The 57,671-nt window shown below is 74.9% G+C and carries 51 protein-coding genes (2 of these 51 running past the window's edge); 26 read left to right on the forward strand and 25 right to left on the reverse strand.

What is annotated here, in order from left to right; all coding sequences use genetic code 11:
* Positions 1–720, forward strand: the 3' portion of a protein-coding gene (locus NXY84_RS15315; protein WP_258723916.1) for a winged helix DNA-binding domain-containing protein. It extends 405 nt beyond the left edge of the window; 720 of the gene's 1,125 nt are visible here — the last part of the coding sequence; its start codon lies off the left edge, out of view; the stop codon is at positions 718–720.
* Positions 721–733: 13 nt separating this feature from the next.
* Here the strand turns inward: NXY84_RS15315 and idi are convergent, their stop codons facing one another.
* Positions 734–1,264 (reverse strand): isopentenyl-diphosphate Delta-isomerase, encoded by a 531-nt coding sequence (gene idi, locus NXY84_RS15320; protein WP_258723917.1) that lies wholly within the window; start codon positions 1,262–1,264, stop codon positions 734–736.
* 141 nt (positions 1,265–1,405) lie between these two features.
* Here idi and NXY84_RS15325 point away from each other — a divergent pair, with 141 nt between their 5' ends.
* The 5 genes from NXY84_RS15325 to NXY84_RS15345 all read left to right on the forward strand — a co-directional run bounded on the left by NXY84_RS15325 (position 1,406) and on the right by NXY84_RS15345 (position 8,334).
* On the forward strand, positions 1,406–3,076 hold the full coding sequence (locus NXY84_RS15325) for a cation:proton antiporter (RefSeq protein ID WP_258723918.1): 1,671 nt from the start codon (positions 1,406–1,408) through the stop codon (positions 3,074–3,076).
* Between the two features lie 249 nt (positions 3,077–3,325).
* Positions 3,326–6,061, forward strand: coding sequence for a bifunctional acetaldehyde-CoA/alcohol dehydrogenase (adhE, locus tag NXY84_RS15330; RefSeq protein WP_258723919.1), 2,736 nt, complete (start codon positions 3,326–3,328; stop codon positions 6,059–6,061).
* A gap of 214 nt (positions 6,062–6,275) precedes the next feature.
* The gene (locus NXY84_RS15335) at positions 6,276–6,806 is read left to right on the forward strand and encodes a hypothetical protein (protein ID WP_258723920.1); all 531 of its coding nucleotides are present in this window, start codon (positions 6,276–6,278) and stop codon (positions 6,804–6,806) included.
* Positions 6,807–6,877: 71 nt separating this feature from the next.
* A complete protein-coding gene (locus NXY84_RS15340) occupies positions 6,878–7,003 on the forward strand; it encodes a molybdopterin oxidoreductase (RefSeq protein ID WP_141372749.1) in 126 nt (41 codons plus the stop codon).
* Positions 7,004–7,068: 65 nt separating this feature from the next.
* Positions 7,069–8,334, forward strand: a complete 1,266-nt coding sequence (locus NXY84_RS15345) for a pyridoxal phosphate-dependent aminotransferase (RefSeq protein ID WP_258723921.1) — start codon at positions 7,069–7,071, stop codon at positions 8,332–8,334.
* A gap of 23 nt (positions 8,335–8,357) precedes the next feature.
* Here the strand turns inward: NXY84_RS15345 and NXY84_RS15350 are convergent, their stop codons facing one another.
* From NXY84_RS15350 to NXY84_RS15360, 3 genes are all read right to left on the reverse strand, one after another.
* Positions 8,358–9,584, reverse strand: coding sequence for a multidrug effflux MFS transporter (locus NXY84_RS15350; protein WP_258723922.1), 1,227 nt, complete (start codon positions 9,582–9,584; stop codon positions 8,358–8,360).
* 107 nt (positions 9,585–9,691) lie between these two features.
* Positions 9,692–10,834 carry an adenylate/guanylate cyclase domain-containing protein gene (locus tag NXY84_RS15355; protein ID WP_258723923.1) on the reverse strand — a complete coding sequence of 381 codons (1,143 nt, stop codon included), beginning with the start codon at positions 10,832–10,834 and terminating at the stop codon, positions 9,692–9,694.
* 15 nt (positions 10,835–10,849) lie between these two features.
* Positions 10,850–11,719: a biotin--[acetyl-CoA-carboxylase] ligase gene (locus tag NXY84_RS15360; RefSeq protein WP_258723924.1), complete on the reverse strand. Its 870-nt coding sequence runs from the start codon at positions 11,717–11,719 to the stop codon at positions 10,850–10,852.
* Positions 11,720–11,849: 130 nt separating this feature from the next.
* Between NXY84_RS15360 and NXY84_RS15365 the strand changes: the two genes are divergently transcribed.
* Genes NXY84_RS15365 through NXY84_RS15375 form a run of 3 tightly spaced genes read left to right on the forward strand, consistent with a single transcriptional unit; the run spans position 11,850 to position 14,376 of the window.
* Positions 11,850–13,466 carry an acyl-CoA carboxylase subunit beta gene (locus NXY84_RS15365; protein WP_258723925.1) on the forward strand — a complete coding sequence of 539 codons (1,617 nt, stop codon included), beginning with the start codon at positions 11,850–11,852 and terminating at the stop codon, positions 13,464–13,466.
* A complete protein-coding gene (locus tag NXY84_RS15370) occupies positions 13,463–14,095 on the forward strand; it encodes a hypothetical protein (RefSeq protein WP_258723926.1) in 633 nt (210 codons plus the stop codon). Before NXY84_RS15365 ends, NXY84_RS15370 begins: the two co-directional genes overlap by 4 nt.
* Complete coding sequence (locus NXY84_RS15375; RefSeq protein ID WP_258723927.1) at positions 14,092–14,376, forward strand: acyl-CoA carboxylase epsilon subunit; 285 nt, start codon at positions 14,092–14,094, stop codon at positions 14,374–14,376. The genes NXY84_RS15370 and NXY84_RS15375 overlap by 4 nt, the downstream gene beginning before the upstream one ends.
* 63 nt (positions 14,377–14,439) lie before the next feature.
* On the opposite strand, the gene NXY84_RS15380 is transcribed toward NXY84_RS15375, so the two are convergent.
* Both NXY84_RS15380 and NXY84_RS15385 read right to left on the reverse strand, forming a co-directional pair.
* On the reverse strand, positions 14,440–15,279 hold the full coding sequence (locus tag NXY84_RS15380; RefSeq protein WP_258723928.1) for an ABC transporter permease: 840 nt from the start codon (positions 15,277–15,279) through the stop codon (positions 14,440–14,442).
* Positions 15,276–16,319 (reverse strand): ABC transporter ATP-binding protein, encoded by a 1,044-nt coding sequence (locus tag NXY84_RS15385; RefSeq protein ID WP_258723929.1) that lies wholly within the window; start codon positions 16,317–16,319, stop codon positions 15,276–15,278. Before NXY84_RS15385 ends, NXY84_RS15380 begins: the two co-directional genes overlap by 4 nt.
* A 127-nt stretch (positions 16,320–16,446) precedes the next feature.
* Between NXY84_RS15385 and NXY84_RS15390 the strand changes: the two genes are divergently transcribed.
* The 3 genes from NXY84_RS15390 to NXY84_RS15400 all read left to right on the forward strand — a co-directional run bounded on the left by NXY84_RS15390 (position 16,447) and on the right by NXY84_RS15400 (position 20,183).
* On the forward strand, positions 16,447–17,229 hold the full coding sequence (locus tag NXY84_RS15390; protein ID WP_258723930.1) for a TetR/AcrR family transcriptional regulator: 783 nt from the start codon (positions 16,447–16,449) through the stop codon (positions 17,227–17,229).
* A gap of 81 nt (positions 17,230–17,310) precedes the next feature.
* Entirely contained in the window at positions 17,311–18,957 is a 1,647-nt protein-coding gene (locus NXY84_RS15395) for a DUF885 domain-containing protein (RefSeq protein ID WP_258727236.1), read from the forward strand.
* A gap of 140 nt (positions 18,958–19,097) precedes the next feature.
* On the forward strand, positions 19,098–20,183 hold the full coding sequence (locus NXY84_RS15400) for a DUF418 domain-containing protein (RefSeq protein WP_258723931.1): 1,086 nt from the start codon (positions 19,098–19,100) through the stop codon (positions 20,181–20,183).
* Positions 20,184–20,202: 19 nt separating this feature from the next.
* On the opposite strand, the gene NXY84_RS15405 is transcribed toward NXY84_RS15400, so the two are convergent.
* Positions 20,203–20,847, reverse strand: coding sequence for a vitamin K epoxide reductase family protein (locus tag NXY84_RS15405; protein ID WP_258723932.1), 645 nt, complete (start codon positions 20,845–20,847; stop codon positions 20,203–20,205).
* Positions 20,848–21,102: 255 nt separating this feature from the next.
* On the opposite strand from NXY84_RS15405, the gene NXY84_RS15410 reads away from it, so the two are divergent.
* From NXY84_RS15410 to NXY84_RS15440, 7 genes are all read left to right on the forward strand, one after another.
* Positions 21,103–21,810 (forward strand): Maf family protein, encoded by a 708-nt coding sequence (locus NXY84_RS15410; RefSeq protein WP_258723933.1) that lies wholly within the window; start codon positions 21,103–21,105, stop codon positions 21,808–21,810.
* 177 nt (positions 21,811–21,987) lie between these two features.
* Positions 21,988–23,787 (forward strand): acetyl/propionyl/methylcrotonyl-CoA carboxylase subunit alpha, encoded by a 1,800-nt coding sequence (locus tag NXY84_RS15415; RefSeq protein ID WP_258723934.1) that lies wholly within the window; start codon positions 21,988–21,990, stop codon positions 23,785–23,787.
* Between the two features lie 19 nt (positions 23,788–23,806).
* On the forward strand, positions 23,807–24,313 hold the full coding sequence (locus NXY84_RS15420; RefSeq protein ID WP_258723935.1) for an NUDIX domain-containing protein: 507 nt from the start codon (positions 23,807–23,809) through the stop codon (positions 24,311–24,313).
* Positions 24,314–24,572: 259 nt separating this feature from the next.
* Positions 24,573–25,433 (forward strand): iron uptake transporter permease EfeU, encoded by an 861-nt coding sequence (gene efeU / locus NXY84_RS15425; protein ID WP_258723936.1) that lies wholly within the window; start codon positions 24,573–24,575, stop codon positions 25,431–25,433.
* 101 nt (positions 25,434–25,534) lie between these two features.
* The gene (gene efeO, locus NXY84_RS15430) at positions 25,535–26,749 is read left to right on the forward strand and encodes an iron uptake system protein EfeO (RefSeq protein ID WP_258723937.1); all 1,215 of its coding nucleotides are present in this window, start codon (positions 25,535–25,537) and stop codon (positions 26,747–26,749) included.
* Between the two features lie 83 nt (positions 26,750–26,832).
* Positions 26,833–28,224: an iron uptake transporter deferrochelatase/peroxidase subunit gene (gene efeB, locus NXY84_RS15435; protein WP_258723938.1), complete on the forward strand. Its 1,392-nt coding sequence runs from the start codon at positions 26,833–26,835 to the stop codon at positions 28,222–28,224.
* A gap of 61 nt (positions 28,225–28,285) precedes the next feature.
* Positions 28,286–30,427: an endonuclease/exonuclease/phosphatase family protein gene (locus NXY84_RS15440; protein ID WP_258723939.1), complete on the forward strand. Its 2,142-nt coding sequence runs from the start codon at positions 28,286–28,288 to the stop codon at positions 30,425–30,427.
* A 34-nt stretch (positions 30,428–30,461) separates the two neighbouring features.
* On the opposite strand, the gene NXY84_RS15445 is transcribed toward NXY84_RS15440, so the two are convergent.
* Positions 30,462–31,907 (reverse strand): NAD(P)H-quinone dehydrogenase, encoded by a 1,446-nt coding sequence (locus tag NXY84_RS15445; RefSeq protein WP_258723940.1) that lies wholly within the window; start codon positions 31,905–31,907, stop codon positions 30,462–30,464.
* A gap of 39 nt (positions 31,908–31,946) precedes the next feature.
* Here NXY84_RS15445 and NXY84_RS15450 point away from each other — a divergent pair, with 39 nt between their 5' ends.
* Both NXY84_RS15450 and NXY84_RS15455 read left to right on the forward strand, forming a co-directional pair.
* Positions 31,947–32,792, forward strand: coding sequence for a purine-nucleoside phosphorylase (locus NXY84_RS15450; protein ID WP_258723941.1), 846 nt, complete (start codon positions 31,947–31,949; stop codon positions 32,790–32,792).
* Between the two features lie 77 nt (positions 32,793–32,869).
* On the forward strand, positions 32,870–34,765 hold the full coding sequence (locus NXY84_RS15455; RefSeq protein WP_258723942.1) for a phospho-sugar mutase: 1,896 nt from the start codon (positions 32,870–32,872) through the stop codon (positions 34,763–34,765).
* A 136-nt stretch (positions 34,766–34,901) separates the two neighbouring features.
* Here NXY84_RS15455 and NXY84_RS15460 read toward each other — a convergent pair whose 3' ends face one another.
* The 13 genes from NXY84_RS15460 to NXY84_RS15520 form a co-directional block, all read right to left on the reverse strand.
* Entirely contained in the window at positions 34,902–37,124 is a 2,223-nt protein-coding gene (locus NXY84_RS15460) for a DUF6055 domain-containing protein (RefSeq protein WP_258723943.1), read from the reverse strand.
* A 232-nt stretch (positions 37,125–37,356) separates the two neighbouring features.
* Positions 37,357–38,025, reverse strand: coding sequence for a deoxyribose-phosphate aldolase (deoC, locus tag NXY84_RS15465; RefSeq protein ID WP_258723944.1), 669 nt, complete (start codon positions 38,023–38,025; stop codon positions 37,357–37,359).
* Complete coding sequence (locus tag NXY84_RS15470) at positions 38,022–39,131, reverse strand: adenosine deaminase (protein WP_258723945.1); 1,110 nt, start codon at positions 39,129–39,131, stop codon at positions 38,022–38,024. The genes deoC and NXY84_RS15470 overlap by 4 nt, the downstream gene beginning before the upstream one ends.
* A 79-nt stretch (positions 39,132–39,210) precedes the next feature.
* Positions 39,211–39,483, reverse strand: a complete 273-nt coding sequence (locus tag NXY84_RS15475) for a hypothetical protein (RefSeq protein ID WP_258723946.1) — start codon at positions 39,481–39,483, stop codon at positions 39,211–39,213.
* A 120-nt stretch (positions 39,484–39,603) separates the two neighbouring features.
* The gene (locus NXY84_RS15480; protein ID WP_258723947.1) at positions 39,604–40,551 is read right to left on the reverse strand and encodes a hypothetical protein; all 948 of its coding nucleotides are present in this window, start codon (positions 40,549–40,551) and stop codon (positions 39,604–39,606) included.
* 44 nt (positions 40,552–40,595) lie between these two features.
* Complete coding sequence (locus tag NXY84_RS15485) at positions 40,596–41,885, reverse strand: thymidine phosphorylase (RefSeq protein ID WP_258723948.1); 1,290 nt, start codon at positions 41,883–41,885, stop codon at positions 40,596–40,598.
* Positions 41,882–42,301 (reverse strand): cytidine deaminase, encoded by a 420-nt coding sequence (locus NXY84_RS15490; RefSeq protein WP_258723949.1) that lies wholly within the window; start codon positions 42,299–42,301, stop codon positions 41,882–41,884. Before NXY84_RS15490 ends, NXY84_RS15485 begins: the two co-directional genes overlap by 4 nt.
* An 8-nt stretch (positions 42,302–42,309) precedes the next feature.
* Positions 42,310–43,617 (reverse strand): ABC transporter permease, encoded by a 1,308-nt coding sequence (locus NXY84_RS15495; protein ID WP_396126251.1) that lies wholly within the window; start codon positions 43,615–43,617, stop codon positions 42,310–42,312.
* A complete protein-coding gene (locus NXY84_RS15500) occupies positions 43,614–44,840 on the reverse strand; it encodes an ABC transporter permease (protein ID WP_258723950.1) in 1,227 nt (408 codons plus the stop codon). Before NXY84_RS15500 ends, NXY84_RS15495 begins: the two co-directional genes overlap by 4 nt.
* A complete protein-coding gene (locus NXY84_RS15505) occupies positions 44,837–46,417 on the reverse strand; it encodes an ABC transporter ATP-binding protein (protein ID WP_258723951.1) in 1,581 nt (526 codons plus the stop codon). Before NXY84_RS15505 ends, NXY84_RS15500 begins: the two co-directional genes overlap by 4 nt.
* A gap of 219 nt (positions 46,418–46,636) precedes the next feature.
* On the reverse strand, positions 46,637–47,743 hold the full coding sequence (locus tag NXY84_RS15510) for a BMP family lipoprotein (protein ID WP_258723952.1): 1,107 nt from the start codon (positions 47,741–47,743) through the stop codon (positions 46,637–46,639).
* Between the two features lie 283 nt (positions 47,744–48,026).
* Positions 48,027–49,220 carry an amidohydrolase gene (locus NXY84_RS15515; protein WP_258723953.1) on the reverse strand — a complete coding sequence of 398 codons (1,194 nt, stop codon included), beginning with the start codon at positions 49,218–49,220 and terminating at the stop codon, positions 48,027–48,029.
* Positions 49,221–49,244: 24 nt separating this feature from the next.
* On the reverse strand, positions 49,245–50,384 hold the full coding sequence (locus tag NXY84_RS15520) for a mannose-1-phosphate guanylyltransferase (RefSeq protein ID WP_258723954.1): 1,140 nt from the start codon (positions 50,382–50,384) through the stop codon (positions 49,245–49,247).
* 71 nt (positions 50,385–50,455) lie between these two features.
* On the opposite strand from NXY84_RS15520, the gene NXY84_RS15525 reads away from it, so the two are divergent.
* The 5 genes from NXY84_RS15525 to NXY84_RS15545 all read left to right on the forward strand — a co-directional run bounded on the left by NXY84_RS15525 (position 50,456) and on the right by NXY84_RS15545 (position 54,598).
* On the forward strand, positions 50,456–50,764 hold the full coding sequence (locus tag NXY84_RS15525; RefSeq protein ID WP_258723955.1) for a DUF2087 domain-containing protein: 309 nt from the start codon (positions 50,456–50,458) through the stop codon (positions 50,762–50,764).
* 253 nt (positions 50,765–51,017) lie between these two features.
* Positions 51,018–51,398, forward strand: coding sequence for a succinate dehydrogenase, cytochrome b556 subunit (sdhC, locus tag NXY84_RS15530; RefSeq protein WP_258723956.1), 381 nt, complete (start codon positions 51,018–51,020; stop codon positions 51,396–51,398).
* Complete coding sequence (locus NXY84_RS15535) at positions 51,398–51,880, forward strand: succinate dehydrogenase hydrophobic membrane anchor subunit (RefSeq protein ID WP_258723957.1); 483 nt, start codon at positions 51,398–51,400, stop codon at positions 51,878–51,880. Before sdhC ends, NXY84_RS15535 begins: the two co-directional genes overlap by 1 nt.
* A 100-nt stretch (positions 51,881–51,980) precedes the next feature.
* Positions 51,981–53,819, forward strand: a complete 1,839-nt coding sequence (sdhA, locus tag NXY84_RS15540; RefSeq protein ID WP_258723958.1) for a succinate dehydrogenase flavoprotein subunit — start codon at positions 51,981–51,983, stop codon at positions 53,817–53,819.
* Entirely contained in the window at positions 53,819–54,598 is a 780-nt protein-coding gene (locus NXY84_RS15545) for a succinate dehydrogenase iron-sulfur subunit (protein WP_034631666.1), read from the forward strand. Before sdhA ends, NXY84_RS15545 begins: the two co-directional genes overlap by 1 nt.
* Before the next feature lie 76 nt (positions 54,599–54,674).
* Here the strand turns inward: NXY84_RS15545 and NXY84_RS15550 are convergent, their stop codons facing one another.
* The 4 genes from NXY84_RS15550 to NXY84_RS15565 form a co-directional block, all read right to left on the reverse strand.
* Entirely contained in the window at positions 54,675–55,769 is a 1,095-nt protein-coding gene (locus tag NXY84_RS15550; RefSeq protein ID WP_258723960.1) for a YihY/virulence factor BrkB family protein, read from the reverse strand.
* 125 nt (positions 55,770–55,894) lie between these two features.
* Positions 55,895–56,458 carry a 2'-5' RNA ligase family protein gene (locus NXY84_RS15555; protein ID WP_258723961.1) on the reverse strand — a complete coding sequence of 188 codons (564 nt, stop codon included), beginning with the start codon at positions 56,456–56,458 and terminating at the stop codon, positions 55,895–55,897.
* The gene (gene trpS, locus NXY84_RS15560; RefSeq protein WP_258723962.1) at positions 56,455–57,489 is read right to left on the reverse strand and encodes a tryptophan--tRNA ligase; all 1,035 of its coding nucleotides are present in this window, start codon (positions 57,487–57,489) and stop codon (positions 56,455–56,457) included. The genes NXY84_RS15555 and trpS overlap by 4 nt, the downstream gene beginning before the upstream one ends.
* A gap of 89 nt (positions 57,490–57,578) precedes the next feature.
* Positions 57,579–57,671, reverse strand: the end of a protein-coding gene (locus tag NXY84_RS15565; protein ID WP_258723963.1) for a twin-arginine translocase TatA/TatE family subunit. Its footprint extends 309 nt past the window's final position; only the last 93 of its 402 coding nucleotides appear in the window; its start codon lies off the right edge, out of view; its stop codon occupies positions 57,579–57,581.

Genomic DNA, 57,671 nt, shown 5'->3' on the forward strand with positions numbered 1-57,671 from the left:
CGCGCCGAGCTCGCCGCCGCCGTGACGGCGCAGCCGCGGTTCGCGCACCTCGTCGCGGCGTTCACCGACCCCGCGGCGACCTTCCTCAAGCCGTTCGCGTGGCAGGGCGACGTGAGCCTCGGTCCGGCCCGGGACGGCGCGATGACGCTCCAGCGCCTCGACACCCGGCCGGGGTGGCCCGGGCTGCCCGACGTCGAGGAGGCCGGACCGCGCGCGGTCGAGCAGTACGTCCGCGCGTACGGCCCCGCGTCCGAGCAGAACCTCGCGTACTGGCTGGTCGAGGGTCTCGGGGTGCGCCGGACGCACGTCCGACGCTGGGTCGAGGCCTGCGGCGACCGGCTCGCGGCCGTCGACGTCGAGGGCGAGCCGCGGTGGGTCGTGCGCGGCGACCTCGACGGGCTCACCGCCGCCGGGCCCTCGGACGCCGTGCGGCTCCTGCCGCGGTACGACCAGTGGGTGCTCGGCCCCGGCACCGCGGACGCGCACGTCGTGCCCCCGGACCTGCGCGCCCGGGTCAGCCGCGGCGCGGACCTCGTGGTGCACGGCGGCGTCGTGGTCGGCACGTGGTCGGTGCGCGGCGGCACGGTCGGGACGTCGGTGGACCCCGGCCCGGTCGCGGCCGACGAGCTCGACGCGGAGGTCGCCCGGCTCGCGGCGGTCCTGGGCCGGCCGCTCGAGCGCATCGAGGGCACGGAGGGCACGGAGGGCACGACGTCGTAGCGGCGCGGGCCGCTCAGCCCCGCGCGGGCACCTCGGGCGACGCGAGCGCGAGCACCTGGGCGAACCACGGCGTCGTCTCCCCCGCCGCGACCAGCCCCGCGGCCTCCTCGCGCGTGACCCACCGCACGTCGGACACCTCGTCCGGGTCCGGGGACAGCGCGCCGTCGAACCGGGCCACCAGCACGTGGTCGTGCTCGCGCTCGACGTGCCCGGAGGCGGCGTCGGGCGCGCTGTACTGGAAGGCGCCGACCTCGACGAGCCCGTCGACGTCGACCCCCAGCTCCTCGCGCACCCGGACCCGCGCGGCGTCGGCCAGCGTCGTGCCGGGGGCCGGGTGCCCGCACGTCGAGTTCGACCACAGGCCGGCGAAGCGCCGCTTCACGGCGGCGCGCTGCTGCAGCAGGAGCCGCCCCTCGCCGTCGACGAGCTGCACCGAGTACGCGCGGTGCAGGAGCCCGGGGGCGGCGTGCGCCTGGGAGACCAGCGCGACGCCGGACGCCGTCCCGTCGGGGTCGACCAGCTCGACGTGGTCCTGCTCAGCCATGGGTCTCCTGTCCGCGGGTCGACGACCCCCACGGGCCGCGCCGTCCAGTAGCGCATCACGCGCGCGCGGTTGCAAGGCGACCGCGCGCGGGCCGCGGCCCCGACCTAGGCTCGTGCGCACGCCGACCGGTCGGGGAGCCGCATGCACCACGTCGAGATCTTCGTCCTCGTCGTCGGGGCCGTCGCCGTCACCGCGGCCTGCCGGCGCTGGGGGTGGCCGTCACCGCTCGTGCTCGTCGCGGTCGGGCTGGCCGTGTCGTTCGTGCCCGGGGTGCCGCGCTTCGAGGTCGACCCCGAGCTGATCCTCGAGTTCGTGCTCCCGCCGCTGCTGTACTCCGCGGCGACCGAGAGCTCGTACCAGGACGTCCGCCGCTACGTCGGGCCGATCCTGCGGCTCGGCGTCGGGCTCGTGCTCGTGAGCGCGTTCGCCGTCGCGCTCGTCGTGTGGCTGCTGGTCGACGACCTGCCGTTCGCCGTCGCGCTCGTGCTCGGCGCCGTCGTGGCGCCGCCGGACGCCGTGGCCGCCGCCGCGGTGGGGCGCCGGCTCGGGCTGCCGCGGCGGGTCATGTCGATGCTCTCGGGCGAGAGCCTGATCAACGACGCGACGTCCCTGACGCTGTACAAGGTCGCGCTCGCGGCCGTCGCGACCGGCACGGCGGCGTTCTCGGGCGGTGCGGGGGTCTTCGCGCTCGCGGTCGTCGTCGGCGTCGCTCTCGGGCTCGCGCTCGGCGTCGTCGTGCACGGGCTGCGGATGCGGCTCGACGACCCGGTGGTCGCGTCGGCCGTCGGGCTGCTGACCCCGTTCGCCGCGTACTGGTCGGCCGAGGCGCTGGGCGGCTCGGGCGTGCTCGCGGTCGTCGCCGCGGGGCTGTACCTCGGGCACACCGCGCCGCGCGCCGGGTACGCGACGCGGTTGTTCCAGACGCCGCTGTGGTCGACGCTCGTGCTCCCGCTCGAGGCGTTCACGTTCGCGCTCATCGGCCTGCAGCTGCCGTGGCTGATCGACGACGTCCGCAGCTCGCACGAGGGCCTCGGGAGCGCCGCGCTGGTCGCGCTCGCGGTGCTCGCGACCGCGCTGCTCGTGCGGCCGCTGTACGTGCTCGCGACCGGGCACGTGCGCCGTCGCCGCCACGCCGGTGCGCCCGGCGACCGGCCCGCGGACCTCCTCACCGCGCGCGAGTCGGCCGTGGTCTCGTGGGCCGGCATGCGGGGCGTCGTGACGCTCGCCGCCGCGGCCGCGGTGCCGGCCGAGGTGGACGGCGAGGAGTTCCCGTACCGGGCGTCGCTGCAGCTCGTCGCGTACACCGTCGCGATCGGCACGCTGCTGCTCCAGGGCCTCACGCTGCCGTGGGTGATCCGCCGGCTCGGCGTGGGGTCGCAGGAGGAGGCCGCACGCGACGCGTCCCAGGAGGCCGAGCTGCGGGTCGCGACCGCGGCCGCCGTCCGGCGGGTGCTCGAGCAGCGGACCCCGGAGTGGGCGCGCGAGCTCGGTGACGAGCAGGCCGCCCGGCTCGTCCAGCGCCTCGTCGGCGCGACGACCGCTCGCGCGCAGGCGGCTGCCGCGATGATCGACCCCGAGGGCGGGACGCAGCGCGGCGAGGACGGCGACGCCGCGCCGGGGCGCCTCGTGCCGGCCCCGCTGGCCGGCAGGCGCGGGCAGCAGCTGCGCCGCGACCTCGTGCGGGCGCAGCGCGAGGTGCTCGTCGAGCGCCGGGACGCGGGCGAGCTCGACGAGGCCGTGATGCGCCGCGTGCTGCGCGAGCTCGACCTCGAGGACGAGGCGCTCGCGGCGTCGTGGGTCAACCGGGTCTGAGGCGCCGGGGGCGCACGGAGCCGCTCGCGGCGACGTCCACGACACCACGCCCGGGACGGTCGGCGACCGCCGTAGGACCCCGGTCCCAGGCGGCGCCGACCCGCGTCTGCAGGGTCGCCGCGAGCGCCGCCCAGGCCCCGGACGATCGGGACCTTCGGCGCAGGGATCCGCCGGGACCCGCTCCTAGCGTGGGTGTCACGAGGTCGAGGACGCCCTCACCGCACACCGACGAGACGTGGGGAGCACCCCGTGAGCAGCACCACCGAGACCGGGACCGACACCGGCATCACCACCGCGATCGACGCGCTCGTCGCGGGCGCCACGAAGGCGCTCGCCGAGTACGCCCGGTTCACGCAGGAGGACGTCGACCACCTGGTCAAGAAGGCGTCCGTCGCTGCTCTCGACCAGCACGGCGAGCTCGCGGTCCTCGCGGTTCAGGAGACCGGTCGCGGCGTCTTCGAGGACAAGGCCGTCAAGAACATCTTCGCGTGCGAGCACGTCACCAACTCGATGTCCTCGCTCAAGACCGTCGGCGTCATCAGCACCGACGACATCACGGGCATCACCGAGATCGCCGAGCCGGTGGGCGTCATCTGCGGCGTCGTCCCCGTGACGAACCCGACGTCGACCGCGATCTTCAAGTCGCTCATCGCGCTCAAGACCCGCAACCCGATCATCTTCGCGTTCCACCCCGCCGCGCAGGCCTCCTCTGTCGCCGCCGCCCGCGTGGTGCGGGACGCCGCGGTCGCCGCCGGCGCCCCCGAGGACTGCATCCAGTGGGTCGAGACGCCGTCGCTCACCGCGACGAACACCCTCATGAACCACCCCGGCGTCGCGCTCATCCTCGCGACCGGCGGCAACGCGATGGTCCGCGCCGCCTACTCGTGCGGCAAGCCGGCCCTCGGCGTCGGCGCGGGCAACGTCCCCGCCTACATCGAGAAGACCGCGAAGCTCAAGCGCGCCGTGAACGACGTCGTGCTGAGCAAGGCGTTCGACAACGGCATGATCTGCGCCTCGGAGCAGGCCGTCATCATCGACGCCGAGATCTACGACGAGGCCATGGCCGAGTTCACGGTCCTGCACGCGTACCGCGCGAGCGCGAAGGAGAAGGCTCTCCTCGAGAAGTTCATCTTCGGCGTCGAGGCCAAGGGCACGAGCTGCGGCGAGGCGAAGCTCCACGCGCCCGTCGTCGGCCAGTCACCCCAGTGGATCGCCGCGCAGGCCGGGTTCTCCGTGCCGGCCGACACCTCGATCATCCTCGTCGAGGTCGGCGGCGTCGGCCCCGACGAGCCGCTGACGCGCGAGAAGCTGTGCCCCGTCCTCGCGGTCCTCAAGGCCACGACGACCGAGCAGGGCCTCACCTACGCCGAGCAGATGGTCGAGTTCGACGGCCTCGGCCACTCCGCCGCGATCCACACGCGCGACGAGGCCCTCATGGAGGAGTTCGGCACGCGCTGCAAGGCGGTCCGCATCATCACCAACGCACCGTCCTCGCTCGGCGGCATCGGTGACATCTACAACGCCTTTATCCCCTCGCTGACCCTCGGCTGCGGCTCGTACGGGCGCAACTCGGTCTCGAACAACGTCTCGGCGGTCAACCTCGTGAACATCAAGCGGATCGGCCGGCGCAACAACAACCTGCAGTGGTTCAAGGTCCCCGCGAAGACGTACTTCGAGCCGAACGCGATCCGCTACCTCACGGACATGCCCGACGTCGCGCGCGTCACGATCGTCACCGACGCGACCATGACGACCCTCGGCTTCGTCGACAAGATCATCGACGTCCTGAACCGCCGCCCCGGCAAGGTCGCGCTGCAGATCATCGACCAGGTCGAGCCCGAGCCGAGCGTCCGGACCGTCCAGGCCGGTGCCGCGCAGATGCGCCACTTCCGGCCCGACACGATCATCGCGCTCGGCGGCGGCTCGCCGATGGACGCCGCGAAGGTCATGTGGCTGCTGTACGAGCACCCCGAGATCACCTTCTCGGACCTCAAGCAGAAGTTCTTCGACGTCCGCAAGCGCGCCTTCAAGTTCCCGGTGCTCGGCGAGCTCGCGCAGCTCGTCTGCATCCCGACGACGTCGGGCACGGGCGCCGAGGTCACGCCGTTCGCGGTCATCTCCGACCCCGACGCGGGCAAGAAGTACCCGCTCGCCGACTACGCGCTGACCCCGTCGGTCGCGATCATCGACCCGGTCCTGACCGCGAAGATGCCGCGCTCGCTCGCCGCCGACTCGGGCTTCGACGCCCTGACGCACGCGACCGAGGCGTACGTGTCGGTCTACGCGAACGACTTCACCGACGGCATGGCGCTGCAGGCGATCCGCCTCATCTTCGACAACCTCGCGCAGAGCGTGAACGGCACGCCGGGCGCGCCCGAGACGGCCGACGCGCGGGAGAAGATGCACAACGCCGGGACGATCGCCGGGATGAGCTTCGGGAACGCGTTCCTGGGGATCGTGCACGCGATGGCCCACGTGATCGGCTCCACGCACCACCTGGTGCACGGACGCACGAACGCGACGCTCCTACCGCACGTGATCCGCTACAACGGCACCGTCCCGACTAAGCTCACGAGCTGGCCGAAGTACGAGCACTACGTCGCCCCCGAGCGCTTCCAGCAGATCGCGGCGATGCTCGGGCTCCCGGCGCAGACCCCGGAGCAGGGCGTCGAGTCCTACGCCCTGGCCGTCGAGGCGCTGCGCTCCAAGGTCGGCATCCCGGCGTCCTTCCAGGCGCAGGGCGTCGACGAGCAGGAGTTCCTGGGCCGCCTCGACGAGGTGGCGATGGGGGCCTACGAGGACCAGTGCGCACCCGCGAACCCGCGGATGCCGATGCTGGCCGACATGAAGGACCTGATGACTGCGGCCTACTACGGCACGTCGCTCGCCGACGTCCGAGGCCGCCGCGAGCAGCAGGGTGCGTGTGGTGACGCACCCCAGGAGGCCGTGACCTCGGCCGGGACGGACACGCCCGTCCCCGCCTGACCCCATCCTCGGGTCCGGCTGCTCGCCGCGGCGCCCCGTCCGCGCGGGCCCACCGGCCGCGCGGGCGGGGCGCCGCCATGCCCCACGCCCCGCCCCGTCCTGGCCCACCGGCCGGCCGGGGCGGGGCGGCGCGCTGTCCGAGGCGCGGCACACCGGCGGCAGGCAGGGGACATTCCGGGCACACTGGGGGCACCCGACCTGTGAGGAGCCACCCGTGCGCACGTCATCCCTCCGTCCCGGCCGCGCCGCTCGTGCCCTGCCCGTCCTGACGCTCGCGGGCGCGCTCGCGCTGACCGGCTGCGCCGAGGCGCAGGAGCTCACGAACCAGGCCGAGACCGCTGTGGACGACGCGAAGGCGGCGATCGACTCGTTCCAGGGCCAGATCGACGCGGCGCACGCGGAGGCGCAGGAGGTCCGCAACGCGATCACCGACGCGCAGGCCGAGGTCGGCAGGCTCGACGACCAGGCGGGCGCCGTGGTCGGCGAGGCGGTGACGGGGGCGAACTCGGCGGTCGACCAGGCACAGGCCGCGCTCGACGCGGCGTCCGCCGAGGGCGCCGAGGCGACGCAGGCCACGCGCGACGAGCTCGCTGCGGCCGAGGCCGCGCTCGCGGACGCCCGCACGCAGGTCGAGTCGGCGATCGACTCGACCGACACGAAGGCCGAGGTCACGCTCGAGACGCTCTCCGCCGAGGTCGAGAAGCTCCGCAACCAGATCGCGGGAGCCGTGGCGACGGACGGGTGAAATCCCCGCGCAGAGGCTGAACCCGCAGCCCGGTTGTTGTCTCACGCGGCACCGCTGCCGATCTTCTGGGCATGGAGACACAGGAGATGCCGCGCAGCACGCGGCGACGCCACGTCGAGTGGTGGGTCCTGTCGGCGTGGGGCTCGCTCGTGCTCGTCGTCGCCGCCGGCGTCACCGGCGCGGCCGGGATCGGCTGACCCCGACCGACCCCGGGCACGCAGCCCTATCCTCGTCGGGTCGCCCGCCGAGGACAGGAGCACCGATGCCGACCGACGAGGGACGCTGGCGCGCCGTCGCCCGCGCGACCGGGCTGCTGGACGCGGACGGCCGGGCGCGCGCCACCGTGTTCGCGGAGATGTCCGCGCTCGCGGTGCGCACCGGCGCGCTCAACCTGGGCCAGGGCTTCCCCGACGTCGACGGGCCGCCCTCGGTGGCCCGTGCGGCGCAGGACGCGATCGCGGCGGGCGTCAACCAGTACCCACCCGGCCCCGGCACCCCGGAGCTGCGCCACGCCGTCGCGGCGCACCAGGAGCGCCGCTACGGCCTCGCGCTGGACCCGGACCGCGAGGTGCTCGTGACGACGGGCGCCACCGAGGCGCTGGCCGCCGCGGTGCTCGCCCTGGCCGGCCCGGGCGACGAGGTGCTCACGCTCGAACCGTTCTACGACTCCTACGCCGCCGTGATCGCGCTCGCGGGCGCGACGCACACGACCGCGGCGCTGCGGGCCACGCCGGGCGGGTTCCGGCTCGACGAGGACGCGCTGCGCGCCGCGTTCAGCGACCGGACGCGCCTCGTCCTGGTCAACACCCCGCACAACCCGACGGGTGCGGTCCTCACGCGCGCCGAGCTCGAGGTCGTCGCGCGCCTCGCGACCGAGCACGACGCGCTCGTCGTGACCGACGAGGTGTACGAGCACCTCGTGTTCGACGACGCCGTGCACGTGCCCGTCGCGACGCTGCCCGGCATGGCCGAGCGCACCCTCACGATCTCCTCGGCGGGCAAGACGTTCTCGTTCACCGGCTGGAAGATCGGCTGGGTCAGCGGGCCCGCGCACCTCGTCGAGGCGGTCCGGACGGTCAAGCAGTTCCTCACGTACGTCTCGGGCGCGCCGTTCCAGCCCGCGGTCGCGCTCGCGCTCGGGCTCGAGGCCGGTGACGGGCCGGACGCCACCTGGGTGCGCGACCTCGCGGCGTCGCTCGCCGCGCGGCGGGACCTCCTGTGCGCGGGGCTCGCGTCCGCCGGGTTCGACGTCGTGCGTCCGCAGGGCACCTACTTCGTGGTCGCGGACGCCGCGGCGCTGATCGCCTCGGGTCGCGCGGGCGCCGACGTGTCCGACGGCGCGACCCTGTGCCGGCGGCTGCCGGAGCTCGCGGGGGTCGTCGCGGTGCCCGTGAGCGCGTTCGTGCACGGGGGCTCGGCGGCCGACGCCGCGCTGCGCACCTCGGTGCGGTTCACGTTCGTCAAGCGCGAGCCCGTGCTGCGCGAGGCGGTCGAGCGGCTCACGGCGTGGGGTGCGGCGCGCGGCTGAGGCCGTCGCCCACCCCGCCCGCCTCAGGTGCCCCAGCCGCCCGCGCGGTAGGCGGGCGTGCCGAGCGCGAGCACGACGAGCGCGAGCACCGCGGAGCCGGCCATCACGGCGGTCATCGCGAACGCGTCCCCGCCGAGCACGCCGACGAGCGGGCTGATCGTCCCCGAGATCCCGGCCTGCGACGAGCCGATGAACGCCGCGGCGGTCCCGGCGATCGCGCCGTGGCGCCCGAGCGCGAGCGCCGAGGCGTTGGGCGGCGTGAAGTTCACGAGCGCGAGCTGGATCCACAGCATCACGAGCAGGACGGGCAGCCCGCCGGCGCCGGTCGCCCCCACCGCGAAGAGCCCGAGCGAGAACACGACCGAGACCGGCAGCACCACGCGCAGGATCCGCACGGGCGCGTACCGGCGCACGAGCGCCGCGTTGACCTGCGCGCCCGCGACGAGTCCGACGCCGTTGACCGCGAACAGCAGCGCGAACTGGTGCGACGACAGCCCGTAGCCCTCCTGGAGCACGAACGGGGAGCCGACGACGTAGCTCATGAGCCCCGCGACCGACAGGCCGGGCAGGACCGCGAGCGCGAGGAAGTGCCGGTCGCGCAGCAGCGAGCGGTAGCCCGAGAGCGCCGCGCGCAGCCCGGGTCCGCGGCGCCGCTCGGCGGGCAGGGTCTCGGGCAGGCGTCGCCAGACGACGAACCACAGCAGCGTGCCGTAGATCGCGAGAGCGACGAAGACGGCTCGCCACCCCCACTCGCCCGCGATGAGGCCCCCGACGCTCGGGGCGAACAGCGGCGCGACGCCGATCACGAGCATGAGGCGGGACAGCAGCCGCGAGGCGTCCGAGCCGACGAAGCGGTCGCGGATCACCGCCATGGCGACCACCGAGGCCGACGCGTTGAAGAAGCCCTGCAGCACGCGCAGCGCGATGAGCGGGATGATCCCGGGCGCGACGGCGCACAGCAGCGAGGTGATGACGTGCAGCACGATCCCGACGAGCACGGGCGCGCGGCGTCCGAAACGGTCGGACGTCGGGCCGATGACGAGCTGCCCGACGGCGCCGCCGATGAGCATCCCGGTCATGGTGAGCTGGGCCGCGGTCGCCGACGTCCCGAGGTCGCGGGCGACGTCGGGCAGGGACGGCAGGTAGATGTCGGTCGAGATCGCGGGGAGCGCGGTCATCGAGCCGAGCAGCAGGACGTACTTCGCGTTGGGGCGGTACGGGGACGTGGGTTGCGGGCCGCCGGCACTCATCACGTCGATGGTCCCATCCCGTGCGTGCGGGAGCGAATCGATTCGATGCGCACCGTGGAGCGGAAGTCGACCACCTGGTCAGGCGGTGTTGCCGGCCCGCCGCCCCCTCAGCTCAGGCCGTGCGGCAGGTCGCGCGGCGACGGCGCGGCACCCTCGCCCGCCCGCAGCAGCACCGGGCGCACGACACCGAGCCCCTCGAGCTCGCGCTCGGGCTGCGACTCCGCGACGAACCGGTCGTCGCCCTCGAGCATCGCGGCGGTCCTGGGGTCCGTCAGGACGCTCGACGGGTCCGCGATGTCGGTCAGCCGGGCTGCGAGGTTCACGGGCTCGCCGAACACGTCCCCGAACCGGGACAGCAGCCGCCCCCACACGAAGCCGACGCGCACGGGCGTCACGCCGCGCGCCCCCTCGGCGAGACCGCCCGCGCCGCGCTCGCGCTCGATGTCGAGCTCGCCGCCCAGCACGCGCGCGAGCCCGAGCGCGACCTGGGCCCCGGTCGCGACGTCGTCGGCCACGAACAGCACGGCGTCCCCGATGGTCTTGACGACGCGCCCGCCGGCCGACGTCACCACGTCGCGCGCCGCGGTCTCGAAGCGCTGCACGAAGTCGGAGAGGTCGGTCGATCCCAGGCCCGCGGTCCGGCGCGTGAACGAGACCATGTCCGCGAAGCCGACCGCGCGCGCGAGCGGCAGCCCGTCGACGTCCGGCGGCGCGGTGCGCTGCTCGCCGAACTCGGCCGCGAGCCGCCCCGCGACCGCCGCGAGCTGACGCCGCCACGCGTGCACGAGCTGCTCCTCGAGCAGCGGCCCCAGCTCGGTGAGCCGGTCCAGCACGAGCAGGCGCGAGGTCGTGTCGTCGAGCGCGTACCGCGTCGCGAGGTCCTCCACGAGCGCCTCGACCTGCCACAGCGCGAGCCGGTCGGCCGTGTGCCCGAGCGCGCGCGTGAGCGACACCGCGGTGCGCAGGCTGACCCCGTGCTCACGCATGAGCCGGCTCATCCGGTCGAGCGCCTCGGCGTCCCGCTCGGTGAACACGACGTCGTCGGGCGCGGTGTGCGGGAGGCCCAGCGTCTGCCAGAAGAGCCGGATCCTGTCGAGGTCGGAGTCCGTCCGGGTCGCGAGGTCGCGCAGCGTGAGGGTGCGGGGGCCGCCGAGCAGGGCCTCGTCGAGGGACGCGAGGGTCGACGGGAGGTCGTGGCCGGCGCCCCTCTCGGGCCGCGTCTCGTCCGTCAGGTCAGCGCCGTCATCCACGCGGTCGAGCGTAGTTCACCGGGCTCTGCGGACGTGATGCACGTCACCCGCGAGCACCTGGTGCTCGGCGCCCGACGCGTCGACCACGACGAGCGCGCCCTCGCGGTCGAGGCGCTGTGCGGTGCCGGTGACCTCGCGCCCACCCGGGAGCTCGACGCGCACCTGGGTCCCGAGCGTCGCGCACACGGCGGAGACGTCCTCCACGAGGCCCGCGGCGTGCACGTCACCGCCGTGCTCCGACCAGCGCGCCGTGACCTCCGCGAGCGCGCTGACGAGTGCCACCAGCAGCATCTCCCGGTCGACGTCGCGGCCGCCCGCGAGCGCGAGCGACGTCGCGCTCGGCACGGGGAGCTCGCCGGGCGCCTGCGAGACGTTGATGCCGATGCCGACCACGACGGCCGACCCGGCGGGCGTCGTGACGAGCTCGGTGAGGATCCCGCCGACCTTGCGCAGCGGCCCCCAGCCGGCGAGGTCGGTGCCGTCGGGCGCGGGCACCATGACGTCGTTGGGCCACTTGAGCACCGCGGGCACCCCCACCGTGGCCCGCAGCGCGTTGACCGCGCCCAGGCCCGCGAGCAGCGGGAGCCACCCGTACGTCGTCAGGGGCGCGGCGGGGCGCAGCGCGAACGAGAGCATGAGCGCCGAGCGCGCCGGCGTCTCCCACGTGCGGCCCGCACGCCCCCGCCCGGAGTCCTGCGCCTCGGCGGCGAGCAGGCTCGGGTGCGGCCACGCCTCCGGGTCGGCGCGCAGCGCGGCGGCGAGGTCGACGTTGGTCGAGCCCGTCCGCTCGACGACGTCGAGCCGTGCGAGCGGCCCGGCCGGGGCGAGCAGGAGCTCACGGAGCACGTGCTCGCGCAGCGCCGGACGGTCGGGGGCGGTGTCCATGGGGACATCATCCACCGGTCGGTCGGGCGCGCAGCGGTCCCGCGCTTGTGGGGTTCGCACAACGCGCACCCCCAGACGCGTGCCGCCGACGAGCGCCGGTCCGGGGCGCCGGGCAACTAGCCTCTGTCGGGTGACCGACGCACCCGACGGGCCCGGAGCCCGGCCGACACCCACGACGAGCAGCACGGCCGCCAAGCTCGAGGACCTCTCGGCACGGCACCAGGCCGCCGTCGTGACGCCCGAGGAGAACGCCGCCGCGAAGCAGCACGCCCGCGGCAAGAAGACCGCCCGCGAGCGCATCGACGCCCTGCTCGACGAGGGCTCGTTCACCGAGCTCGACGCGTTCGTGCGGCACCGCTCGACCAACTTCGGGCTCGAGAAGAAGCGGATCGCCGGGGACGGTATCGTCGTCGGGCACGGGACGGTCGACGGCCGGCCGGTCGCGGTGTACTCGCAGGACTTCACGGTCTTCGGCGGGAGCCTCGGGGAGGTGCACGGCGAGAAGATCACCAAGGTCATGGACCTCGCCCTGCGCACGGGCGTCCCGCTCATCGGCATCAGCGACGGCGGAGGGGCGCGCATCCAGGAGGGCGTCGCCGGGCTGACCCAGTTCGCGGAGATCTTCCGCCGCAACGTCGCCGCGTCCGGCGTGATCCCCCAGATCAGCCTCATCCTCGGGCCGAGCGCGGGCGGCGCGGTCTACTCCCCCGCGCTGACGGACTTCATCGTCATGGCCGACGGCACCTCGAACATGTTCATCACCGGCCCGGACGTGATCCGCGCGGTGACGGGCGAGGACGTCGGCTTCGAGGAGCTCGGCGGCGCGACGACCCACAACACGAAGTCGGGCGTCGCGCACTACCTCGCCTCCGACGAGGACGACGCGATCGACTACGTGCGCTCGCTGCTGTCGTACCTGCCCCAGAACAACCTGACGGACCCGCCGACGTTCTCCCACGACGCCGACCTCGCGGTGAGCGACGAGGACGCCGAGCTCGACACGCTCGTGCCCGACTCCGACTCCCAGCCGTACGACATGCGCACCGTCGTCGAGCACGTGGTCGACGACGGCGTCCTGCTCGAGGTCCAGCCGCTCTACGCGCAGAACGTGCTCATCGGGTTCGGGCACGTTGAGGGCCACCCCGTCGGGATCGTCGCGAACCAGCCGCTGTCGATGGCCGGGACGCTCGACATCAACGCCGCCGAGAAGGCCGCGCGGTTCGTGCGCACGTGCGACGCCTTCAACATCCCGGTCCTGACCTTCGTCGACGTCCCCGGGTTCCTGCCCGGCACGGACCAGGAGTGGAACGGCATCATCCGCCGGGGCGCCAAGCTCATCTACGCGTACGCGGAGGCGACCGTCCCGCTCGTCACCGTCATCACCCGCAAGGCGTACGGTGGCGCGTACATCGTGATGGGCTCCAAGCAGCTGGGCGCGGACGTCAACCTCGCCTGGCCGACGGCGCAGATCGCGGTCATGGGCGCCGGAGGTGCGGTGAACATCCTCCAGCGCGGCGCGCTCAAGACCGTCGCCGACGCCGGCGGCGACGTCGAGGCGGAGCGGGCCCGGCTCACGCGCGAGTACGAGGAGGCCATCGTGAACCCCTGGGACGCCGCGGACCGCGGCTACGTCGACGCGGTCATCCCGCCGTCGCACACCCGCACCGAGATCGTGAAGGCCCTGCGCCTGCTGCGCACCAAGCGCGCGAGCCTGCCGCCCAAGAAGCACGGGAACATCCCGCTGTGAGCGGCGTCGAGGACCCCACGGGCACGGGCGGCGGCAGCGGGGGCGACAGCGCGTCGGGACCCCACGGGGACGCGCACGGCGACCACGACGGCCACGGGCACGAGGGGCACGACCACCCGGCGCACGGCCCGGACCCGCTGGGCGGCGTCGACGCGGCCGAGCTGCACGTCACGGTCGACGAGCTCACCGCGGTGCTGCACGAGTACATCGAGACGGCCGTGGGCGTGCGCGCGGAGTTCGGCGCGCACGAGGCCGATGAGGACCCCCGGATCCTCGCGATCGAGGCGCGCGTCTCGGGCCTGAACGCCGCGCTGTACGACCTCGTGCACGAGCGCCTCGGGCTGCACTCCGACCTCACCGGCATGACGTGGGACGACACCGACGAGGACGAGTCCGGCGCCGACGCCCCGCACGAGGTCGAGGAGGTCGAGACCTTCCACCTCGGCTTCGTCGTCGGGCCCCAGGCCGGCACGTCCGACCTGTCGATGGACTCGGTGCTCGGGATGGTCGACGACGCCGGCGAGCAGATCGCGCGCCGCCTCATGGAGTCGGGGTTCGAGGTGTCGGAGTGGGGGGCGTCGCGCGGCGCACCCGTGCTGTTCGACGACCACGAGGACGACGACGAGTGACCGACGCCCCCTCGCCCGGTGGCGCGTCGCCCGCCGACGCCCGACCCGACGCGCGACCCGACCCGGCACCCGCCGCGCGCCCGCACGTGCGCGTGGTGCGCGGGGCGCCCGACGACGTCGAGCTCGCGGCCCTCGTCGCCGGGCTGGTCGCGGCGGCGTCCGAGGCGGACACCACCGAGACCGCCCCGCGCAGCGCGTGGACGGACCGGGCCCGGGTGCTGCGCGGCAGCGTCGCCCCCGGCGCCGGGCCGGACGCGTGGCGCTGGAGCCTGCGCGGCTGACCGCGTCACGCGCCGACCGGGTCCGGTCCGCCGGGATCCGCGGACCCCGGCGGATCGGACGCGTCAGCGCCCGAGCGTGACCCACCTCCGGACCGCGAGCGCGAAGAACACCGCGGCCAGCACCGTCGGCCACACGACCGCCGCGAGCACGCTGTGCTCCGCGAGCCACCCGTCGCCCGCGACGCCGGGGTTGCCGAACAGCTCGCGGGCCGCGGCGACGGTCGCCGCCATCGGGTTGACCTGCGCGAGCGCGCCGAGCCACGCGGGCATCGTGCTGGTCGGCACGAACGCGTTGGACAAGAACGCGAACGGCCACACGATGATCGACACGGCCATGACGGAGCCGGGCCCGCGCGCGACGAGGCCGAGGTAGATCCCCATCCACAGGAACGCGAACCGCAGCAGGAGCAGGAGCGCGAGCGCGAGCGCGGCGCGCGCCGGACCCTCGTGCCAGCGCCAGCCCACGAGCAGGCCGACCCCGACCATGACCGCGAGGCCCACCACGGAGTTGAGCATGTCGGCGATGCAGCGTCCGAGGACGACGCCGGCGGACGACATGGGCATCGACCGGAACCGGTCGGTCACGCCCTTCTCCGCGTCGGTCGCGACCGCCGTCATGGTCGCCTCGAGCCCGAAGACCATCGTGAGCGCGAACATCCCGGGCATGAGGAACTCGAGGTAGCTGCCGCCGCCCTCGACGGCCATGCCGCCGCCGAGCAGGTACCCGAACATGACGACCATGAGCACGGGGAACAGCAGCCCGACGGCCAGCTGACCCGGCTGGCGCCGCCAGTGCTGCAGGTCGCGCAGCGCGATCGTCCAGCCGTCGACGAGCGCCCAGCGCAGCGCGGAGCCGGCCGGTGCGGGGGCGTGGACCGCCGGGGCGGTCAGGGTCGTGGTCATGCGGCCTCCTCGGTGGTGCGGGCGGTGCCGGAGCGGGCGGTGCCGGCGCCGGCGGTGCCCGTGCTCCCGGGGCCGGCGGCCGTGCCGGTGAGCGCGGCGTGGCCGGTCAGGCGCAGGTAGGCCTCGTCGAGCGTCGGGCGGCGCAGCCCGAGGTCGTCGACCGCGAGCCCCGCCTCGGTGAGCGCGGCGACGACCGCGGCGAGCGCGCCCATCCGGTCGGTCACGGGTGCGGTCACGCGGCGGGCGGCGACGTCGGTGTCCACGTCCCCCGGCGCCGCCCCGAGCGCCCGGCCGACGAGCCCCGCGGCGCGCACGAGGTCGGCGGTACGGGCGACCACGACGTCGATCCGGTCCCCGCCCGTCGCTGACTTGAGCGCGGCGGGCGTCCCGTCCGCGACCACCCGCCCGGCGTCGAGCACGCAGACGCGGTCCGCGAGGCGGTCGGCCTCGTCGAGGTACTGCGTCGTGAGCAGCACGGTCGTGCCGTCGCCGACGAGCGTGCGGACGGCGGCCCAGACGTCGAGCCGGCCCTGGGGGTCGAGGCCGGTGGTCGGCTCGTCGAGGAACAGCACGGGCGGGGCGAGCAGGAGGCTCGCGGCGAGGTCGAGGCGCCGGCGCATGCCGCCCGAGAAGTCGCGCACGGCCTTGTCGCCGGTCTCGGCGAGCCCGAACGCCTCGAGGAGCTCGCCTGCGCGCACGCGCGCCGTCCGGACGCCGAGGTGGTGCAGGCGGCCGAACATCACGAGGTTCTGCCGCGCGTCGAGCACCTCGTCGAGCGCGGCGCTCTGGCCGACGAGGCCGATGTGCCGGCGCACCTCGTGCGGTGCGCGCAGCACGTCGTGGCCGGCGACCTCGGCGGTGCCGGAGTCGGGGCGGAGCAGCGTGGTCAGGATGCGGACGGCGGTGGTCTTGCCGGCGCCGTTCGGACCGAGCAGCCCGAGGACGGACCCGGCGGGGACATCGAGGTCGACGCGGTCGAGCACGGTGCGTGGGCCGTAGCTCTTGGTGACGTGGTGCAGGCGGATGGCGGGCGGGGTCATGGCGGGCCTTTCCCGTATGCCGTACGGAGTTCGTTCGACCGACGTTAGCGTACGCTGTACGGAGTTGTCGAGCCCCGTGCCGCCCGACGGTCGGCGGTGCGGCGACCCCGTGCGGGAGGATGGCGGCATGGCGACCGAGTTCACGGGCACCGGCGACCCGGCCCGCAGCATGGAGCTGCTCTGGCGGGGCGATGACGAGCCACGACCGGCCCGCGGGCCCCGCGCCCGCCTCACGGTCGACGGGATCGTCGACGCCGCGATCGCGCTCGCCGACGCCGAGGGCCTCGCGACCCTCTCCATGCGCCGGGTCGCCGAGCAGCTGGGCGTCGGCGCGATGTCGCTCTACACGTACGTGCCCGGGAAGGGCGAGCTCATCGACCTCATGCTCGACCGCGCGCTCGGCGAGATGTACCCCGACGGCCCGCCGTCGCCGCAGGTCCCGTGGCGCGAGCGCCTCGAGCAGGTGGCCCGCGCCAACTGGGACTTCTACGTGCGCCACCCCTGGGCGCTGCACGTCGCGACCGGCCGCCCGCCGCTCGGGCCGCACATCATGGCCAAGTACGAGGTCGAGCTCCGTGCCGTCGACGGGACCGGGCTCGACGAGCTCGAGATGGACTCCGTCGTGACGCTGCTCAACGGCTTCGTCAACGGGACCGTGGGCGGCCTGCTCGAGAAGGGCGAGGCCGAGCGGACGACCGGGGTCACCGAGCAGCAGTGGTGGGACGCGACCGCCCCCTACGTCGACCGCGTCTTCGACGCCGAGCGCTACCCGACCGTCGCGCGCGTCGGACCGGTCGCGGGCGAGGCGCTGCAGTCCGCGTACGACCCGGACCACGCGTTCCACTTCGGGCTCGCGCGCCTGCTCGACGGGGTCGCCGCACTCATCGAGGAGCGCCGGGCCGCCGGGTAGGGTCGCTGCGTGAGCACGAACCAGCACCTCAGCAGCCGCCGCGAACCCACCCCGATCGACGCGATCGCCGACGCGCACGTCATGACGGTCGCGCGCCTCGACCCCGTCCTCGCGACCGAGATGGGCGTCGCGGGGTTCGACCACGAGATGACCGACCTGTCCCCCGCGGGCCACGCCGCGCGCGCCGACGCGACGCGGAGCACGCTCGTCGCGCTCGACGCGCACGCACCGGCCGACGCCGTCGACGAGGTCACGCTCTCCGCGATGCGCGAGCGGCTGGGCCTCGAGCTCGAGCTCGACGCGGCCGGCGAGAACCTCGCGAGCCTCAACAACATCGCCTCGCCCGTCCAGGGCCTGCGCGACGTCTTCGACAGCATGCCGACCGGCACCGTCGAGGCGTGGGAGAACGTCGCCGCCCGCCTCAACGCCGTCCCGGACTCGATGGCCGGCTACATCGAGTCGCTGCGCCTCGCCGCGTCGCAGGGGCACGTCGCCGCCGTCCGGCAGGTGCGCGAGGCCATCGAGCAGGCGACCGAGCTCGCCGACCCGTCGACGTCGTTCTTCACGACCTACGTCCAGGGGCCCGACGTCGCCGCTGCGCTCGACGAGTCCGCGTCGTGCTCGCTCGTGCGCGCCGAGCTCGAGCGCGGCGCCGCCGCCGCACGCGACGCGTACGCCCGGCTCACGACGTTCCTGCGCGACGAGCTCGCGCCGCAGGCGCCCGAGGCCGACGCCGCGGGCCGTGAGCGCTACGGGCTCTGGTCGCGCTACTTCCTCGGGGCGACGGTCGACCTCGAGGAGACCTACCAGTGGGGCCTCGAGGAGCTCGCGCGCGTCGTCGCCGAGCAGGAGGCCGTCGCCGCGCAGCTCGCCGGACCCGGCGCGACCGTCGAGCAGGCCGTCGCCGCGCTCGACGCCGACCCGAGCCGCACCCTGCGCGGCACGGACGCGCTGCGCGCCTGGATGCAGGAGACGTCGGACGGCGCGATCGCCGCGCTGAACGGCACGCACTTCGACATCCCCGAGCCGCTGCTCACGCTCGAGTGCCGCATCGCCCCCACGCAGAACGGCGGCATCTACTACACCGGGCCGAGCGACGACTTCACGCGGCCCGGGCGCATGTGGTGGTCGGTCCCGCCGTCGGTCACGACCTTCAACACCTGGCGCGAGAAGACCACGGTGTTCCACGAGGGCATCCCCGGCCACCACCTGCAGGTCGGCCAGGCCGTGTTCGAGCGCGCGACGCTCAACTCGTGGCGCCGGCTCGCGTGCTGGGTCTCCGGGCACGGCGAGGGCTGGGCGCTGTACGCCGAGCGCCTGATGGCCGACCTCGGCTTCATGGACGACCCGGGCGACCGCCTCGGCATGCTCGACGGCCAGCGCATGCGCGCCGCGCGCGTCGTGCTCGACATCGGCGTCCACCTCGGCCTGCCCGCGCCCGAGCGGTGGGGCGGCGGCACGTGGGACGCCGACAAGGCGTGGCACTTCCTGCTCGCGAACGTCAACATGCCGGAGGCGTTCATCCGCTTCGAGCTCAACCGCTACCTCGGCTGGCCCGGGCAGGCGCCGTCCTACAAGGTCGGTCAGCGGCTCTGGGAGCAGGCACGGGACGGCGCCGCGGCGTCCGCCCGGGCGCGCGGCGAGCAGTTCGACCTGCGTGAGTTCCACAAGCGCGCGCTCGCGCTCGGCGGCCTGCCGCTCGACGTGCTGCGGACCGCGCTGGTCTGAGCCGGACGTCGCTCACGGGCGTCCACCCGCAGGCGGTCCTGCGGGTGGACGCCTCGTCCGTCCCCGGGGGGAGCGGGCGCGCCGGGCCGGGGGTCCACGGACGGGCGCGCCGCCGGCCGGCGCGGCACGAGGCTGGTCGCGTGACCCCGACTCCTCCTGCCGCCGCCCCTCGCACGCCCGAGCGGGACGCGGCCGTCCGGACCGACAGCCGTCCGGACCCCGCACCGCCCGGCACCGCACCGTCCGCCGCGGACCCTGCCCGCCCCCGCATCGCCGCGCTCGACGTGATCCGCGGCCTCGCGCTGTGCGGCATCCTCGTGCCGAACTTCCTCACGGTCGCCCGGCACGGCTACGAGACGGATGCCGCCCCGCCCGCGACGCTCGCCGACGCGAGCGGCTGGATCGAGCTGCTCGCGCACCAGCGCTTCTTCCCGGTCTTCTCGCTGCTGTTCGGCATCGGGTTCACGCTGTTCCTCGAGTCCGCCACCCGGCGCGGGGCCCCGCACCCCCGGGTCCTGCTGCTCCGCCGGCTGCTGCTCCTGCTGCCGCTCGGCGTCGCGCACGCGTTCTGGCACCCCGGCGAGGCGCTGAGCCAGTACGCGGTGTTCGGCCTGCTCGTGCTGCTGCCGTCGTCGTGGCTCCCCCGCCGGCTCGTCGCCGCCGGCGGAGCGATCGGCGTGGTGCTCGCGCTGTGGCTCTTCGAGGGCGGGCTGCCGCTGATCCCGGGGCTGTTCCTCGTCGGCTCGGCGCTCGTGCGCTACGGCGTCGTCGAGCGCATGGCCCGCCCGACGCTGCGGGGCACCGCGCCGGCGTTCCTGCTGTTCGCCGTCCTCGCCGGCGTGGCGATCCCCTGGCACGTCGGCGAGATCACCGAGACGTGGTCGAGCCACTCGTCGGGCGTCACGGGGCTGCTCCTGGCCGGCGCGTACGTCACCGGGACGCTCGTGCTGCTCGCGACGCCCGCCCGGTCGGTGCTGACCGCCGCGCTCGCGCCGCTCGGGCGCATGGCGCTCACGAACTACGTGATCGCGACGTTCCTGATGATCGGCGCGGGCCACGTGCTCGATCTCCCGCACACCGACGCGCACACCGGCCTGCTTCTGGCCGCGCTCGCGATCCTCGTCGCGCAGTGGGTGTTCTCCACGCTGTGGCTGCGCCACCACCGCCAGGGTCCGCTCGAGTGGCTGTGGCGCCGGGGAACGTGGTGGGGCTCGGAGCGCGGCTGACGACCGCCCTGCCGCTCGGTCAGGCGAACAGCGCGGCGCCGTGCTTCAGGACGACCAGCGCGGCGAGCAGGATGAGCCAGGCGATGATCACGATGACGTCGTTGTCGGCGTCGACGAACTCCTTGGCCCAGCGCTGCACGCCGCGGGGCAGGTACAGGTTGTCCTCGCGGATGTTGTAGTGCAGCAGCGACGCGAACACGAGCGTCGTCGAGATCGTCACGAGCATGCACCAGGGGCACAGCGCGCCGATGACCATGAGCGACTGCTGGAACAGCCAGTACGCGAAGATCACGCCGATCAGGTAGACGACCTGCGCGGAGAACATGAACCAGCGCGGGAACCGGACGCCCCCGAGCGCCGCCACGGCGATCGTGATGACCACCGGCTCGGCGATCAGGCCGAGGAACGCGTTGGGGAAGCCCAGGAGGCTCGCCTGCCACGAGTTCGCCACCGTCGCGCAGCTGATCACCGCGTTGATGTCGCAGCCCAGCACCGCGTCGGAGTCCTTGGCGAGCGTGATCGCCTCGGCCGAGAGCACGAGCGACGCCGTGAGGCTCAGCAGCGCCGAGAAGAGCATCGTGCCGAAGATCCAGCCGCGCGAGTGCCGCGCCTCCCGCAGGCGGGCGCCCGCCGTCTGCGGGCTGGGGTCGAGAACGTCGGTCATGGCAGCAAGGGTCCTCTGGGTCCGTCGAGGCTCGAGCCGGTCGCGGCGGTGCGTCGGTGAGCAGGTGTCCCGCCGATCATCGCCCACCGCGGGCGCGCAGGTCGAGAATCGAAGGTCCCAGGGCCCGCGTCGGGGCAGATTCACAGGAAACGTCCGGTCCGGCGCCCGCGGCGGCGTCCGGTCCGGCGTCCGGTCCGGCGCCCGGGCGGCGTCCGGTCCGGCGTCGCCGCCGGCGCGTCGGTAGGCTCGCACGCCGTGACCCGACTGCTCCTCGCCTCCGCCTCCCCCGCCCGCCGCGCGACGCTCGTCGCCGCCGGGATCGACCCGCTCGTCGCCGTCTCCTCGGTCGACGAGGAGGCGACGCTCGCCGCCGCACGCGAGCGGTTCGGCGACCTCGAGCCCGCCGACGCGGTGCTCGTGCTGGCGCAGGCCAAGGTCGAGGACGTCGCCCGGACGCTCGCCGCGGCCCCCGCCGCCGGGGACGCCGGTGCGGCGGCGGACGACGAGCCGGACGACGACCTGCTGCTGCTCGGCTGCGACTCGATGCTCGAGCTCGACGGCGAGATCTTCGGCAAGCCCGCGAGCGCCGAGGAGGCCGTCGCGCGCTGGCGGGCGATGCGGGGGCGCAGCGGCGTGCTGCACACCGGGCACTGGCTCGTCGACGACCGGCCGGGCGCGGCGGACGGCGGCCGCGGCACCGGCGGCACGCTCGGGGCGACGTCCTCGACTGTCGTGCACTTCGCCGACCTCACCGACGCCGAGATCGACGCGTACGTGGCGACGGGCGAGCCGCTCGCGGTCGCGGGCGCGTTCACGGTCGACGGCCTCGGCGGCGCGTTCGTGACCGGCATCGAGGGCGACCACCACGGCGTCGTCGGGCTGAGCCTGCCGCTGCTGCGCGAGCTGCTCGGCGAGGTCGGGGTCACGCTGCCGGAGCTCTGGCGGACGACGCCGGCGCGCTGACCGCCGTCCCGCGCGTTGTCCCCACCGGACAACCGCGCGGCCCACGACCGGACATCGTCGGCGCGCCGTTGGAGGAGTCCTACAAGACCGGTCCGCGCTCGATGGCCACTTCCCCAATCTTCGGTCGCTCCGGCGCAGCAGGTGGGACCTGCGACCCTGGCCACGTTACGGTGAGCCGTGCCCCCCATCTCGAAGGTCCTCGTCGCCAACCGCGGCGAGATCGCCGTCCGCATCGCCCGGGCCTGCCGCGACGCCGGCATCGGCTCCGTCGCCGTCTACGCCGACCCCGACCGTGAGGCGCTGCACGTGCGCTCCGCCGACGAGGCGTACGCGCTCGAGGGTGCCCGCGCCCAGGAGACGTACCTCGACATGGGCAAGCTGCTCGACGTCGCGCGGCGCTCCGGCGCGGACGCGGTGCACCCCGGGTACGGGTTCCTCGCCGAGAACGCCGACTTCGCGCGTGCCGTGATCGACGCCGGCCTGACGTGGATCGGCCCGCCGCCGTCGGCCATCGAGCAGCTCGGCGACAAGGTCAGCGCCCGGCACATCGCCCAGCGCGCCGGTGCGCCGCTCGTGGCCGGCACGCCCGAGCCGGTGCTCGACGTCCGCGAGATCCACGCGTTCGCCGCGGAGCACGGGCTGCCCGTCGCCATCAAGGCCGCGTTCGGCGGCGGTGGTCGCGGCCTCAAGGTCGCGCGCGAGGCCGACGAGATCGACGAGCTGTTCGACTCCGCGGTCCGCGAGGCCACCGCGGCGTTCGGGCGCGGTGAGTGCTTCGTCGAGCGCTACCTGGACCGCCCCCGCCACGTCGAGACCCAGTGCCTCGCCGACGCGCACGGCACCGTCGTCGTGGTCTCGACCCGCGACTGCTCGCTGCAGCGCCGCCACCAGAAGCTCGTCGAGGAGGCGCCCGCGCCGTTCCTGTCCGACGAGCAGAACGCCGAGCTCGTCCGCGCCTCGGTCGCGATCCTGCGCGAGGCCGGCTACGTCGGCGCCGGGACGTGCGAGTTCCTCGTCGGCGCCGACGGCACGGTCAGCTTCCTCGAGGTCAACACCCGGCTCCAGGTCGAGCACCCGGTGACCGAGGAGGTCAGCGGCATCGACCTGGTGCGCGAGCAGCTGCGCATCGCGGCGGGCGAGCCGCTGGGCTACGACTCGGTGGCCACGCGCGGGCACTCGATCGAGTTCCGCATCAACGGCGAGGACCCGGCCGCCGGGTTCCTGCCCGCGCCGGGTCGCATCACGACGCTGCGCCTCCCCGCCGGACCGGGCGTGCGCGTCGACTCGGGCGTCGTCGAGGGCGACACCGTCTCGGGCGCGTTCGACTCGATGATCGCCAAGCTCATCGTCACGGGAGCCACGCGCCGCCAGGCCGTCGAGCGGGCCCGCCGGGCGCTCGCCGAGCTCGAGGTGGTCGGGATCCCGACGGTCGTGCCGTTCCACCGCGCGGTGCTCGAGGAGGACGCGTTCGTCCCCGCGGACCCGCAGGCGGCGTTCCGGGTGCACACGCGCTGGATCGAGACCGAGTTCGCGGACCGGCTGCCCGGGCTCGCGGGTGCTCCGGTGGCCCCCGTCGGGACCCGCCCCGCCGAGCCCGAGGAGCCCGAGTCGTTCGAGCGCGTCGTCGTCGAGGTCGGCGGCAAGCGGCTCGAGGTCGTCCTGCCGTCGGCGCTCGCGCTCGGCGGCGGCCGGGGCCGGCCCAACGGGTCCGCGCGCCGACCGGTCCGGCGCGCGCCGTCGCGGGCGACCGCGAGCGCCGGCGGGGTCACGCTCGCCTCGCCGATGCAGGGCACGATCGTCAAGGTCGCGGTCGAGGACGGCGCCCAGGTGGCCGAGGGCGACCTCGTCGTCGTGCTCGAGGCCATGAAGATGGAGCAGCCGCTCGTCGCGCACCGCGCGGGCACCGTGACCGGGCTCGCCGCCGGGGTCGGGTCGAGCGTGAGCGCGGGCACCGCGATCTGCGACATCGTCGGCTGACGGGCCACGGGCCGACGGCGTGACGGAGCACGTTCCGCACCACCACCGCCCGCCGGGCGACGGCTGGGTCGAGTGCGCGTGCGGGCGGCGGCACTGGGGGCTGCTGGGCGCGGCCGGGCTGCTGCTCGGACGCTGGGACGCCGGGTCGGGCGCGCTCGACGCCGTCGTGCTGCAGCACCGCGCGCTCTGGAGCGACCACGGGGGCACGTGGGGGCTGCCCGGCGGAGCGCGCGCGCCCGGGGAGTCCGCGGCCGACGCGGCGCTGCGGGAGGCCCGTGAGGAGGCCGGCGTGCCCGCGCGCGCGGTCCGGGTGCTCGGGACGCAGGTGCTCGACCACGGGACCTGGAGCTACACGACCGTGCTCGCCGAGGCCGTCACCGCGTTCGAGCCGGCCGTGACCGACGCCGAGAGCCTCGAGGTGCGGTGGGTGGCCACCGCGGAGGTCGACGCCCTGCCGCTGCTGCCGGCGTTCGCCGACGCGTGGCCGGCCCTGCGCGCGCGTCTGGCGGCGGCCCGGGCGGCGTGACCGCCGCTCGGCGCGCCGCCCGCTCCGGCGACGGCGAGCACGGACGACGGCCCGGTCGACGGCGGTCCACGGTGCTCGACGGCGGCACCGGAACCGGGTGACCGCTCTCACGCCCCCGTCCGCGAGACGCCTCCCGCACGACGCGCGCGGTGCAGTACATTCCCCACGGTAGGTAAGGCATCCCTCACCTGCCGACATCCACAGCCACCCACCGACACCCCCGGACGCGGGGACGGCCGGTCCTGGAGCGAGAGCCGCCATGTTCGCCAACTACCTGATCGGCCTGCGCGAGGGGCTCGAGGCTGCGCTCGTCGTCGGGATCCTCGTCGCCTACGTCGCGCGGACCGGGCGCCGCGACCTGCTGCCCGCGCTGTGGTCCGGCGTCGGCATCGCCGCCGTGGTCTCGCTCGGCTTCGGCGCGCTGCTCACGTTCGGCCCGCAGGGCCTGACGTTCGAGGCACAGGAGGCCATCGGCGGCTCGCTCTCGATCGTCGCCGTCGGGCTCATCACGTGGATGGTCTTCTGGATGGCGAAGACCGCGCGGCACCTCAAGGCGGACCTGCACAGCCGCCTGGACGACGCGATCAGCGCCGGGAAGGGCGCGGTCGTCGTCATGGCGCTGCTCGCGGTCGGCCGGGAGGGGCTCGAGACCGCGCTGTTCCTGTGGGCCGGCGCCAAGGCCACGGGCTCGTCGACCTCGCCGCTGCTCGGCGCCGCGCTCGGGCTCGCGACCGCCGTGGTGCTCGGCTGGCTCGTCTACCGCGGGGCGGTGCGCCTGAACCTGCGGACGTTCTTCGCGTGGACGGGCCTGTTCCTCGTCGTCGTGGCCGCCGGGGTGCTCTCCTACGGCGTGCACGACCTGCAGGAGGCCCGCATCCTGCCCGGCCTGTCGAACCTCGCGTTCGACGTCTCGGCGACCATCCCGCCGTCGAGCTGGTACGGCACGCTGCTCAAGGGCGTCTTCAACTTCTCCCCCGCGACCACGTGGCTCGAGCTGGGCGCCTGGGTCGCGTACGTCGTCCCGACCGCGTTCTTCTTCGTGCGCACGACGTGGGGCGGACCGCCGGCCCCGTCCCGCACGCCCGCGCCGGCCGTGACCACCGCCGCCGCACCCGCCTGAGCACCCCGTCGTCGCGGGCACCCGCCCGACGCGCCGCGGCACACACCGCCGCCGCGCGCGCACCACCACCGCAGACCCCGCCCCGCCCCCGGAGGACCGTCATGCCCCGCCCCGCCCTCACCGCAGCGGCCCTGGCCGTGCTCGTGCTGCCCCTCGCCGCAGGCTGCGTCGCGAACGAGCCCGCCGCCTCCACGGCCGACGGCGCCGACGGCGCGACCGGCGGTGTCCTCACGGTCGACTCGTCCGCGACCGACTGCGCCGTCTCGGCGACCGAGGCCCCCTCGGGCACCCTCACGTTCTCCGTGACGAACTCCGGCGACGACATCACCGAGTTCTACCTGCTCGGCGAGGACGGCCTGCGCGTCGTCTCCGAGGTCGAGAACATCGGCCCCGGCCTCACGCGCGACCTCGTGGTGCAGGCGCGCCCGGGCAGCTACTTCACCGCGTGCAAGCCCGGCATGGTCGGCGACGGCATCCGCGCCGAGTTCACCGTGACCGACTCCGGCGCCGACGTCGGCCCGAGCGGCGACACCGCGGAGCAGCTCGCCGCCGCCGAGGCGTCGTACGTCGCGTACGTCGAGGACCAGGTCGCGAGCCTCGTGACGGGCACCCAGGCGTTCGCCGACGCGTACGTCGCGGGTGACGACGAGGCCGCCCGCCAGCTCTACGCCCCGACGCGCGTGCACTGGGAGCGCGTCGAGCCCGTCGCCGAGTCCTTCGGCGACCTCGACCCGCTGCTCGACCTGCGCGAGGCGGACCTCGAGGAGGGCCAGGCGTGGAGCGGCTGGCACTACGTCGAGAAGGACCTGTGGGCACCGGCCCCCGAGGACAACGGCGGGGTCGCGTACACGCCGCTGACCCCGGAGCAGCGCCGGACGGCCGCGGCCGACCTGGTGCGGTACACCCAGCAGCTCGCGGACCAGGTCACCGCCGACGACTTCACGTTCGAGGCCTTCCAGATCGCGAACGGCGCCAAGGAGCTGCTCGACGAGGTCGCCGGCGGCAAGGTCACCGGCGAGGAGGAGATCTGGTCGCACACCGACCTGTGGGACTTCGAGGCGAACGTCGACGGTGCGTGGGTCGCGGTCGAGGTGCTGCGGGACGTCGCCGAGGCCGAGGACGCCGAGCTCGTCGCGACGCTCGACGAGCGGTTCGCGGCGCTGCGCGGGCTCCTCGCCGAGCAGGGCAGCGCCGACACGGGCTTCCCGACGTACGACGCGCTCTCGCAGGGCGACATCAAGGCGCTGGCCGCGGCGGTCGACGCCGTGAGCGAGCCCCTCTCGCAGCTCACCGCCACCGTCACCGGCGCGGCCTGACCCGCACAGCGGCCCGGGACGGCGCGAGCCGCGCACACCCGGACCCGCACAGACCCGAGGAACCCCCGAGGACCGAGGACGCGATGACCACCGACGACACCACCCCGTCGCCCGGCGGCGCGGCACCCGCCGAGCCGTCGGCCCGCGGGCTGTCCCGGCGCGGGCTCCTCGGGCTCGCGGGCGGTGGCGCCGCGGCGCTCGGGCTCGCCGCCACGGCGGGCTTCGCGGGCGGCCGGGCGCAGGCGGCGAGCGCGGCACCGGCGGCGCCCGCCCGGCCGGGGACGTACGCGTTCACGGGCGAGCACCAGGCCGGCATCGTGACCCCCGCGCAGGACCGCATGCACCTCGCGGCGTTCGACCTCACGACGACGTCCCGCGACGAGCTCGTGGAGCTGCTGCGCACGTGGACGGCGATGGCGGCCCGGCTGACCCAGGGGCTCCCCGCGGGTCCGTTCGGGCCGGCGTCCGGCCCCTACGACGCACCCCCGGACGACACCGGCGAGGTCCTCGACCTGCCCCCCGCCGGGCTCACGCTCACGTTCGGCTTCGGTCGGTCGCTGTTCGTCGGCACCCCGGGGCCGGACGGCACGCCCGGCGTCGACCGGTTCGGCCTCGCGGGCCGGCTGCCCGCGGCGCTCGTCGAGCTGCCGCGCTTCGCGCAGGACGCGCTCGAGCCCCAGCGGTGCGACGGCGACCTCGTGGTGCAGGCGTGCGCGGACGACCCGCAGGTCGCGGTGCACGCGATCCGCAACCTGTCCCGCGCGGCGTTCGGCACGGCCACGCTCCGCTGGTCGCAGCTCGGCTACGGGCGCACGTCCTCGACGTCGACGACCCAGGCGACACCGCGCAACCTGTTCGGCTTCAAGGACGGCACCGCGAACCTCAAGGCCGAGGACCCGGACGCGCTCGCCGAGCACGTATGGGTCCAGGCGGGCGACGCCGAGGCCGGCCGCGCCGAGACCGGGACCGACGCGGGCTGGCTCACGGGCGGCTCCTACCTCGTCGCGCGACGGATCCGGATGACGATCGAGACGTGGGACCGCACGTCGCTGCGCGAGCAGGAGGCGCTGGTCGGGCGGACCAAGGGCGAGGGTCGGCCGCTCTCGGGCGGTACCGAGTTCTCCGAGCCCGACCTCGAGGCCACCGGGCGCGGCGGGCTGCCCCTCGTCGCGACCGACGCGCACGTCCGCCTCGCGCACCCCTCGACCAACGGCGGCGTGCGGATGCTGCGGCGGGGGTACAACTTCACGGACGGCAACGACGCGCTCGGCCGCCTCGACGCGGGGCTGTTCTTCCTCGCGTTCGTGCGCGACCCGCGGACGCACTACGTCCCGATGCAGTCGACGCTCTCGCGCCAGGACGCGCTCATGGAGTACCTCCGGCACACCGGTTCGGGGCTGTTCGCGGTCCCGCCCGGGGTGCCCGACGGCGCGGAGCCGGGCGCGTCGTTCGTCGGCGAGGCGCTCTTCGCCTGACCGGGCCGACCCCGGCGGGCGGGCGGTCCGCGCCGCCCGGCGCAGCGGTAGCGTGCGAGCCGTGCCCGCTCCCGCCCCCGTGCCGCCCTCGCGCCCGCAGCCCCCCGCGCACCCGTGGACGCTGCCGCCCGAGCTCGGCACGCCGACGCGCGTGTCGCTGCTCGCGGTGCTCACCGTGCTCACGGTCGAGCTGCTGCGCGCGAGCGGCCCGCTGCTCGACCGCACGCTGCCGGACCCGCTCACGGTCGTCGGGACGGCGCTCGGCACGTTCGCCGCGTCGGGGCTCGTCGCGGCCCTGCTGCTCACGCTGTCCGCGCGGCGCACGCCCGGCGTCCCCGACGGCGGGACGGTGCTCGCGGGCGTCGCCGCGCTCGGGGTCGCGCGGCTCGTGCTCCAGGCGCTCGACGGGACGCCGCGGTTCGTCGTCGGGCTCGTGGCCGTCGCGGTCGCGGTCGCGGTCCTCACGCTCGCCGTCGCGTTCACGGCGGGCCGCCCCGCGGGCGGTCGGCACGCGGCGCTCGGGCTCGTGCTCGGCTGCGGGCTCGCGAGCGGGCTGCAGCTCGCGCTCGGCACCTGGGACGCGGTGTGGCGCGACGGCACGCTCGGGTGGCTCGTCCCCGCGGTGCTCGTGGCCCTCGCGGTCGCGCTCGCCCGCGCGGCGCGGGAGGACGAGCCCACGGGGCGTCCACGGCGGCTGTGGTCGCTCGGGCCGTTCCTCGCGCTCGTGACCCTGGTGCTCGCCAACCCGGCGTTCGTCGCCTCGCAGTCGCACGCGACGCTCGGGGTCGCCGGGCTCGTGCTCGTCGCGGCGAGCACCGTGACGGTGTGGGTGCTGCTCAACCCGCACCTGCTCGTCGGGCCCGTCCGGGTCGTCGCCGCGGCCGTCCTGGCCCTCGCGGTGCTCGTCGCGTTCACGGTGACCGGGCCGGTCGTCCTCGCCGCCGTCGCGCTCGCGGTCGTCGCCGCCGGGGTGGTCGTCGCGAGCGCGACCAGCGCGCGCCGCTCCGCGCCGCCCGGCCTCGCCGGGACCGCGTTCGTCACCGCGGGGGTCGGGGCCGGGCTCGTCGTGACGCTCCTGCTGTACCTCGTGGACCAGGAGGTCCCGCTGCCGGTCGACAACGCGGTCGTGCCGTTCCTCGCGGCGGTCGCGGTGGCGCTCGCGGGCCTGCGCCGGCGCACGCCGTCGCACCCCGGGATCGACCCCGCGGGCCGCGCACGTGCCGCGGCAGCCACGGGGACCGTCGCGACGGCAGCCGCCGGCACCCCCGGTCCGTCCGCGCCGCTCGCGGCGTCGACGGCCTCGGCCTCCCCCGCGGGGCCGGTCGGGCCGGGGACTGCGGGTCCGGCCGGGTCGGCCGTGCCCGCCCTGTCCGACGGCGCGCTCCGGGAGGACAGCCCGCCGTTCCGCGCCAACGCCGTGCGGCTGCTCGCGATCCCGGGCGTCGTGCTCGCGCTCGTCGGCTGGTGGCCCGCCGCCGAGGCCCCGCCCGGCCCCGACCGGGCCCGCGGCGACGACCTCGTGGTCCTGACGTGGAACCTGCACTACGGCGTGACCCCGGGCGACGGCGTCGAGCTGGAGAAGATCGCGCGGACCATCGAGGCGCAGGACCCCGACGTCGTCGCGCTCCAGGAGGTCGCGCGCGGCTGGGTGCTCGGCGGCGGGGTCGACACCGCGACGTGGCTCTCGCACCGGCTCGGCATGGACCTCGAGTTCACCGGCGCGGCGGACCCGCAGTTCGGCAACGCGCTGCTGTCCCGCTCGACCCTCACCGACGAGCAGCGCACCGCGCTCCCCCGCGGCGGCGGCGCGCAGGACCGGGCGGCGCTCACCGCGACCGTCGTGCTCGCCGACGGCACGCCCGTCCGCGTCACGTCCGTGCACCTGCACTACCGCAGCGACGACGACGCCACCCGGCTCGACCAGCTCGACGCGCTCGCGGTCGACCTGCCCGACGAGGGCGCCGCGGTGCTCGCGGGCGACCTCAACGCGCACCCGGGGTCCGCGGAGCTCGCGCGGCTCGACGCCGACGGCTGGGTCACGGACCCCGGCCCGTGGGCGGCCTCCTGGCCGGCGCACGACCCGACGGACCGCATCGACTGGGTGCTCGTGCGCGGCGCGGAGCTGGCCGGCACCGAGGTCGCCGCCTCGCCGCGGACCTCCGACCACCTGCCGGTCGTGGCGCGCGTGGTGCCGACCTCCTGACCCGCGCGCGACCCGGGCCCGGGCGTCCCTCCGGTCAGTCGTCCTGGCGCTGGTGCAGCATGCGCGCACCCTCGGCGATCGAGCCGGAGATCGACGGGTACACCGTGAAGGCGCTCGCCACCGCGTCGGCGGTGAGCCGGTGCGAGACCGCGAGCGTGATCGGGAAGATGAGCTCGCTCGCGCTCGGCGCCACGACGACGCCCCCGAGCACCTGCCCGTTGCGGTGCGCGAACAGCTTCACGAAACCCTCGCGCAGCCCCAGCATCTTGGCGCGCGGGTTCCGGGCGAGCGGCAGCGTGCTCGTCACGTACGCCGTCCCCGCGGCCTGGAGCTGCTCCTCGCTGTACCCGACGGTCGCGATCTCGGGGGACGTGAAGATGTTCGCCGCGACGCTCCGCAGCGTGATCGGGGTCACGGCGTCGCCCAGCGCGTGGGACATCGCGATCCGCCCCTGCATCGCCGCGACCGACGCGAGCGGCAGGACCCCCGTGCAGTCCCCGGCGGCGTAGACACCGCGCACCGACGTCCGCGAGACCTTGTCCACCTCGACGTGGCCCGACGCCGTGAGGCGCACGCCCGCCTCGGTCAGCCCGATGCCCGCGGTGCTCGGGATCGACCCGACCGCGAGGAGGACGTGCGAGCCCTCGACCGTGCGGCCGTCCGCGAGCGTCACGAGCACGCCGTCGGCCGTGCGGACCGCGGACTGCGCGCGCGAGCGCGACATGACCGTCATGCCGCGGGCCCGGAACACGCCCTCGAGCAGCTCGGCGGCGTCGGGGTCCTCGCCGGGCAGCACCCGGTCGCGGCTCGACACGAGCACGACGTCCGCGCCCAGGGCGACGTACGCGCCCGCGAACTCGGCCCCGGTCACGCCCGAGCCGACCACGATGAGCCTCTCCGGCAGCGCGGTCAGCCCGTAGAGCTGCGTCCAGGTGAGGATGCGCTCGCCGTCCGGCACCGCCTCGGGCAGCACGCGCGGCGTCGCCCCGGTCGCGACGAGCACCACGTCGGCGTCGAGGCTGCGCTCGCCGTCGGTCCCGCTCGCGACCACGCGGTTCGGCCCGTCCAGCCGGCCCGCGCCCTCGACGAGCTCGACGCCCTCGCGCTCGAGGCGCGTGCGGATGTCGGCGGACTGCGCGGCGGCGAGCGCGAGCGTGCGCGTGTTGACCTGCGCGAGGTCGACGAAGTGCCGCTCGGACTCGCTCGCGAGCAGGTCCCCGGCGGGCGTCGAGGGGTCGGCGTCGAGATGGATGCCGAGCTCGGGCGCGCGGTCGGACATCGCCATCCACTCGGCGGTCGCGATCAGCGTCTTGGACGGGACGACGTCGGTGAGCACCGCGGACCCGCCGAGCCCGGTGCGCTCGACGACGGTGACGGCCGCCCCGAGCCGGCGTGCGACGAGCGCGGCCTCGTACCCCCCGGGCCCACCTCCGACGACGACGACACGTGTGGCCTGCAGGTCCTGGGTCTCGGTGGTCACGGGTCCATTGTGCCTGGTGGCCGGTTAGCCTTCAGTCCCATGAGCGACCTCGACGACCCGACCACCGACCCCTTCGACGTCGCGCGCAGCGCCGCCGAGCACCTCGCCCGGGTCACGGGTGTCGCACGTCACGACGTCGCGCTCGTCCTCGGGTCCGGCTGGGGCGGCGCCGCGGACCTGCTCGGCGAGACCGTCGCGGAGGTGCCGAGCCACGAGGTCCCCGGCTTCTCGGCTCCCGCGGTCGTCGGGCACGTGGGCACGATCCGCTCGATCCGCCTCGCGGGCGACGCCGACGGCGCCGAGGGAGCAGCCGACCGGTACGCGCTCGTGCTCGGCTCGCGCACGCACCTGTACGAGGGCCGCGGCGTGCGGCGGGTCGTGCACGGGGTCCGCACCGCGGCCGCGACGGGCGCGCGCACCGTCGTGCTCACGAACGGCTGCGGCGGGCTCAACCCCGCGTGGGGGCCGGGCACCCCGGTGCTCATCCGCGACCACCTCAACCTCACCGCGACGTCCCCGCTCGAGGGCGCGACCTTCGTCGACCTCACCGACCTGTACTCCTCGCGCCTGCGCGACGTGGCCCGGACCGTCGACCCGTCGCTCGACGAGGGCGTGTACGTGCAGTTCCGCGGCCCGCACTACGAGACCCCCGCCGAGGTCGCGATGGCCGGGCGGCTCGGCGGCGACCTCGTGGGCATGTCGACGACGATCGAGGCCATCGCCGCACACCACGCCGGGCTCGAGGTGCTCGGGCTCTCGCTCGTCACCAACCTCGCCGCGGGGATCAGCGCGACGCCCCTCTCGCACGCCGAGGTGCTCGAGGCCGGCCAGGCCGCCGGCCCGCGGATCAGCGCGCTGCTCGCGCAGGTCGTCCGCCGCCTCTGACGGAGCCGGCCGCCTGTGCGGGCGACGCGCCGCCGCCCGCACAGCAGCGCACCGGGACCGGTGGGTACGTTGGGGCCATGGCGTACGACTGGAACGAGCTGTCCGCACGGGTGACGACCTGGATCGAGGACGACCCGGACCCGACGACCGCCGACGAGCTGGCGCGCCTGCTCGAGCGCGCGCAGACGCCCGTCGACGAGGCGCTCGCGGCCGAGCGCGCGGGCGGTGCGCTGAGCCCGACGCACCAGACGCAGCTCACGGACGTGCGCGCCGCCCGCGCCGAGCTCGCCGACCGGTTCACGGGCCTGCTCCAGTTCGGCACCGCGGGGCTGCGCGGCGCGATCGGCGGCGGCCCGAACCGGATGAACCGCGCCGTCGTCATCCGCGCCGCGTCGGGCCTCGCGGACTACCTGCTCGGTGAGCTCGACGGGCTCGCACCCGCCCCGCGCGTCGTCGTCGGCTACGACGCGCGCCACCGGTCCGCGGACTTCGCGCACGACACCGCCGCCGTGATGACCGCGGTCGGCATCGAGGTGCTCGTGCTCCCGCGTCCCCTGCCGACCCCGGTGCTCGCGTTCGCGGTGCGCCACCTCGGCGCCGACGCGGGCGTCATGGTCACCGCGAGCCACAACCCGCCGCAGGACAACGGCTACAAGGTCTACCTCGGCGGGCGCGTCGTGACGGGCTCGGGCCAGGGCGCGCAGATCGTGCCGCCCTACGACGCGGCGATCGCCGCCGAGATCGCGCGCGTGCCGAGCGTCGTGGCGGTGCCGCGCGCCGAGTCCGGCTGGACCGTGCTGGGCGACGACGTGCTCGACGCCTACGTCAGGACCGTCACCGCGCTCGCCGAGCCGACCGAGGAGTCCCGCGAGCGCGCACGCCACCTCAAGGTCGTGCTCACGCCGCTGCACGGGGTCGGCGGCGAGGTCGCGGCGCGCGTGCTGCGCGAGGCCGGGTTCCGCGACGTGCTCCTCGTGCCCGAGCAGGAGTGGCCCGACGCCGACTTCCCGAGCGTCGCGTTCCCGAACCCCGAGGAGCCCGGGGCGATGGACCTCGCGCTGGGCCTCGCGGGCGACGTCGGCGCGGACCTCGTGCTGGCGCTCGACCCCGACGCCGACCGGTGCGCGGTCGCGCTCAACGACCCGGCCGCGCGGTCGCACCGCGGCCCGGACACCGCGGGCGCCGAGGGCTGGCGCATGCTGCACGGCGACGAGGTCGGCGCGGTGCTCGGCTCGCTCGTCGCGTCGCGGCTCGCGCGCGACCGGGCGCCGGGTGCCGTGCCCGGCGGCGACGGGGCCACCGGCGCGGACGTGCCCGTGCTCGCGAGCTCGATCGTCTCCTCGCGCCTGCTCGCGGAGGTCGCGCGGTCCGCGGGACTGCGGCACCAGCCGACGCTCACCGGGTTCAAGTGGCTCGCGCGCGTCGACGGGCTCGCGTTCGGCTACGAGGAGGCGCTCGGCTACTGCGTCGACCCGGCGCACGTGCGCGACAAGGACGGGATCTCGGCCGCGCTGCTCGTGGCAGGCCTGGCGGCACGGCTCAAGGCGTCGGGTCTGTCGCTCCTGAGCGTGCTCGACGACCTCGCGCGCGAGCACGGGCTGCACCTGAGCGATCAGGTGTCGGCGCGGTTCACCGACCTCGACCGGATCCCCGCGACGATGTCCGCGCTGCGCGAGCACCCGCCCGTGACGCTCGGTGGCTCGCCCGTGATGGAGGTCGTCAACCTCGCCACCGGGACCGACGCCGAGCGGCAGGGCCTGCCGCCCACCGAGGGCCTGCGGCTCACGGCGCAGGACGGCACGCGCGTCGTGGTCCGGCCGAGCGGGACCGAGCCCAAGGTCAAGAGCTACCTCGAGGTGATCGTCCCGGTCCCCCGGACGGCCGGGCCCGCGGACCTGGTCGCGGCGCGCAAGGAGGCCCGCGCGCGGCTCCACGCCGTCGGCGCCGACGTCAGCGCGGCGCTGGGGATCTGAGCCGGCCCTGACGCCGGCACGGCGCGTGCAGGACCCGGCCGGTGCTGCGGCACCGGGTCCCGCGGTCCGCTCGCGCGACCGGCGCCCGCCGGAACCCGGTCGCTCAGCGTGACCGGGTAGGGCCGCGGCGGGTCGCTCAGCGTGACCGGGTGCAGGCTGCGGCGGGTGCGACCGGAGCGGGGCCCGAGTACGTCCCCGAGAAGCCGAACGTCGTCGACGCGCCCGGCGCGAGGGCGGCGTTCCAGCTGACGCTGTCGGCCTCGACCGACGTGCCGTTCTGCCGCACGCGGGCGCCCCATGCCTCCGCGACCGTCTGGTCCGCCGGGTGGGCCCAGCTGACCCGCCACGCCGAGACGGCCTCCGTGCCCGCCGTCACGGTGACCTGCGCCTGGTAGCCACCGGGCCACTGGTTGACGACCGTGAGCACCGCCGTGCAGCCCGCGACCGGCGCGGGGATCGGCTCGGGCAGCCCCACGCCGCTCGGCGACGGGGTCGGCGTCGGCCGGGGCGTCGCCGACGGCGTCGGTGTGGGCGTCGGGGTCGGGGTGGGCGTCGGCGTCGGCGTCGGGGTGGGCGTCGGCGTCGGGCTCGGGTCCGGCGCGCCGTCGAGCGCGAGCTCCTCGGTCGGGAACGGCTCGAGCACCGGCTCCACGGGGGGCTCGCCCGCGCCGCCGTCGCACGTCTGCGCCCGGTCGAACCGCAGGTAGACCCCGGACGCGCAGGTCCAGCTGACCTCGGCGTCGCCGCCGACGAGCACGTCCCCGCCGAGCACGGCCCGCGAGCGCGCGACGGCGTTGTCGCGCACGACCGCGGACCCGCCGACGACCGCCCCGCTCTCGACGACCGCGCGGCCCTCGATGCGCGCCGAGCCGGTGACCTGGGCCCAGTCCTGCACCACCGCCTGCGGGCCGACGTAGACGCCGGGGTCGACCGCCGCGAACTCGCCGACCCAACCGCCTCCGTTGGTGTGCCAGCGACCGCCGGCGGGCGCCGCGGGGCGCACGAAGCCGGGCTCCGAGCCCCACGCCGCGGCTCCGGCGACCCGCAGCTCGAACGGGTACCGGACGGACCCGGGGTAGCCCGCCGCGGGGTCGAACTCGTGCGCGCGCGTCGGGGTCGCCGCGACGACGAGGTAGACCTGCGCGTCGCCGGGGCCGGTCGCGAGCTCGACCGTCACGTCGGTGCCGCCGGCGAGCTCGCCGTACCGCGCCGTGCCGTCGACGTCGACCGCGACGAGGCCCGCGGTCCACGACGCGTCGGGCCCCGCCTCGGTGTGACCGCGGACGCGCACGCGCACCGCCGTCGCACCCTCCTCGGGGCTGAGCCGGACGAGGGCGTAGCCGTTCTCGGCGGGCGCGAGCGCGGACGGCACGCGGTAGTGGTGGGCGGTCGCGTCGACCGCCTCGACCGCGGTCCCGGGCTCCGCGGTGAGCGCGGGCTCGACCTCGGCGGCGTAGCGGCGCAGGTCGTCCTGCGTCGAGTAGTCCCATGTCACGTTGCGCAGCGCGTGCTCGGCGAGACGCACGCCCAGCTCCTCCTGCGTGAGGCCTGCGACACGGCCGTAGGCCGCGACGGGGTCGGCCTCGAGGCCGCCCTCGCGCCACAGCCGCCCGACCGTCGCGAGGCCGTCCCGGTCCGCGACGTGCTGGAGCAGCGTCCACCCGCCGTCGAGGTGCCGGCCGGAGGACCAGCGCAGGTTCTCGGCGCGCACGAACGCCGACAGGTCCCCCGCGTCCGACGGCTCGGCGGTCGTCGCGAGGAACGACGCCATGGCCTCGCCGAACGACGAGCCGCGCACCCCGGGCGCCGTCGTGCCGAGGCCGGCGTCCGGCGCGGGACCGTCCGGCGCGACCGCGACGCTCTGCAGGACGACCGCGAGCGCGCGCGCGACGTCCCAGGCGCCGGTGCGGGCGGCCTCGGGGGCGATCTCGAGCAGCGCGAGCCCGCCCTCGACGCGCCCGGTGGCCCACGCGTCGTAGGCCAGGTCGTCCCAGGTCCGGGTCAGGACGACGGCGATCTTGTCCTCCGCGACCGGCCCGACCGGCTCCGTCACGCCGACGGTCCCCACGTAGAGCGCGTAGTAGCGCTCGAGCCGGTCGAGGAGCTCGACCGGGTCGACGCGGTAGTACTCGGACGCGTCGGCGAGGTCGCCGCCGGCGCGCGGTCCCCACAGCAGCACGAAGTTCTCGCTCTCGCGCGAGCTCGCCGCACCCTCGTCGAGCCGCTCCGCCCAGGCGTGCGCGCGGTCACCGGACTTGGGGCCCGTCGGGGTGTCGTCGAGCGCGTAGGCGATGAGGACCCCGAGGAGGAACGGGACGACGACGGCCGCAGCGACGGTGCCGCGCCGGAACCTGCCCATCTCGGGTACCGCCTCCTCGTGTCCGGGTCGCCCCTGGGGTGCTCCTGCTGGGCCGGCCGGCAACGCGGGCTCCCGCGCAGCGGGGTGAGGGGTCGCACGGGCGCCTCACCTTCGCCGACGCCCCCGGCTGCCGTCAATGTCGCGAACGTCCCCCCGCGTGACGTTCACCCGACCGCCGTGCGCGCACGCCGCTCAGGCCCGCCGACGGGCGGGCGGGCCCCTGCGTGCGCGGTCAGTAGGCGGAGTCGGACTCGAACCCGCCGAGCACGGCCGCGGTCCCCGAGAGGCCGAGCCGGGTCGCGCCGGCCTCCACCATGGCGACCGCGTCGGCGGTGCTGCGGATGCCGCCCGACGCCTTGACCCCGAGCCGTCCGCCGACCGTCGCGGCCATGAGCGCGACCGCGTGCACGCTCGCGCCGCCTGCCGGGTGGAACCCCGTCGACGTCTTCACGAAGTCGGCGCCGGCCGCCTCCGCGGCGCGGCACACCGCGACGATCTCGTCATCGGTCAGGGCCGCCGACTCGATGATGACCTTGAGCACCGTCGGGGCCGGCGCGGCGGCGCGGACCGCGGCGATGTCGGCCTGCACGGACTCGAACGCCCCCGACTTCGCGGCGCCCACGTCGAGCACCATGTCGACCTCGTCGGCCCCGTCCCGCACGGCGCGCGCGGCCTCGGCGGCCTTGACCTCGCTGTGGTGCTTGCCTGAGGGGAAGCCGACGACCGTCGCGACCTTGAGGCCGCGCGCGTCGAGCGGCAGGAACGACGGCGAGACGCACACCGAGTACACGCCGAGCCGCACGCCCTCCTCGACGAGCGCCTCGACGTCGGCGCGGGTCGCCTCCGGCTTGAGCAGGGTGTGGTCCACGAGCTGGGCGAGTGCGTGGGCGTCGATCGTCATGCGCGGTGCCTTCCGGTGCCGTCGTGCGTGTAGCCCGGGAGGATCGCCCGGTCGATGAGCTCGGCGCGCTCGTCCTGCGGGAGGAACGCGTTCTCGGCGGCGGTGAGCGTGACGTCGCGGACGTCGTCCACGGTCCACCCGGCGTGCTCGACCAGCAGCGCGAGCTCGCGCGTGAGGCTGGTGCCCGACTGGAGCCGGTTGTCGGTGTTGACCGTGACCGCGAACCCGAGCCGCTTGAGCAGCGTCACGGGGTGCTCGGCGACCGACGCGGCCGCGCCGGTCTGGACGTTCGACGACGGGCACGTCTCGAGCGGGACCCGCCGGTCACGGACCCAGGCGGCGAGGCGCCCGAGGGTCGCCGCGGGCGGGGCGCCGGCCGTGCCGGGCTCCTGCACCGTGACGTCGTCGAGCACCCGGACGCCGTGCCCGAGGCGCAGCGCACCGACACCGAGCGCCTCGGTGATCGAGCCGAGCCCGTCGGCCTCGCCGGCGTGCACGGTCACGGGGAACCACGCGTCGCGCAGCGCCGTGAACGCCGTCGCGAGCCGGGACGCCGGGAACCCGGCCTCCGCCCCGGCGATGTCGAAGCCCACGACGCCCGCGTCGCGGTTGGCGAGCGCGAGCGCGGCGATCTCGTCGGCCCGGTCCGCGTGCCGCATCGCCGACAGGAGCGTGCCGATGCGGATCTCGCGGCCCTGGGCCGCCACCTCGACGACGCCCTCCGCGAACCCGGCCTGCACGGCGTCGACCACCTGCTGGAGCGTCAGCCCGCCCGTGAGGTGCTGCTCGGGCGCGTAGCGCTGCTCGGCGTAGACGACCCCGTCGGCCGCGAGGTCGACCGCAGCCTCGCGCGCGACCCGGCGCAGCGCATCCTCGGTCTGCATGACCGCGACCGTGTGCGCGAACGTCTCGAGGTAGCGCTCGAGGCTGCCCGAGTCCGCCGCGGCGACGAACCAGCGCCCGAGCTCCTCGGGGTCGGTCGCCGGCAGCGTGTGGCCCACCTCGCGCGCGAGCTCGACGAGCGTGGCCGGCCGGACGCCGCCGTCCAGGTGGTCGTGCAGCAGCACCTTGGGCAGCGCGGCCACCAGGTCGTACGCGGGGGTCATGGCTCCACCGTAGTCGCGCCCCGGGACCGTCGAGGACGCCGCGACCCGCACGGGTGAGCCGGTTGCGGCCGGCCGGGCGTCAGAGGTACTCGTCGCGCTCGTCGCCCGGGACCTCGGTCGCCTGCTCGCTCACGTCGGCCTCGTTCGCGTCGTCGCGCGGGGCGACGTGCGGGGGTGCCGGCACGTACTCCTCGGCCGACCTCCCGCCGGCGTCGGGTGCCGGGGTGTCGAGCCGCAGCTCGTCGTCGACGGGGCGCTGGTCCGCGTCCGCGTGGGCGTCGACGGGCGTGAAGACGTCGGCGGGCAGCAGCCCGGCGTCGCGCGAGGCCTCCTGGCCGGGGACGGTGCTCATGGTGTCCTCCCTGGGGTCGGCGTGCCCGTCCATCGTGACCCGGGGGGTCCGTGCGCGCCACCGACGCGCGTCACCCGAGGGGCCGGCCGCGGCGTCGGCGGCCGGTGCCGCCGCCCGGGCTCAGCCGCGGACGGGCAGGAGGGCCCAGGCCACGTGCGACCAGCGGCCCAGCGCCTCGAGCGGCCCGTGCGGCACGACGAGGTCGGCGGACGGCACGTCGTGCACGCGCCCGCTCGACGGCTCGTACACGGCGAAGCCCTCGGCGGTGCGCCGCGTGAGCAGCACGACGTGCCGCGGGACCGCGCTCGCGGGGCCGCCCGACAGGTCGCCCCCCGTGTACAGCGGGACGGGGACCCCGCGGTCGAGCGCACGGCCCGCGCGGACCAGCACGCGCGTGACCTCGCTCGGCCGGCTGTCGTCGACGAGCACCGAGCGGTACGCGACGCCCGGGTAGCGCGCGACCCGCGCCGCACCCCACGGGGGCGTCCCGAGCGCGGTGGGCCACGGGAGGAGCCCGAGCACGGCGCGCGCGTTGCTGCGGCGCTTGAGCGCCTCCTGGAGGGCGCCGAAGCGGCCGGCGGGGCCCGGGGCGTCGTCCACGTCACGCAGCTCGGCGGGCTCGTGGCCCGCGATGCGCTCGCCCGTGACGAGCCAGTAGGCGAGCGTCGGGTCGCCGGCCGCGGCGAGCATCGCCAGGACCGCCGAGCCGCAGGTCGTGCCGTCGGTCTGCCGCGCCGCGGCGGTGCCGAGCCGCAGCACGTCGCTTCCCCGCGCCGGCGTCAGCGGGCGCTCGACCTGGGCACGCTCGCGCGCGGGCAGGTCGGCGACCGCGTCGGCGGCGCGGGCGGCGGCACGCCGCGACGCACCGGCCGCGACGGCGCGGGCGACGAGGTCCGCGTGCGCACCGGGGCGGGCCGCCGCCGCCGGCTCCCCGGGCACCGGGCGCACGGAGCCCGACGCGCGCGCCGGGACCACCGCGCGGGCGGCTGTGGCGGGCGCAGCGGGCACCGGCTGCACACCGAGGGTCCGGAGCACGGTCGTGAGCTGGAGGTGACGCAGCGCGGGCATCCGGCCAGTCTGCCGCACGGCCGGTCGCGCGGCGGACCGGCCCCTCAGGCCTCGATGCGGTCCAGCAGCAGCGTGCGGGGCGTGGCCGCGCCGTCCGCCTCGACCGTCGCGGCGCCGGCCAGCACCTCGCGCGCGCGCTCGAACCGCTCCGGGGTGTCGGTGTGCAGCGTGAGCAGCGGCTGCCCGGCGCGCACGGTGTCGCCCGGCTTGGCGTGGAGCTCGACGCCGGCGCCGGCCTGCACCGGGTCCTCCTTGCGCGCGCGCCCGGCGCCGAGGCGCCACGCGGCAACCCCGACGGCGTAGGCGTCGAGCGAGGTGAGCACGCCGTCGGCGGGTGCGAGGACCTGCTCGGTCTCGCGGGCCACCGGCAGCGGCGCGTCGACGTCCCCGCCCTGCGCGGCGATCATCGCGCGCCAGACGTCCATCGCACGCCCGTCGGCCAGCGCGGCGGCCGGGTCCGCGTCGGGGCGGCCCGCGGCGTCGAGCATCTCGCGCGCCAGCGCGACCGTGAGCTCGACGACGTCCGCCGGTCCCCCGCCCGCCAGCACCTCGAGCGACTCCCGGACCTCGAGCGCGTTCCCCGCGGTCAGGCCGAGCGGGGTCGACATGTCGGTGAGCAGAGCGACGGTCCGCACGCCCGCGTCGGTGCCGAGCGCGACCATCGTGCGCGCGAGCTCGCGGGCCCGGTCGGCGTCCTTCATGAACGCGCCCGTGCCGACCTTGACGTCGAGCACGAGCGAGCCGGTGCCCTCGGCGATCTTCTTGCTCATGATCGAGCTCGCGATGAGCGGGATCGCCTCGACCGTGCCGGTGACGTCGCGCAGCGCGTAGAGCTTGCGGTCGGCGGGGGCGAGCCCGGCGCCGGCCTGGCAGATCACGGCGCCGACGGACTCGAGCTGCGCCATCATCTCGTCGTTCGTGAGCTCGGCGCGCCAGCCCGGGATGGCCTCGAGCTTGTCGAGCGTCCCCCCGGTGTGGCCGAGCCCGCGGCCCGAGAGCTGCGGGACGGCGACGTCGAACACGGCCACGAGCGGCGCGAGCGGCAGCGTGATCTTGTCGCCGACCCCGCCGGTCGAGTGCTTGTCGGCCGTCGGGCGCGAGAGCCCCGAGAAGTCCATGCGCTCGCCGCTCGCGATCATCGCGGCGGTCCACCGCGCGATCTCCGCCCGGTCCATGCCGTTGAGCAGGATCGCCATCGCGAGCGCCGACATCTGCTCCTCGGCGACGACCCCGCGCGTGTACGCGTCGAGCACCCAGTCGATCTGGCCGTCGCTCAGGCGCCCGCCGTCGCGCTTGGTCCGGATGACGTCGACCGCGTCGAAGCCCTCGCTCATGCTGTCCCTCGTTCCACCAGGTCGGCGGGCCCGAACGCGTCCGGGAGCACCTCGGTCATCGGCTTGATGCCGCTCACGGTCTCGACGAGCAGCGCGGGCCCGCCGTGCTCCCACAGGAGCTGGCGGCACCGGCCGCACGGCATGAGCGCGTTGCCGTGGGCGTCGACGCAGACGAACGCGACGAGCCGGCCGCCGCCGCTCACGTGCAGCGCCGAGACGAGCGCGCACTCGGCGCACAGCGTCAGGCCGTACGACGCGTTCTCGACGTTGCAGCCGACGACGACGCGGCCGTCGTCCACGAGCGCCGCGACGCCCACGGGGAAGCGGGAGTACGGCACGTAGGCGCGGGTCATGACGTCGAGCGCGGCCGCGCGCAGGGCGGCCCAGTCGATCTCGGGGGCGGGGCTGTCGGTCATCGGCAGGCTCACTTCACGTAGGGGATGCCCTCGGCGGCGGGCGCGCGCACGCGGCCCACGAGGCCGGCGACGGCGAAGATGGTCGCGAGGTACGGGAGCATCGCGAGGAACTGGCTGGGCACGGGCGACCCGAGGTTGCCGAGCACCTGGCGCAGCGAGTCGGCGAAGCCGAACAGCAGCGCCGCGGCGAGCGCACCCTTGGGGCTCCACCGGCCGAGGATCATCGCCGCGAGCGCGATGTACCCGCGGCCCGCGGTGAGCTCCTTGGTGAACGCGAGCCCGGCCGCGACGAGCGCCGCGCCGCCGAGGCCCGCGACGGCCCCGCCGAGCACCGTGTTCTTGACGCGCGTGAGGTTGACCGGGATGCCGACCGTGTCCGCGGCCTTGGGGTGCTCGCCGACCGACCGCATGCGCAGCCCCCACCGGCTGCGGAACACCATGACCTGGAGCACGGCGACCGCGACGTACATGAGGTAGACCACGAGGGAGTGGTTGAACAGCACCGGTCCGACGACGGGGATCTGCGACAGGAACGGGATCGGCAGCGTGGGCAGGCGCGGCGGGGAGTTGAACGACTGCGGGTTCTGCGTGAGGACCGTCGAGAACAGGTAGTTCGTCACGCCGATGACCAGCACGTTGAGCACGACGCCGACGATGATCTGGTCGACGCGGTACCGCACGGCGAACAGCACCAGGCCCAGCCCGACGATCGCACCGGCGATCGGCGCCGCGATGAGGCCCGTGTACGGGTTGCCCGTGAGGCTCGCGACGACGACCGCGAGGAAGGCCCCGGCGAGGAGCTGGCCCTCGATCGCGATGTTGATGATGCCCGAGCGCTCGCACAGGATCCCGGCGAGCGACCCGAAGATCAGCGGCACCGACAGCGTCAGTGCGCCAGTCAGCAGCACCGTGAGGGGCAGCGCGTTGTCGTTGCCGGCCATGACCCACACGAGGAACGCCACCAGGATCAGGAACCCGAAGACGACGGGGACCCACGTGGCGACCGTGCGGCGCGCGAGCGTCTCCCGGGTGACCCACGCGGTCAGCCCGAGCGCGAGCACCGACAGGACGATCGCGGTGAGCCGGGACGGCACCGCGAACGGGGCGATGTCCACGAGGTCACGGCTCGACGCCACGATGAACCGGGTGGTCTCGTCGGCCGGCGTGAGCAGACCGAAGACCACGAGCGAGATCAGGGAGACGACCCCGTAGACGACCGGCCCGCGCCAGCCGACCTTCGCCTGGACCATGGGGGCCGAGCCGGGCGCGTCGAGCTCGACGGGCTGCGAGGGCTGCGGGTCCGCGACGGTGCTCACGCGTGGGCCTCCTTCTTCTTCGTCGAGCCGGCGATGCCCGCGGCCCAGTGCAGCGCGGAGAACCGGCGCACGAGCGGCGGTGCCGCGATGAGCAGCACGATCGACGCCTGGATGACCTGGACGATGTCGATGGGCGTGCCCGCCGACGACTGCATGAGCGGCGAGCCGGCCCGCAGCGCGCCGAACAGCAGCGCCGCGAGGACCGTGCCGAGCGGCGTGGAGCGCCCGAGCAGCGCCACGGTGATCGCATCGAACCCGATCGACCCCGCGCTCGACGCCTGCAGCTGCTTGTCCGTGCCGAGGATCTGCGCCGCTCCGCCGAGCCCGGCGAGGCCACCGGCGACGAGCATCACGAGGACGAACATCAGGTTGACCCGGATGCCGGCCGTGCGCGCCGCGCGCTGGTTGGCGCCGACCGCCCGGAAGCGGAAGCCGAGCGTCGAGCGCTCGAGCAGCCACCAGACGCCGACGGCCGCGAGCAGCGCGAGCAGGAAGCCCGCGTGCAGCCGGAAGCTCGGCCCGAGCAGCAGCGGGAGCTGCGCGGTGTCCGCGACCGCGGGCGAGATCGGTCGCGTGCCGCCCTGCCGCAGCAGGCTCGTGGTCAGCAGGTAGGAGATGAGCTGGAACGCGATCGAGTTGAGCATGATCGTGACGATCACCTCGTTGGCGCCCGTCCGGGCCTTGAGGACGCCCGCGATCCCGGCCCACGCGGCACCGGCCGCGACGCCCGCGAGGCACGCGAGCGCGACGTGCACGCCGGCCGGGGCGTCGAACGCGATGCCGACGTACGTCGCGGCCGCGGCACCGAGGAGCACCTGGCCCTGCGCACCGATGTTGAACAGCCCCGAGCGGAACGCGACCGCGAGCCCGAGGCCCGCGAAGATGAGCGGCACGGACGCCGTCATCGTCTCGGTGATCGGCCGCACGCGGCGGAGCCCGGTCGCCTGGTAGTCGAAGATGGCGCCGCGGAACAGCGTCGAGTACGCCGCGTACACCGACTCCCACACCGCGCCGAAGAAGTCGCTCGGGCGGGCGAACAGGTAGGCGGCGGTGCGCTGCACGTCCTGGTCGGCCGCCGCCACGAGGATCGAGGAGGCGACCAGCGCCAGCACGATCGCGGTGGCGATCAGCAGCCACGAGCTGTCGAGCATCTGCTGGAGGACGCCGCGCCGCTCGTGCTCGTGCTTCGGGGTGGCGGAGGGCGCCACGAGGGTGTCGGTCACGAGAGCTCCTGGTCGGCAGCGGCGTCGGCGTCGGCGAGCGCCGTGTGGTGCTCGGCGGCCTGGACCTGGGCCTGCTGCAGCGGGACACCGGCCATCATGAGGCCGAGGACGTCGCGCGGGGTGCCGGCGGGGACGACGCCGACGATCCGCCCGCGGTACATGACGGCGATCCGGTCGGCGAGCGCGAGCACCTCGTCGAGCTCGGTCGAGACGATGATCACGGCCGTGCCGTTGTCGCGCTCGGCGACGATCCGCTTGTGCACGAACTCGATCGAGCCGACGTCGAGCCCGCGGGTCGGCTGGGACGCCACGAACAGGCACAGGGGCCGGGACATCTCGCGCGCGAGGACGACCTTCTGCTGGTTGCCGCCCGAGAGCGTGCTGATCGGGTCCTGCGCCGAGGTCATGCGGACGTCGAACTCCTGCGTGCGGGTCGCGGCGTTCTCGGCGACGCGCGCCGGGCTCAGCGAGCCGGCCTTCGCGAACGGCGGCTGCGCGTGCAGGTCGAGGATGAGGTTCTCGGCGATCGAGAAGCTCGAGATGAGCCCGTCGGTGCTGCGGTCCTCGGGGACGAACCCGACGCCGGCGCGCAGCACCTCGTCGACGCTGCGGCCGAGCAGCTCGTCGCCGTCGAGCAGCACCGAGCCCGCGGTCGCGTGCTGCAGGCCGAGGATCGTCTCGGCGAGCTCCGACTGGCCGTTGCCCTGGACGCCGGCGATCGCGAGGATCTCCCCCGCGTGCACGTCGAACGAGATGCCGTCGACGACGCGCGTCCCCACCGGGCTGATGACCGTGAGGTCGCGCACCTGGAACGTCGCGGCGCCGGGCTGCGCGGGGGCCTTCTCGACGCCCAGGCTCACCGAGCGGCCGACCATCTGCGACGCGAGCGACGTCTCGGGGTCCTGCGGGCTCGCGGTGCCGACGACCTTGCCGCGGCGGATCACGGTGATCCGGTCGGCGACGGCGCGGACCTCGCGGAGCTTGTGCGTGATGAAGACGATCGACGTCCCGGCGTCCTTGAGCTGGCGCATGATCGCGATGAGCTCGTCCGTCTCCTGGGGCGTGAGCACCGCGGTCGGCTCGTCGAGGATCAGCACGCGCGCGTCGCGCGAGAGCGCCTTGATGATCTCGACGCGCTGCTGGACGCCGACGGGCAGGTCCTCGACGAGCGCGTCCGGGTCGACGTCGAACCCGAAGCGGTCGGAGATCTGCGTGACGCGGCGGCGCGCCTCTGCGAGGTCGAGGAGGCGCCCGGCCCCGCGCACGGGCTCGTGCCCGAGGACCACGTTCTCGGCGACGGTGAACACGGGGACGAGCATGAAGTGCTGGTGGACCATGCCGATCCCGGCGGCCATCGCCTCGCCGGGCCCGCCGAACGCGACGGGGCGGTCGTCGACCAGGATCTCGCCGTCGTCGGGCGTGTAGAGCCCGTAGAGCGTGTTCATCAGGGTCGACTTGCCGGCGCCGTTCTCGCCGAGCAGGGCGTGGATCTCGCCGGGCTCGACCACGAGGTCGATGTGGTCGTTGGCCACAAGCGCACCGAAGCGCTTGGTGATGCCCCGTAGCTCGAGCTTCACGTGGACACCGCTCCTTCGTCTGGTCCTGGGTGCACCCTAGCCACGGTGTGGCCCCCCGCAGCGGCGGCGGGCCGGTGCCGGCGGGCCCGGACCCCGTCGTCCGGTGCGGGCCGTCGCGGCGCGCAGGCCGATGGCCCGGGCAGGTGCGCTCCCCGGGCCATCGGTCCGTGCTGCGGTGCGTGCGTCGTGCTGTGGTGCTGCCGTGCTGCGTGCTCGTCGTCAGCTGGTCGCGCTGACCGACTCCACGACGAGGTCGCCCGCGATGATCTGCTCGCGCAGCTCGTCGATCGTCGACTGCAGGTCCGCCGGGACGGTGTCCTCGAAGTCGTGCAGCGGGGCGATGTCCACGCCGCCGTTCTCGAGCGTGCCGACGTACGGCTCGGAGGAGAACTCGCCGTCGACCGCGGCCGAGACCGTGTCGAAGACCGAGTTGCCGATGAGCTTGATGACCGAGGTCAGCAGCAGCGACTGGTACTGCTCGTTCGACGCCTGCTCGTAGCCGTCGGAGTCGACCCAGATGACCGAGACGCCCTCGGCCTGGCTCGCGGCGTTGAGCGCACCGGCGCCCACGGGGCCCGCGACGGGGAGGATGACGTCGGCGCCCGAGGCGATGAACTGCTCGGTCGTGGTGCGGCCGGCCTCGGTGTCGGAGAAGTTCCCGATCATCGAGCCGTCCTGCGCCTCCTTGTCCCAGCCGAGGACCTTGACGGTGGTGCCGTTGTCCTCGTTGTACCGGGCGACGCCGTCGACGAAGCCGTCCATGAAGATCGTCACGGACGGGAACGGCTGACCGCCGAACGTCGCGACCGTGCCGGTCTTCGACGTGCCCGCGGCGAGGTAGCCGGCGAGGAACGCGGCCTCCTGCGTGTTGAACAGGAGCGGCTTGGCGTTCTCGAGCTCGACGGGCTGGAACGACTCGTCGGAGAACGCGCTGTCGACGAGCGCGAAGTGCAGGTCGGGGTTGGCCTCGGCCGCCGCCTGGATGGCGTCCTCGAGCGCGAAGCCGACACCGATGATGAGGTCGCAGCTCTCCTGGACCATCGAGTCGACGTTGGCCGTGTACTGGCCGGGGTCGGACGACTCGGCGGAGCGGATCTCGATCCCGAGCTCGGACTCGGCACGCTCGAGACCCTCGAAGCCGGACTGGTTGAACGACGCGTCGTCGAACCCGCCCTCGTCGGAGACCATGCAGGCCTTGAAGTCGACGCCCTCGGCGGCCGTCGTCTCACCGGTGCTGGGCGTCTCCTCCTCGGGCGCGCTGGCGCACGCGGCGAGCGTGAGGGCAAGGGCCCCGCTGAGGGCGGCCACACGGATCATCTTCTTCACGCGACACTCCTGGTTCTCGGTCGTTCGTCGGGGCCCGCGGGGCGGTCGTGCCCGACGCGACGGTGCGGCGGGCACGGACGATGCTGCCCGACGTCCATGCCCGCACAGTAGGCGGGCTCCGGTGACGGGAGTGTTACCGGCGGGTACGTCCGGGGGTTCCGTTACCCACTTGGAACATTCGCTCACGCGATGGGACGACGCGTCCCGCAACGCGGACTCACCCGGACGTGGCGCCCCGGCGCCGCACGGCACGTGCTCGTCGCCCGGTCGCCCGCGGACGAGCCTACGGCCGCCCGGCCAGGACCGCAGCGCGCGCGAGCACGAGCGCCGCGACGTCGATCGCGCGCTCGTCGACCACGAGGTCGCCCTGGTGGATGTCGTAGGTGTGGCCGCCCGGCGTGCGCGTGCCGAGCCGGGCCATCGCCCCGGGGACCTTCGTGAGGTACCACGCGAAGTCCTCGCCGCCGAGCGACTGCTCGGTCAGCACCACGGAGTCCTCGCCGATGACGTCGAGCGCGGCCGCCTCGAGGATCCCCGTGCTGCGGGCGTCGTTCTCGACGGGCGGGACGCCGCGCTGGTGCCGCACCTCGACCTCGACGTCGAACGGCGCGACCAGCTGCGCCACGGCGTCGTGGAACACGCGCGACGCGAGCTCCCAGGCCCGCACGTCGAGGCAGCGGAGCGTCCCGCGCACGGTGCCGGTCGACGGGATGGCGTTGTGCGCGGTCCCGGCCTGGACCATCCCCCACGTGAGGTTGACGCCCGAGCGCGGGTCGAGCCGTCGGCCGAGCACCGCGGGGACGCCCGTGATGACCTGGCCGAGGGCGAACACGACGTCGCCCGTGAGGTGCGGGCGGGACGTGTGGCCGCCGTCGCCCGTGATCGTCACCGTGACCTCGTCGGACGCCGAGGTGATCGGGCCGATCCGCGTGCCGACGTGGCCCACGTCGGTCTTGGGGTCGCAGTGCACCCCGAAGATCCGCCCGACGCCGTCGAGCCCGCCGGCCGCGATCACGTCGAGCGCGCCACCGGGCTGCACCTCCTCGGCCGGCTGGAAGATCAGCCGCACGCCGGTCGGGAGGTCACCGGCTTCCGCGAGCTGCGCGAGCACGAGGCCCGCCCCCAGGACGCCCACGGTGTGCACGTCGTGGCCGCACGCGTGCGCGACCCCCGGGACGGTCGACGTCCACGGCGCGCCGCACCGGTCCTGCACCGGGAGCGCGTCCATGTCGGCGCGCAGCGCGATGCGACGGCGTCCCGTCGTGACCGCACCGGGCCCGATGTCGCAGACCAGGCCCGTGCCGGGCAGCAGGTGCGGCTCGAGCCCCGCGGCGCGCAGCCGGTCCGCGACGACCTTCGTCGTGCGCTGCTCGGTGCGCCCCAGCTCGGGGTGCGCGTGCAGGTCACGGCGGATCTCGATGAGCTCGTCGTGCAGGGGCGCGAGGCGCGGGATCAGGTCGGAGCGGTCGTCAGGCACGCTCCCGAGCGTAGTCGGGCGCCCTCAGAGCAGGTCCTCGCGTCCGCGGGCGCGCCACCCGTCGACCGCCGACTTCACCGTCTGGGCGTGCGCGCGGGTCGTGACGAGCAGCGCGTCGGGGGTGTCGACGACGACGGCGTCCCGGACCCCGATCACCGTGACCGCGCGCGCCGCTCCGCCCAGCACGAGGGCGCCGGGGGCGTCGATCCGGAGCACCCCGGCGTCGTCCCCGAGCGTGCGGGAGCCGTCGTCCCCGCCCGCGGCGCCGGCTCCGGCCGGCGCTGCGAGCAGCGAGCCGAGCGACGCGAAGTCGCCGACGTCGTCCCACGTGAAGTCGCCGGGCACGACCGCGACCCCGCCCGCGGCGGCGACGGGCTCCGCGATGGCGTGGTCGATCGCGATCCTGGTGAGCCCCGGCCACACCCGCGCGAGCACCTCGGCGCGGTCCGGGCCGTCCCACGCGCGGGCGATCTCCCGCAGGCCGTCGTGCAGCGTCGGGAGCTGGGCCGCGAGGTGGTCGAGGAGCACGCGCGCCCGCACGAGGAACATGCCCGCGTTCCAGCGGTACTCCCCGGTCGCGAGGTACGCGGCCGCGGTCTCGGCGTCCGGCTTCTCGGTGAACCCCGCGGCGTGCCGTGCGCTGGGGGCGCCCTCGGCGCCGAGGGGCCCGCCCGAGCGCACGTACCCGAACGCCGTGGACGGCTCGGTCGCCGCGATGCCGACCGTGACCACGTACCCGGCCTGCGCCGCCGCGACGCCCTCGCGCACCGTCCGCTCGAACGCCTCCGCGCCGTCGATGACGTGGTCGGCCGCGAACGAGCCGAGCACGACGTCCTCGCCGTGCCGCTCGAGCAGGACCGCCGCGGCCAGGCCGATCGCGGCCATCGAGTCGCGCGGCGACGGCTCGGCGAGCACGTCGGAGGCCGCGAGCTCCGGCAGCTGCGCGGAGACGGCCGCCGCGTGCCGCTCCCCCGTGACCACGAGGACGCCGCCCGGTCCCGTCAGCGGGAGCAGCCGGTCGACCGTGCCCTGCAGCAGGGTGCGTCCCGTCCCCGTGAGGTCGAGCAGGAACTTGGGCGCACCCGCCCGCGACAGGGGCCACAGGCGGGTGCCGGCGCCGCCGGCCGGGACGACGGCGTGGAAGTGGGCGACAGGGCTGGTCATCCGGGCAGGGTACCGAGCCCCGGCCGCGCCCCGGCACGCCGCCGGACGCCGCCCCGACCTACCCTGGACCGGTGCCCGACGACCGCCCCGACGGCCCCCGCCGCGCGCCCCGCGGCCCCGAGCGCTTCCTCGTGCGGGGGCGCCTCGAGCGGCTCCCGCGCCGCCGCGCCGACCGCGACCTCGTGATCAGCTACCTCGCGAGCCGCACGCTGCCGGTGCACCAGCCCGTGACCGAGCGCGAGCTCACCGACCGGCTGGCGACGCTCGCGGCCGACCCGGTGGGGCTGCGGCGCGAGATGGTCGACGCGGGGCTCGTGACCCGCACGCGCGACGGCGCGGAGTACTGGCGCACGCACGTCACGGAGTTCGACTTCCCGTGACGGAGCGCCCCTCCTACGCCACTCCCCGCACCGGCGCGGAGGCGTCCCGGAGTGTGGACTTGCTCACAAAGTGTCATCACAAGGGCCTGCCGACCCCTGCGTGGGGCTGCGGCGTGGGAACGGGTCACTATGGTGGGAGGCGAACGGACACCGTCGTCGGACCGCGTCGTCAGAGCTGCTGCCGGGACCGGCAGCCAGCGCCGAACCAGCGGCTGGCTCGTGTCGTCGACCTGACTGTCAGGAGGCCTCCCCCGTGCCCACCGCACCGGCCGGAACGCTCTACCGAGGGCGTGAGGGCATGTGGTCGTGGGTCGCGCACCGCGTGACCGGCGTCCTGATCTTCTTCTTCCTCCTCGTGCACGTGCTCGACACGTCGCTCGTGCGCGTCTCCCCGGAGGCGTACAACGCCGTCATCGGGACGTACAAGAACCCGATCATGGGGCTCGGCGAGGCCGGCCTCGTCGCGGCGATCGTGTTCCACGCCTACAACGGCCTGCGCCTGATCCTGATCGACTTCTGGGACAAGGGCGCGAAGTACCAGCGCGTGCTGCTCTGGGTCGTGATGGGCCTGTTCGTGGTGACCATGGCCGGCTTCCTGCCGCGCCACCTGATGCACGTCTTCGGGGGCGAGTGATGACAACGACGTCCACGCCGATCCCGGCCCCCCGCTCCTCGGGCGGCCCCACGATCGTCCCCACGGTGTCCCGCAACCGGCGCACCACGCGCGGGAACACCGAGCTCTACGGCTGGCTCTTCATGCGCGTGTCGGGCGTCGTCCTGGTCGCGCTGATCTTCGGCCACCTCTTCGTGAACCTCGTCCAGGGCGAGGGCATCAACGCGATCGACTTCGGCTTCGTGGCCGGCAAGTGGTCCTCGCCGTTCTGGCAGACGTGGGACCTGCTCATGCTCTGGCTCGCGATGATCCATGGGACCAACGGCGTGCGCACGATCATCAACGACTACGCGGAGCGCGACCGCACCCGCATCGTGCTCAAGCTCGCGCTCTACACGTCGTTCGTCGTCGTGGTCGTGCTCGGCACGCTCGTCATCTTCACGTTCGACCCGTGCCCCGCGAACAGCCCCGCGGACCTCCTGCCCTCCTTCTGCACCGCCTGACGGACCGATCGTCGCCACGGCACCCGCCGCGGCACCCGCGCGCCGACGGGCACCCACTCGCCACCCGGCACCGACTCCCACACAGGAGGCATCGACACCGATGCAGACCCATCAGTACGACGTCGTCATCGTCGGTGCCGGCGGCGCGGGCATGCGCGCCGCGCTCGAGTCCTCCGACCGGGCCCGCACGGCCGTCATCTCCAAGCTCTTCCCCACGCGCTCCCACACGGGCGCCGCGCAGGGCGGCATGTGCGCCGCGCTCGCGAACGTCGAGGAGGACAACTGGGAGTGGCACACGTTCGACACCGTCAAGGGCGGCGACTACCTCGTCGACCAGGACGCCGCCGAGGTCATGGCCAAGGAGGCCATCGACGCGGTGCTCGACCTCGAGAAGATGGGCCTGCCGTTCAACCGCACGCCCGAGGGCCGCATCGACCAGCGCCGGTTCGGCGGGCACACCCGCAACCACGGCGAGGCCGCGGTGCGTCGCTCGTGCTACGCCGCGGACCGCACCGGCCACATGATCCTGCAGACGCTGTACCAGCAGTGCGTGAAGAACGACGTCGAGTTCTTCAACGAGTTCTACGTGCTCGACATCCTGCTCTCGCACGACCTCGTCGGCGGCGAGATCCCCGACGGCGAGGACGTCGCCGTGAGCGGCGTCGTGGCCTACGAGCTCGCGACCGGCGAGATCCACCTGTTCCGCGCCAAGTCGGTCGTGCTCGCGACCGGCGGCGCCGGGAAGATCTACAAGACGACGTCGAACGCGCACACCCTCACCGGCGACGGCATGGCACTCGCGTACCGCCGCGGCATCCCGCTCGAGGACATGGAGTTCTTCCAGTTCCACCCGACCGGCCTCGCGGGCCTCGGCATCCTGCTCTCGGAGGCCGCGCGCGGCGAGGGCGGCATCCTGCGCAACGGCGAGGGCGAGCGCTTCATGGAGCGGTACGCCCCGACGATCAAGGACCTCGCGCCCCGCGACATCGTCGCCCGGTCGATGGCGAACGAGGTCCGTGAGGGCCGCGGTGCAGGCCCCGACAAGGACTACGTGCTGCTCGACCTCACGCACCTCGAGCCCGCGCACATCGACGCGAAGCTCCCGGACATCACCGAGTTCGCGCGCACCTACCTCGGCATCGAGCCCTACACCGAGCCTGTGCCCGTCTACCCGACCGCGCACTACGCGATGGGCGGCGTCCCGACCAACATCGAGACCGCGGTGCTGCGCAACAACACCGACTTCGTGCGCGGGCTGTTCGCGGCCGGCGAGGTCGCGTGCGTCTCGGTGCACGGCTCGAACCGCCTCGGCACCAACTCGCTGCTCGACATCAACGTGTTCGGCAAGCGCGCCGGGCTCGCCGCCGCGGCCTACGCCTCGACGGCCGACTGGGTCGAGGTCCCCGAGGACCCCGAGACCGGCGTCGTCGCCGAGCTCGAGGAGATGCGCGCCCGCGCCGTCGGGGACCGCGTCGCCGACGTCCGCCGCGACCTGCAGCAGACCATGGACGCGAACGCCCAGGTGTTCCGCACCGAGGAGTCGCTCATCCAGGCGCTCAAGGACGTGCGCGAGCTCCAGGCGCGCTACCGCAACGTCTCGGTCCAGGACAAGGGCCGGACGTTCAACACCGACCTGCTCGAGGCGCTCGAGCTCGGCTTCCTGCTCGACATCGCCGAGGTCGTCGTCGTGGGTGCCCTCAACCGCCAGGAGTCGCGCGGCGGGCACTTCCGGGAGGACTTCCCGGCCCGCGACGACGAGGCGTACATGCAGCACACGATGGCCTACCGGCGCCCCTCGGGCGTCGCCGCGCCGTCCACCCCGGTGAGCGTGGAGGCGGCCGCCGCGGTCGCCGCCGAGACGCCCGGCACCCATGACGTCGCGCTCGGGTACAAGCCCGTGGTCGTGACCCGCTACCAGCCGATGGAGCGCAAGTACTGATGACGACTCAGCTCGACGACTCCCCCGGCACCTCGTCGACGCCGGACACCAAGGTCGGCGCGATCCCGAGCTTCGACGTGACGCTCAAGATCCGCCGCTACACGCCCGAGACGCACGGCGACGAGGCGTACTGGCAGGAGTTCACGGTCACGGTGCACGGCACCGACCGTCTCCTCGACGCGCTGCACAAGGTCAAGTGGGACCTCGACGGCTCGCTGACGTTCCGCCGCTCGTGCGCGCACGGCGTGTGCGGCTCGGACGCGATGCGGATCAACGGCCGCAACCGGCTGGCGTGCAAGACGCTGCTCAAGGACCTCAACCCGAGCAAGCCGATCACGGTCGAGCCCATCAAGGGCCTGCCGGTGATCAAGGACCTCGTGGTCGACATGGAGCCGTTCTTCGCGTCGTACCGCGAGATCATGCCGTTCCTCATCACGACGGGGAACGAGCCGACCAAGGAGCGGCTGCAGTCCGCTGCCGAGCGCGAGCGGTTCGACGACACCACGAAGTGCATCCTGTGCGCCGCGTGCACGTCGTCGTGCCCGGTGTTCTGGACCGACGGGCAGTACTTCGGCCCCGCCGCGATCGTCAACGCGCACCGGTTCATCTTCGACAGCCGCGACGAGGGCGGCACGCAGCGGCTCGAGATCCTCAACGACAAGGAGGGCGTCTGGCGCTGCCGGACGACCTTCAACTGCACCGAGGCCTGCCCTCGCGGCATCGAGGTCACCAAGGCGATCAAGGAGGTCAAGCGCGCGATGATCACCCGCGCGTTCTGACCGCCCGCACGACCGCGACGACGGCCCTGCCCCGGGCGGCTCACCACGAGCCCTCCGGCGCGGGGCCTCGTGCGTCTCAGCGCCTGACGGCTGCTGCCGCGGCGGCTGCCGCGTCCCGCTGCGGTGACGCGGCCGCGGGCGCACCCTCGGTGCGCGACGCAGGCTCCTCCGGGCAGTCCGGCGCGGCGTCCGGCAGCGGCGGGTCCGCCGTCCACGCGGCCGCGAGCAGCACGATCCGGGCGATGAGGTTCATCCACACGAGCAGCGTCACGATCACGGTGAACGACGCGAAGAGGGCGTTGCGGTCCACGCTGCCGGCGACGACGGACGTCCCGAGGAGCCGCACGACCCCGATCCCGGTCGCGGCGATGATCGCGCCGCCCCGCAGGTCGACCCAGTCGGGCCGCTGCCCGGCGAGCACGTAGACGAGCAGCAGGAACGTCGCGCCGTCGACCACGAACGCCACGGCGATGCCGAGGACGCGCACGACGACACCGGTGGTCTCCTCGAGCCCGAGGAGGTCCAGGAGCCAGTCGGCAGCGGTCGTGACAGCCACGCTGAGCACCGCGGACACCAGCACCGCGAACGCCATGCCCGCGAACCCCACGACGGCGCGCAGCCGGCTCTGGAAGATGTTGCCGTCGTCCCCGCCGAGGGCGTCGAACATCGCCCGGACGGCGGTGCGCATGGCGGCCACGGCCGTGGTCGCGCTCACGACCAGCACCACCACGGCGATGATGCCGGCGACACTCAGCCCGGCGGTCAGGACGAGGTCCTCGGGCTTGATCAACCCGTCGTCGGCCCCGGTGTCCACCAGCCCCGGGAAGGTCGCGGAGATCGTCGCCAGGACGTCGTCCCGCAGCCCGACGTTGCGCCCGAGGAACGTCATGAACAGGGTGTACCCGAGCGTCAGGCCCGCGAACACCGAGAACAGCGCCGCGTAGGCGATACCGCCGCTGAGCACCCCACCACCGGCAGCACCGAACCGTGCCTGTGCTCGGGCCGCGCGGGTCTGCTGCCACCACGCGAACAGCGCCTTGGCCCGCGCGAGGATGCTCTGCTTCACGCGCGCCACGGGACGCAGCCCCGCGGCGACGTCGGCACGGTCGGTGACCGTGGCGTGCGCCTTCCCGGCCCCCCGGGCGGCGCGGGCCTCGTCGGTGCTCACCATGCACCGACCCTAGGAGCGGCGTGACCGCCCGGCATCCGGAGCGGCCCGCGTCGTGCTGTGCCACCCGCACGCGCCCGGACCGGGGCGCGGTGGCCGACCCGGTCCGCGCGGCTCGCCGGGTCTGCTCAGCCCGTGGAGGCGGCGACCGGCCGCCCGGCGAGCGCGAAGTCGCGCACGGGGCGCCACACCTCGTCGTCGCCGTGCTCGAACGACTGGATCGTCGCGACCTCGAACGACGCGTCGAAGTCGACGAGCTCGTCGAACGCCCGGTCGAGGCTCGCGTCCGGGACCTCGTGCGCGACCGTGACGTGCGGGTGGTAGTTGAAGCGCAGCTCCTGCGCGAGGGGCCCGGAGCGGACGTCGCGCTCGAGGCCCTCGCAGCCGGCGATGCCGTCGGCGACCTGCACGAACACGACCGGCGAGACCGGCCGGAACGTCCCGGTGCCCCGCAGGTGCACGACGAACGGCTGGTGCCGCGCCGCGACGCGGGTCAGGTGCTCCTCGACCAGGGCGACGTCGGCGAGGTCCACGACGGTCGGCCCGAGCAGCGTGATGTGCGGCGGGATGAGCGGGGCGGCGGGGTCGCCGAAGCGCCCGCGCGCGGCCTGGAGCTCCGGTCCGAACGGCGCGGGCACCGTGATCGCGACGCCGATCCGGACCTGGTCCTCGGTGCGCGGCGGAAGCCTCACGCGCGCACCCGCACCCGCCGCCGGAGCAGACCCGTGCGGTCGTAGATGCGCTCGAGCGTCGCCCGGGCGAGGTCCTGCGCGCGCTCGGCACCGTCGGCGAGCACGTCGTCGAGCGCCGCCGGGTCGGCGAGGTAGCCGTTCGCCCGCTCCTGGAAGGGCCGCAGGAAGTCGACGACGACCTCGGCCAGGTCCTTCTTCAGGTCGCCGTAGCCACGGCCCGCGTACTCGGCCTCGATCGTGGCGACGTCACGGCCCGTGAGCGCCGAGTAGATCGTCAGGAGGTTCGCGATGCCGGGCTTGGCCTCGGGGTCGAACCGGATCTCCCGCTCGGCGTCCGTGACCGCCGAGCGGATCCGCTTGGCCACGACCTTGGGGTCGTCGAGCAGCTCGATGATGCCGTTCGGGTTCGCCGACGACTTGCTCATCTTCGCCGTCGGCTCCTGCAGGTCGTAGATCTTCGCCGTCGCGCGCACGATGTGCGCCTCGGGGACGACCGCGGTGCCGGCACCGAAGCGCGCGTTGAGGCGCTGCGCGAGGTCGCGCGTGAGCTCGAGGTGCTGGCGCTGGTCCTCGCCCACGGGCACGAGGGCCGTGTCGTAGAGCAGGATGTCCGCCGCCATGAGGACCGGGTACGTGAACAGGCCCACGGTCGTGCCCTCGGCGCCGTAGCGGCCGGACTTGTCCTTGAACTGCGTCATCCGGCCGGCCTCGCCGAAGCCGGTGTGGCACGACAGGACCCACGCGAGCTCGGCGTGCTCGGGGACGTGCGACTGCACGAACAGGATCGACCGCTCGGGGTCGACGCCGGCCGCGAGGTACTGCGCGGCCGTCCTGCGGGTCCGGTCGCGCAGCACCGCCGGGTCGGGCGACACCGTGAGCGCGTGCAGGTCCACGACGCAGTAGAGCGCGTCGTACGACTCCTGCAGCGCGACCCACTGGGTCAGCGCGCCGAGGTAGTTGCCGAGGTGGAGCGAGTCGGACGTGGGCTGCATCCCCGAGAAGATGCGTGCTCGCTGCGTCGCAGAAGACATTGCGCCATTCTGTCAGGCGCAGAGGCGTGCTGAGGCCCAGGACGGGCCGGTCGCCGGCCCCGCCGGGCCGCGGGCGTGCCCGGGACGGCTCAGGTGGCCTCGTCGTCGAACGGGGCGGGCTCCCCCGCCCGGAGGTCGGCAGCCTCACGAGGGCCCCGCGTCGTCGAGCCGTTGCGCGCCGC

The sequence above is a fragment of the Cellulomonas sp. NS3 genome (assembly GCF_024757985.1).
GTDB lineage: Bacteria > Actinomycetota > Actinomycetes > Actinomycetales > Cellulomonadaceae > Cellulomonas_A.

Bases quoted from the DNA above. Each gene is read 5' to 3' on its own strand.
- NXY84_RS15450 (WP_258723941.1), top strand. From the start codon at position 31,947: ATGAGCGACCTCGACGACCCGACCACCGACCCCTTCGACGTCGCGCGC.
- sdhA (WP_258723958.1), top strand. From the start codon at position 51,981: ATGCAGACCCATCAGTACGACGTCGTCATCGTCGGTGCCGGCGGCGCG.
- deoC (WP_258723944.1), bottom strand. From the start codon at position 38,025: ATGACGATCGACGCCCACGCACTCGCCCAGCTCGTGGACCACACCCTG.
- efeO (WP_258723937.1), top strand. From the start codon at position 25,535: ATGCCCCGCCCCGCCCTCACCGCAGCGGCCCTGGCCGTGCTCGTGCTG.
- efeU (WP_258723936.1), top strand. From the start codon at position 24,573: ATGTTCGCCAACTACCTGATCGGCCTGCGCGAGGGGCTCGAGGCTGCG.
- NXY84_RS15470 (WP_258723945.1), bottom strand. From the start codon at position 39,131: ATGACCCCCGCGTACGACCTGGTGGCCGCGCTGCCCAAGGTGCTGCTG.
- NXY84_RS15350 (WP_258723922.1), bottom strand. From the start codon at position 9,584: ATGAGTGCCGGCGGCCCGCAACCCACGTCCCCGTACCGCCCCAACGCG.
- NXY84_RS15385 (WP_258723929.1), bottom strand. From the start codon at position 16,319: ATGACCCCGCCCGCCATCCGCCTGCACCACGTCACCAAGAGCTACGGC.
- NXY84_RS15475 (WP_258723946.1), bottom strand. From the start codon at position 39,483: ATGAGCACCGTCCCCGGCCAGGAGGCCTCGCGCGACGCCGGGCTGCTG.
- NXY84_RS15360 (WP_258723924.1), bottom strand. From the start codon at position 11,719: ATGGACACCGCCCCCGACCGTCCGGCGCTGCGCGAGCACGTGCTCCGT.
- NXY84_RS15480 (WP_258723947.1), bottom strand. From the start codon at position 40,551: ATGCCCGCGCTGCGTCACCTCCAGCTCACGACCGTGCTCCGGACCCTC.
- NXY84_RS15395 (WP_258727236.1), top strand. From the start codon at position 17,311: ATGACGGTCGCGCGCCTCGACCCCGTCCTCGCGACCGAGATGGGCGTC.
- NXY84_RS15520 (WP_258723954.1), bottom strand. From the start codon at position 50,384: ATGACCAGCCCTGTCGCCCACTTCCACGCCGTCGTCCCGGCCGGCGGC.
- NXY84_RS15550 (WP_258723960.1), bottom strand. From the start codon at position 55,769: ATGGTGAGCACCGACGAGGCCCGCGCCGCCCGGGGGGCCGGGAAGGCG.
- NXY84_RS15460 (WP_258723943.1), bottom strand. From the start codon at position 37,124: ATGGGCAGGTTCCGGCGCGGCACCGTCGCTGCGGCCGTCGTCGTCCCG.
- NXY84_RS15380 (WP_258723928.1), bottom strand. From the start codon at position 15,279: ATGACCACGACCCTGACCGCCCCGGCGGTCCACGCCCCCGCACCGGCC.
- NXY84_RS15545 (WP_034631666.1), top strand. From the start codon at position 53,819: ATGACGACTCAGCTCGACGACTCCCCCGGCACCTCGTCGACGCCGGAC.
- trpS (WP_258723962.1), bottom strand. From the start codon at position 57,489: ATGTCTTCTGCGACGCAGCGAGCACGCATCTTCTCGGGGATGCAGCCC.
- NXY84_RS15455 (WP_258723942.1), top strand. From the start codon at position 32,870: ATGGCGTACGACTGGAACGAGCTGTCCGCACGGGTGACGACCTGGATC.
- NXY84_RS15340 (WP_141372749.1), top strand. From the start codon at position 6,878: ATGGAGACACAGGAGATGCCGCGCAGCACGCGGCGACGCCACGTCGAG.
- NXY84_RS15325 (WP_258723918.1), top strand. From the start codon at position 1,406: ATGCACCACGTCGAGATCTTCGTCCTCGTCGTCGGGGCCGTCGCCGTC.
- NXY84_RS15535 (WP_258723957.1), top strand. From the start codon at position 51,398: ATGACAACGACGTCCACGCCGATCCCGGCCCCCCGCTCCTCGGGCGGC.
- NXY84_RS15390 (WP_258723930.1), top strand. From the start codon at position 16,447: ATGGCGACCGAGTTCACGGGCACCGGCGACCCGGCCCGCAGCATGGAG.
- NXY84_RS15345 (WP_258723921.1), top strand. From the start codon at position 7,069: ATGCCGACCGACGAGGGACGCTGGCGCGCCGTCGCCCGCGCGACCGGG.
- NXY84_RS15405 (WP_258723932.1), bottom strand. From the start codon at position 20,847: ATGACCGACGTTCTCGACCCCAGCCCGCAGACGGCGGGCGCCCGCCTG.
- NXY84_RS15490 (WP_258723949.1), bottom strand. From the start codon at position 42,301: ATGACCGACAGCCCCGCCCCCGAGATCGACTGGGCCGCCCTGCGCGCG.
- NXY84_RS15485 (WP_258723948.1), bottom strand. From the start codon at position 41,885: ATGAGCGAGGGCTTCGACGCGGTCGACGTCATCCGGACCAAGCGCGAC.
- idi (WP_258723917.1), bottom strand. From the start codon at position 1,264: ATGGCTGAGCAGGACCACGTCGAGCTGGTCGACCCCGACGGGACGGCG.
- efeB (WP_258723938.1), top strand. From the start codon at position 26,833: ATGACCACCGACGACACCACCCCGTCGCCCGGCGGCGCGGCACCCGCC.